This window comes from Azospirillum lipoferum 4B (assembly GCF_000283655.1).
Classification (GTDB): Bacteria; Pseudomonadota; Alphaproteobacteria; order Azospirillales; family Azospirillaceae; genus Azospirillum; species Azospirillum lipoferum_C.
The window spans coordinates 880349-937622 of record NC_016622.1; the positions used below are offsets into that span (position 1 = coordinate 880349).

Annotated in this window: 46 protein-coding genes and 1 pseudogene (1 of these 47 only partly in view); 29 read left to right on the forward strand and 18 right to left on the reverse strand. The window is 69.0% G+C overall.

Going from position 1 to position 57274, the window contains the following annotated elements; genetic code table 11:
- From AZOLI_RS04100 to AZOLI_RS04110, 3 genes are all read left to right on the forward strand, one after another.
- Window positions 1-1671 carry the 3' portion of an amylo-alpha-1,6-glucosidase gene (locus AZOLI_RS04100; protein WP_014247317.1) on the forward strand. 366 nt of this gene lie to the left of the window's left edge, so the window shows 1671 of its 2037 coding nt (coding positions 367-2037); the start codon falls outside the window, past its left edge; the stop codon is at window positions 1669-1671.
- 649 nt (window positions 1672-2320) lie between these two features.
- The gene (locus tag AZOLI_RS32295; protein ID WP_162487972.1) at window positions 2321-2695 is read left to right on the forward strand and encodes a hypothetical protein; all 375 of its coding nucleotides are present in this window, start codon (window positions 2321-2323) and stop codon (window positions 2693-2695) included.
- Between the two features lie 113 nt (window positions 2696-2808).
- Window positions 2809-3225, forward strand: a complete 417-nt coding sequence (locus tag AZOLI_RS04110) for a hypothetical protein (RefSeq protein WP_014247320.1) — start codon at window positions 2809-2811, stop codon at window positions 3223-3225.
- 41 nt (window positions 3226-3266) lie between these two features.
- On the opposite strand, the gene AZOLI_RS04115 is transcribed toward AZOLI_RS04110, so the two are convergent.
- The gene (locus tag AZOLI_RS04115) at window positions 3267-4931 is read right to left on the reverse strand and encodes a polysaccharide deacetylase family protein (protein ID WP_014247321.1); all 1665 of its coding nucleotides are present in this window, start codon (window positions 4929-4931) and stop codon (window positions 3267-3269) included.
- A gap of 280 nt (window positions 4932-5211) precedes the next feature.
- On the opposite strand from AZOLI_RS04115, the gene AZOLI_RS04120 reads away from it, so the two are divergent.
- Window positions 5212-5580, forward strand: coding sequence for a DUF2934 domain-containing protein (locus AZOLI_RS04120; RefSeq protein WP_014247322.1), 369 nt, complete (start codon window positions 5212-5214; stop codon window positions 5578-5580).
- A gap of 30 nt (window positions 5581-5610) precedes the next feature.
- Here AZOLI_RS04120 and AZOLI_RS04125 read toward each other — a convergent pair whose 3' ends face one another.
- Entirely contained in the window at window positions 5611-6936 is a 1326-nt protein-coding gene (locus tag AZOLI_RS04125; protein WP_014247323.1) for a L,D-transpeptidase family protein, read from the reverse strand.
- A 484-nt stretch (window positions 6937-7420) separates the two neighbouring features.
- Between AZOLI_RS04125 and AZOLI_RS04130 the strand changes: the two genes are divergently transcribed.
- On the forward strand, window positions 7421-7975 hold the full coding sequence (locus AZOLI_RS04130; protein WP_244442518.1) for a DUF882 domain-containing protein: 555 nt from the start codon (window positions 7421-7423) through the stop codon (window positions 7973-7975).
- 651 nt (window positions 7976-8626) lie between these two features.
- Here the strand turns inward: AZOLI_RS04130 and AZOLI_RS04135 are convergent.
- A pseudogene (locus AZOLI_RS04135) lies at window positions 8627-8879 on the reverse strand (helix-turn-helix domain-containing protein); the annotation flags it as partial.
- Between the two features lie 543 nt (window positions 8880-9422).
- Complete coding sequence (locus AZOLI_RS04140; protein WP_014247326.1) at window positions 9423-10148, reverse strand: hypothetical protein; 726 nt, start codon at window positions 10146-10148, stop codon at window positions 9423-9425.
- 156 nt (window positions 10149-10304) lie between these two features.
- Here AZOLI_RS04140 and AZOLI_RS04145 point away from each other — a divergent pair, with 156 nt between their 5' ends.
- The 13 genes from AZOLI_RS04145 to AZOLI_RS04205 all read left to right on the forward strand — a co-directional run bounded on the left by AZOLI_RS04145 (window position 10305) and on the right by AZOLI_RS04205 (window position 26714).
- Window positions 10305-11777 carry a dynamin family protein gene (locus AZOLI_RS04145; RefSeq protein ID WP_014247327.1) on the forward strand — a complete coding sequence of 491 codons (1473 nt, stop codon included), beginning with the start codon at window positions 10305-10307 and terminating at the stop codon, window positions 11775-11777.
- Between the two features lie 156 nt (window positions 11778-11933).
- The gene (locus tag AZOLI_RS04150; protein ID WP_044549655.1) at window positions 11934-12782 is read left to right on the forward strand and encodes a substrate-binding periplasmic protein; all 849 of its coding nucleotides are present in this window, start codon (window positions 11934-11936) and stop codon (window positions 12780-12782) included.
- A gap of 154 nt (window positions 12783-12936) precedes the next feature.
- Window positions 12937-13386, forward strand: a complete 450-nt coding sequence (gene aroQ / locus AZOLI_RS04155; RefSeq protein WP_014247329.1) for a type II 3-dehydroquinate dehydratase — start codon at window positions 12937-12939, stop codon at window positions 13384-13386.
- A gap of 22 nt (window positions 13387-13408) precedes the next feature.
- On the forward strand, window positions 13409-13861 hold the full coding sequence (gene accB, locus AZOLI_RS04160) for an acetyl-CoA carboxylase biotin carboxyl carrier protein (RefSeq protein ID WP_014247330.1): 453 nt from the start codon (window positions 13409-13411) through the stop codon (window positions 13859-13861).
- A gap of 19 nt (window positions 13862-13880) precedes the next feature.
- Complete coding sequence (gene accC / locus AZOLI_RS04165; protein ID WP_014247331.1) at window positions 13881-15221, forward strand: acetyl-CoA carboxylase biotin carboxylase subunit; 1341 nt, start codon at window positions 13881-13883, stop codon at window positions 15219-15221.
- A gap of 477 nt (window positions 15222-15698) precedes the next feature.
- Window positions 15699-18182 (forward strand): methyl-accepting chemotaxis protein, encoded by a 2484-nt coding sequence (locus AZOLI_RS33585; protein ID WP_014247333.1) that lies wholly within the window; start codon window positions 15699-15701, stop codon window positions 18180-18182.
- A 272-nt stretch (window positions 18183-18454) separates the two neighbouring features.
- Window positions 18455-20836, forward strand: a complete 2382-nt coding sequence (locus tag AZOLI_RS30670) for a PAS domain-containing sensor histidine kinase (protein ID WP_052315455.1) — start codon at window positions 18455-18457, stop codon at window positions 20834-20836.
- Window positions 20833-22479: a sensor histidine kinase gene (locus tag AZOLI_RS04180; RefSeq protein ID WP_014247335.1), complete on the forward strand. Its 1647-nt coding sequence runs from the start codon at window positions 20833-20835 to the stop codon at window positions 22477-22479. The genes AZOLI_RS30670 and AZOLI_RS04180 overlap by 4 nt, the downstream gene beginning before the upstream one ends.
- Window positions 22479-22916: a response regulator gene (locus AZOLI_RS04185; protein WP_014247336.1), complete on the forward strand. Its 438-nt coding sequence runs from the start codon at window positions 22479-22481 to the stop codon at window positions 22914-22916. Before AZOLI_RS04180 ends, AZOLI_RS04185 begins: the two co-directional genes overlap by 1 nt.
- 12 nt (window positions 22917-22928) lie before the next feature.
- Window positions 22929-24335, forward strand: a complete 1407-nt coding sequence (locus AZOLI_RS30270) for a GGDEF domain-containing response regulator (protein ID WP_014247337.1) — start codon at window positions 22929-22931, stop codon at window positions 24333-24335.
- Between the two features lie 30 nt (window positions 24336-24365).
- Window positions 24366-25832, forward strand: coding sequence for a response regulator (locus AZOLI_RS33035; RefSeq protein WP_044549664.1), 1467 nt, complete (start codon window positions 24366-24368; stop codon window positions 25830-25832).
- A 136-nt stretch (window positions 25833-25968) separates the two neighbouring features.
- On the forward strand, window positions 25969-26373 hold the full coding sequence (locus tag AZOLI_RS04200) for a response regulator (RefSeq protein WP_014247339.1): 405 nt from the start codon (window positions 25969-25971) through the stop codon (window positions 26371-26373).
- Window positions 26370-26714, forward strand: a complete 345-nt coding sequence (locus AZOLI_RS04205; RefSeq protein WP_014247340.1) for a hypothetical protein — start codon at window positions 26370-26372, stop codon at window positions 26712-26714. The genes AZOLI_RS04200 and AZOLI_RS04205 overlap by 4 nt, the downstream gene beginning before the upstream one ends.
- Window positions 26715-26720: 6 nt before the next feature.
- Here the strand turns inward: AZOLI_RS04205 and AZOLI_RS04210 are convergent, their stop codons facing one another.
- Complete coding sequence (locus AZOLI_RS04210) at window positions 26721-27332, reverse strand: nitrogen fixation protein NifQ (RefSeq protein WP_014247341.1); 612 nt, start codon at window positions 27330-27332, stop codon at window positions 26721-26723.
- A 142-nt stretch (window positions 27333-27474) separates the two neighbouring features.
- Window positions 27475-27924 carry a CoxG family protein gene (locus AZOLI_RS04215; RefSeq protein ID WP_014247342.1) on the reverse strand — a complete coding sequence of 150 codons (450 nt, stop codon included), beginning with the start codon at window positions 27922-27924 and terminating at the stop codon, window positions 27475-27477.
- Between the two features lie 123 nt (window positions 27925-28047).
- Between AZOLI_RS04215 and AZOLI_RS04220 the strand changes: the two genes are divergently transcribed.
- The 5 genes from AZOLI_RS04220 to AZOLI_RS04240 all read left to right on the forward strand — a co-directional run bounded on the left by AZOLI_RS04220 (window position 28048) and on the right by AZOLI_RS04240 (window position 34091).
- Window positions 28048-28467 (forward strand): secondary thiamine-phosphate synthase enzyme YjbQ, encoded by a 420-nt coding sequence (locus AZOLI_RS04220; RefSeq protein ID WP_014247343.1) that lies wholly within the window; start codon window positions 28048-28050, stop codon window positions 28465-28467.
- Window positions 28468-28600: 133 nt separating this feature from the next.
- The gene (locus tag AZOLI_RS04225) at window positions 28601-30172 is read left to right on the forward strand and encodes a DegQ family serine endoprotease (RefSeq protein WP_014247344.1); all 1572 of its coding nucleotides are present in this window, start codon (window positions 28601-28603) and stop codon (window positions 30170-30172) included.
- Window positions 30173-30425: 253 nt separating this feature from the next.
- Window positions 30426-31106, forward strand: a complete 681-nt coding sequence (locus AZOLI_RS04230) for a winged helix-turn-helix domain-containing protein (protein WP_044549667.1) — start codon at window positions 30426-30428, stop codon at window positions 31104-31106.
- A gap of 208 nt (window positions 31107-31314) precedes the next feature.
- A complete protein-coding gene (locus AZOLI_RS04235) occupies window positions 31315-32745 on the forward strand; it encodes a sensor histidine kinase (protein WP_048816502.1) in 1431 nt (476 codons plus the stop codon).
- Between the two features lie 230 nt (window positions 32746-32975).
- Complete coding sequence (locus tag AZOLI_RS04240) at window positions 32976-34091, forward strand: AI-2E family transporter (RefSeq protein WP_014247348.1); 1116 nt, start codon at window positions 32976-32978, stop codon at window positions 34089-34091.
- A 4-nt stretch (window positions 34092-34095) separates the two neighbouring features.
- On the opposite strand, the gene AZOLI_RS04245 is transcribed toward AZOLI_RS04240, so the two are convergent.
- Window positions 34096-35667 carry an MDR family MFS transporter gene (locus tag AZOLI_RS04245; RefSeq protein ID WP_014247349.1) on the reverse strand — a complete coding sequence of 524 codons (1572 nt, stop codon included), beginning with the start codon at window positions 35665-35667 and terminating at the stop codon, window positions 34096-34098.
- A 274-nt stretch (window positions 35668-35941) separates the two neighbouring features.
- Between AZOLI_RS04245 and ndk the strand changes: the two genes are divergently transcribed.
- On the forward strand, window positions 35942-36364 hold the full coding sequence (ndk, locus tag AZOLI_RS04250; RefSeq protein WP_014197473.1) for a nucleoside-diphosphate kinase: 423 nt from the start codon (window positions 35942-35944) through the stop codon (window positions 36362-36364).
- A 158-nt stretch (window positions 36365-36522) separates the two neighbouring features.
- Complete coding sequence (locus AZOLI_RS04255) at window positions 36523-37029, forward strand: hypothetical protein (RefSeq protein ID WP_014247351.1); 507 nt, start codon at window positions 36523-36525, stop codon at window positions 37027-37029.
- Between the two features lie 10 nt (window positions 37030-37039).
- On the opposite strand, the gene AZOLI_RS32305 is transcribed toward AZOLI_RS04255, so the two are convergent.
- A complete protein-coding gene (locus AZOLI_RS32305) occupies window positions 37040-37204 on the reverse strand; it encodes a hypothetical protein (RefSeq protein WP_162487975.1) in 165 nt (54 codons plus the stop codon).
- A gap of 204 nt (window positions 37205-37408) precedes the next feature.
- On the opposite strand from AZOLI_RS32305, the gene AZOLI_RS04260 reads away from it, so the two are divergent.
- The 3 genes from AZOLI_RS04260 to AZOLI_RS04270 all read left to right on the forward strand — a co-directional run bounded on the left by AZOLI_RS04260 (window position 37409) and on the right by AZOLI_RS04270 (window position 42167).
- Complete coding sequence (locus AZOLI_RS04260; RefSeq protein WP_014247352.1) at window positions 37409-40000, forward strand: hybrid sensor histidine kinase/response regulator; 2592 nt, start codon at window positions 37409-37411, stop codon at window positions 39998-40000.
- 8 nt (window positions 40001-40008) lie between these two features.
- On the forward strand, window positions 40009-41922 hold the full coding sequence (locus tag AZOLI_RS30990) for a response regulator (protein ID WP_014247353.1): 1914 nt from the start codon (window positions 40009-40011) through the stop codon (window positions 41920-41922).
- 62 nt (window positions 41923-41984) lie between these two features.
- Complete coding sequence (locus tag AZOLI_RS04270) at window positions 41985-42167, forward strand: hypothetical protein (protein WP_014247354.1); 183 nt, start codon at window positions 41985-41987, stop codon at window positions 42165-42167.
- Window positions 42168-42191: 24 nt separating this feature from the next.
- On the opposite strand, the gene AZOLI_RS32310 is transcribed toward AZOLI_RS04270, so the two are convergent.
- From AZOLI_RS32310 to tssJ, 6 genes are all read right to left on the reverse strand, one after another.
- The gene (locus tag AZOLI_RS32310; protein ID WP_162487976.1) at window positions 42192-42377 is read right to left on the reverse strand and encodes a helix-turn-helix transcriptional regulator; all 186 of its coding nucleotides are present in this window, start codon (window positions 42375-42377) and stop codon (window positions 42192-42194) included.
- A 355-nt stretch (window positions 42378-42732) separates the two neighbouring features.
- A complete protein-coding gene (locus AZOLI_RS04275; protein WP_044549675.1) occupies window positions 42733-43176 on the reverse strand; it encodes an ATP-binding protein in 444 nt (147 codons plus the stop codon).
- 59 nt (window positions 43177-43235) lie between these two features.
- Window positions 43236-45245, reverse strand: a complete 2010-nt coding sequence (locus tag AZOLI_RS04280; RefSeq protein WP_014247355.1) for a serine/threonine-protein kinase — start codon at window positions 45243-45245, stop codon at window positions 43236-43238.
- Window positions 45227-48868 (reverse strand): type VI secretion system membrane subunit TssM, encoded by a 3642-nt coding sequence (gene tssM, locus AZOLI_RS04285; RefSeq protein WP_014247356.1) that lies wholly within the window; start codon window positions 48866-48868, stop codon window positions 45227-45229. The genes AZOLI_RS04280 and tssM overlap by 19 nt, the downstream gene beginning before the upstream one ends.
- A 3-nt stretch (window positions 48869-48871) precedes the next feature.
- Window positions 48872-50398 carry a type IVB secretion system protein IcmH/DotU gene (gene icmH, locus AZOLI_RS04290; protein ID WP_014247357.1) on the reverse strand — a complete coding sequence of 509 codons (1527 nt, stop codon included), beginning with the start codon at window positions 50396-50398 and terminating at the stop codon, window positions 48872-48874.
- Window positions 50395-51078: a type VI secretion system lipoprotein TssJ gene (gene tssJ / locus AZOLI_RS04295; RefSeq protein WP_014247358.1), complete on the reverse strand. Its 684-nt coding sequence runs from the start codon at window positions 51076-51078 to the stop codon at window positions 50395-50397. Before tssJ ends, icmH begins: the two co-directional genes overlap by 4 nt.
- 243 nt (window positions 51079-51321) lie before the next feature.
- Between tssJ and AZOLI_RS04300 the strand changes: the two genes are divergently transcribed.
- Window positions 51322-52059 carry a tetratricopeptide repeat protein gene (locus tag AZOLI_RS04300; protein WP_014247359.1) on the forward strand — a complete coding sequence of 246 codons (738 nt, stop codon included), beginning with the start codon at window positions 51322-51324 and terminating at the stop codon, window positions 52057-52059.
- Window positions 52060-52081: 22 nt separating this feature from the next.
- Here the strand turns inward: AZOLI_RS04300 and AZOLI_RS04305 are convergent, their stop codons facing one another.
- The 4 genes from AZOLI_RS04305 to tssE all read right to left on the reverse strand — a co-directional run bounded on the left by AZOLI_RS04305 (window position 52082) and on the right by tssE (window position 57135).
- Window positions 52082-53623 (reverse strand): class I SAM-dependent methyltransferase, encoded by a 1542-nt coding sequence (locus AZOLI_RS04305; RefSeq protein WP_014247360.1) that lies wholly within the window; start codon window positions 53621-53623, stop codon window positions 52082-52084.
- A gap of 161 nt (window positions 53624-53784) precedes the next feature.
- Window positions 53785-54870, reverse strand: a complete 1086-nt coding sequence (gene tssG, locus AZOLI_RS04310) for a type VI secretion system baseplate subunit TssG (protein WP_014247361.1) — start codon at window positions 54868-54870, stop codon at window positions 53785-53787.
- On the reverse strand, window positions 54834-56666 hold the full coding sequence (gene tssF, locus AZOLI_RS04315; protein WP_014247362.1) for a type VI secretion system baseplate subunit TssF: 1833 nt from the start codon (window positions 56664-56666) through the stop codon (window positions 54834-54836). Before tssF ends, tssG begins: the two co-directional genes overlap by 37 nt.
- Complete coding sequence (gene tssE, locus AZOLI_RS04320) at window positions 56659-57135, reverse strand: type VI secretion system baseplate subunit TssE (protein ID WP_014247363.1); 477 nt, start codon at window positions 57133-57135, stop codon at window positions 56659-56661. The genes tssF and tssE overlap by 8 nt, the downstream gene beginning before the upstream one ends.
- Window positions 57136-57274 lie beyond the last annotated feature (139 nt).

Below are 57274 nucleotides of genomic sequence, written 5' to 3' on the forward strand. Positions count from 1 at the left end.
AAGCAGGTCGTCCTGCCGCATGGCCAGAACATCGTCCATGTCACCTACCGCGTGCTGGAAGCCAAGGAACCGGTGCAACTGCGGCTGCGGCCGGTGTTGGCCTTCCGCACGCAGGAATCGGCGGTGGACCAGCCCTTGGCCGGCGCCTATCGCATCACCGCGGCGGGCCAGCGCTACGAGGTATCGGCCGGTCCCGACCTGCCGGTTCTGCGCATGGCGATCGAGGGCGGCGACTTCCCGATGACGCTCGACGGCGGTGTTCGCAGCGAGGTCTACTACCGGGTGGAGGACGAGCGCGGCTATCAGGCCCGCGGCTCGCTGTGGACGCCCGGCTATTTCAGTGGCGAGGTCGGGGCCGGACAGAGCATCACCTTCGCCGCAGCGACCGAGGAGTGGTGGCGGCTGGAGGCGCTGCCGCCGGCCGACGTGCTGGGGTTCGAGACCGAACGCCGCCGCCGCATCATCCAGAACGCCCATCCCAGCCTGCGCTACGGCGCGATGGCGGAGTTGGTGCTGTCCGCCGACAGCTTCTTGTTCGTGCCGGCCGGCCGTGTCGCCGACCAGATGCGGGCACGGGCGGAGGGGGACGAGGTGCGGACGGTGATCGCCGGCTACCACTGGTTCACCGACTGGGGCCGCGACACCATGATCGCGCTGGAAGGGCTGACGCTGGCCACCGGACGCCACATGGAGGCGGGGTGGATCCTGCACACCTTCGGCCATTACATCCGCGACGGCCTGATCCCCAACATGTTCCCCGACGGCAAGGACCGCGGGCTGTACCACACCGCCGACGCGACGCTCTGGTTCTTCCACGCGCTGCACCGCTATCTGGGCGTCACCGGCGACCGCGACACGCTGCGCCTGCTGCTGCCCAAGCTGCGCGAGGTGATCGACTTCCACCGCCGCGGCACCCGTTTCGGCATCGGCGTCGATCCCAAGGACGGGCTGCTGCGCCAGGGGCAGGAAGGTTACCAGCTGACCTGGATGGACGCCAAGGTGGACGACTGGGTGGTCACGCCGCGCCGGGGCAAGGCGGTGGAGATCAACGCGCTCTGGCACAATGCGCTTCGCCTGACGGCGGGCTGGCTGCGCGAAGAGGACGGCGAGGCCGCCGCCCGCCCGCTGGAAGAGCTGGCCGACCAGACGCGCGCCTCCTTCAACGCGCGGTTCTGGTGTCCGTCGGCCGGGCATCTGTTCGACGTGGTGGATGGCGAGCACGGCGACGACGTCGCCTGCCGTCCCAACCAGATCTTCGCCGTCTCGCTCGACCATCCCGTTCTGGAGCGCGAACGGTGGGAGCCGGTGGTGGAGACGGTGCGCAAGCACCTGCTGACCCCGGTCGGGCTGCGGTCGCTGGCTCCCGGCAGCCGCGACTACAAGGCGAAGTATTTCGGCGACCTGCGGGCGCGCGACGCCGCCTATCACCAGGGCACCGTCTGGGGCTGGCTGATCGGCCCCTACGTCGATGCGTGGCTGAAGCTGCACCCGCAGGACAAGGCGGGCGCACGCCGGCTGCTGGAGGGCTTCCTGCCCCATCTGGACGAGGGCGGCATCGGAACCATCAGCGAGATCTTCGACGCGGAGCCGCCCTTCACCCCGCGCGGATGCATATCCCAGGCCTGGAGCGTGGCGGAGGTGCTGCGCTGTTGGGTGAAGACCGACGGCTAGGCGGGGGAGCGGTTGTGGGGCTCCGCCTCGACCAAGGTCATAGGGCGACGGACGAAGGTCGCTGCACCCGTAACAATGGTGCAATGCCCTTGGAGGCAGTTGTCAACAGGGCACAACCGGGTGTGAAATCGACGGGTACAGCAGATTGTGACAGATTTCGGTTGACACGCCGGCCAAGCCCCTGGGGCTCTGAATAGAAGTTTATCGTTACAGATCAATCGCTTAACGAGAATGCCTGATTTATGGGCAAACACCATGGGGGCCTTGAATCGCCTAGTGCGAATCGGGGCTGCCCACGGCTTGCCCACACAGTTATCCACAGCCTCTGTGGAGACCGCGGGCTTTGTCGGCGGCCATGGCTTATGGTGTGCCCAATTGCCGGACCTGTACCTTCGACGCCTGTACTTTTGGCAGACCAACAGAGTGGGGCATGCGCAAGGAGGTAATCGGTTTGGATTTTGGCCAAGCCGGAGAAAGCATCCTATAGTTCCCAAATCGATTCATTCGGTAACCCGACCAATCCAGTCGGATTTGGCCGGCTGAGTGTGGCCGGCCATGCGTCGCGGCCATGCGTCGTCGAGAACGGGCGTGCGGAAGAACAGCCAGAGCGGAGGTGCCCATGCGGAGCGTTGTGCGAGGCGTCGCCGGCATGCCGTACCCGGCAGTCCGGTCTGCGGCGGTCCAGTCTGCGGCGGTCCGATCTGCGGCGGTCCGATCTCCGGCAGTCCGGTCCGACTGGCCGAAGAGCGGCGGGGAGGCTTCCGGGCGGCCCCGGCGGGCGGGGGCCGTCACCCTGCTGGCCGCTCTCGCCAGCCCGCTTGTGGCGGCATCGGTTCTGGGGGCGCTGATCCTGCATCTGCTGGCCGGCCTGGCGGCGCGGCTTCCCGCCTCCGATGCGTTGGGGGCGTTGTCGATCATGGCCGGAATGGCGCTGGTCCTCGTCACCCTGCTGCCCTTCGCCCTGCTGTCGGTCAGGCGGGCGCATCGCGCCTGGGCGGACATGCAAGGTGCGCTGCGCCGCTGAACCTCCACCCACTCAGGGTTTTTCCTGAACGGACCACCGCGAAGGCAGGAATCGATTGCCCCCGGAACCGTGCCCGCGTTTAATCGCGGACATGGACGGCAGGTGTATGGCAAATGGGCGGACTCGCCCGTTCCCTGGCTGTGCTGGGCGGTTTCTGGGGGCGCGGGATGGGGCTTTTCGACTTCCTGAAGGTCACGGTCAAGGATCAGAAGCCGGCGAAGCCGGCCGGCCGCATGGCGGTCAGCGTCGTGGAGTGCGACGGCAAGAGCTTCCCCATCGTGTCGCTGACGCCCAAGGGGTTCGTCGCCCGTGGTTTCGACGGATCGCTGATCGTCGGACAGAATGCCCGGGTGTCGGTGCGTGTCGACGATCCGGCCGGCAAATTCACCTTTGCCGCGACCGTCGCGGTGGTGGAGGTGAAAGGGCCCACCTTCGGCGCCACCTGGACGATTCTGCCGCCGGAGGTGGAGGGGGTTATCCGGCAATATGCCCAGAATCGCAAGCAGCAGGATGCCAAGGGCGCGCGATAGGGGCGCCCGATAGAAGCGCCCGGTAGGGCGCTCCCGTTCCCTTACTGGCGGTCGGCCGGGGTTCCGCTGGCGGGCGCCGGCATGCCGGCGTTGACGATCTTCGGCAGGGCCAGATTGCGGGCCCGATCCAGCCATTCCGACAGGGTGACGAACTCGCAGCCCTTGGCCCGCAGCTCCGCGATCACGCGCGGCAGAGCCTGCGCGGTGCTGGGATAGGTCGAGTGCATCAGGAAGACGTTGCCCGGCATGCCGCCCAGCTTGATCTGGCTGACGATCTTGTCGGCGTTGCGCACCTGCCAGTCGCGCGTATCGACCGACCACAGCACCGACCCCATGCGCTCCTCGCGCGCGACGGTCAGAAGCTCCTCCGAATAGCGGCCGTAGGGCGGGCGGAACAGCACCGGATTGGCGCCGAATTCCCGCAGGATGCGGTTGGTCTCGGCGATCTCGTACCGTGCGGCCGCCGGGTCCATCTTGCGCAGGTCGGAGTGGGTCAGGCTGTGGTTGCCGATCTCGTGCCCACCGGCGACGAAATCCCGGATCAGCTCGCCCTGGCGTTCGGCGATGCGGCCGACCGGGAAATAGGTGGCGCGCACGCCCTCCCGATTCAGGATGTCCAGAACCTGCCGCGTCACGGTGCGGTGCGGCCCATCGTCGAAGGTCAGGGCGCAGAGGTTCCAGTTCTCCTTCTTCAGCGTCGCCGGCATCACGTCATAGCGCGAATCCGGCATCACCGAGCGCAGCCGGCCCTTGCGGCGGCTGTGCTGCTCGATGTCCGCCATCGTGCGGGCGTCTTCCTCGTTGTAGATGATCAGCCCTTCGGCCGGCGGGATGGCGGCGGCGACGGCCGGCGGCGGGGGCGCCATCGGCGCGGCGGCAGCGGAACCGATGGGCGCCAGGACGGAGGTCGTGGTCCCGGATGGCGCTTCCGCCTTGACCGCAGGCTGCGGCTTAGCCTCGGCGGCTGCCGCGGCGGGCGGGGCCACGGGCACGGTCTCCGCCACGGCCACCGCCACGGCCGGCGGCTTGGGCGCTTCGGTCGCCGCAGGGGCCGGTGGGGTGACCATGGCGGCTGCCGGTGCCTTGGCATCCGGAGCGGGGGTGGCGGGAACGGCCTTGGCGGGAGCAGCCTTTGCGGTGGCGGCCGGGAGTGGCTCTGCCTGGGCGGGCGTTGCCGAGGCCGGCGGACGGTCGACGACGAGGCAGCCGAAGCCGGCACCGACGATGCGGCGGCACAGCACCTTCGGATCGGTTCCGTTGCCCACCTGGGCATAGAGCGCAACGCCCCCGGCCTCGCTCTTGCCGTCCAGCAGCATGACGGTCGCGGTCAGCCCCGCGGCAAGGGCGGGCTGGCGCTGCTGCAGGCTCTTCCAACTCCACCATGCGTCGCCGTCGCGGGAATAGAGTCCGAGTTGCAGGACCGGCCCGGTTGCCGGCTTGTCTTCCACGGTCGTGGGAGTGGCGCTGGATTTCTCCGGCTCCGCCTTGGCGGCGGGCGGGCGCTGGGGGCGGGTGTCGGGCGCGGCCGCGGCGGGCAGGGCCGGCAGACCGATTGTGCAGGCCAGCAACGCGGCGCTCAGCAGGCCGCCATAGGCGCGGCCGGTCCGGAGCCCGGTGGCCGAAGCGGCGCCACGGCCGCGGACGGCGCCGGCTACCCGGATGGGGGAGGCGGTGGAGACGGCGTTCGGCCAGATGATGCGCAACATATCGGTCCCGTCGCTTGGCCCAGCCACAATTTGCGGGACCGCCGGTTGGTCGCGGTGCAATATCATCCCAAAGGTATTAATTCAAACGACAAGCGGCGGATTTGCGGCAATTCCGGCGGATTTCGGGCGGGCGTTGCCGTTTGGAAACGGTGGTATGCTGCCCGGCCGGCCAATGGGCGCAACCGGCGCTCAAACCGGCGCACAGGGACGGCGTCGGAACCGGCGGGGCGGTGGCGGGGTTCATTAAGGGAAACCCCCAGCCGTGAAGGAGAGGACCCGTATGGCCGAGGATTTGGAAAGCCGCATCCGTCGGCGCGCGCATGAGATCTGGGAACGCGAAGGCCGGCCGGAGGGGCGCGCCGAAGCCAATTGGGAACTGGCCAGCGAAGAGATCGCGATCCAGGACAATTACCGGGATACGCTGAAGCCCAACCCGGCCGGCGGTCCGGAAGCGACGGCGATGCGGACCGAGCCGATGGAACCGGTGCTGGCCATCGCCAACCAGGGCGAACAGCCGGGGCTGGCCGACCAGGGCGACGAGTTCGGCCTGCCCATGCGCGGCGACCGCGAAGTTTGGCCCACGCCGGAGGAAGCCGCCTCTACCGCGGTGCCACCCAACCGCAGCAAGAAGTCCCGTCGCCGACCCTGACCGTCATCGTCGGAAACGATGCCCCGGCCGTCAGGCCGGGGATCTCTCCGCAGCAGCCGGCCCGCCCTCGGCGGTGCCGGACTTGTCCACCGGAACGGCGGCGCGGCCGGTGTCGGCCGGCTGGGGTGCCGGTGCGGGTGCGGGTGCCGCCGCCGGTGCGATGGCCGGCACCGCCGGATCGGGTGCGGAGGAGGGGACGGACGCGGTGGCTGGCGCGTCGTCCAGCCGGTCGTAGATGTCCGGATGCAGGCGGACGGCTCCGTCCGCCTCGACGGTGGCGATCCAGTAGACGAACTGGACCGGCATGGGCGTTGCCAGCTTCACCCATTGCGGCTGCAGTCTTTCCAGCATGCGGTCGATTCGCGCGGGCGTCACCGTGGTGCCTTGCAGCAGCAGTTCGGCCATGCGGCGCGGGTCTTCCAGCCGGACGCAGCCGGAACTGATCGAGCGAAGCTCCCGCGAGAACAGCCGCGGCTCGTTGGTTCCGTGCAGATAGATGTCGTAAGGGTTGGTCAGGTTGAAGCGGAAGCGGCCCAGCGCATTGTGGTCGCCCGGCTGCTGCACGATGCGGACCCGTCCGGGGCTGACGCTGTACCAGTCGACCGTCTCCGGAGCCACCTCCTGCCCGTCGAGATAGACGATGGCGTTCTGGATGCCGGGTACCCCCTTGGCCCGCAGCATCGGCAGCTTGTCCTCCTTGAGGATGGTGGGCGGCACGGTCCAGGTCGGGTTGACGATGATGTGGGTGATGCGATCGGTCAGCAGCGGCGTCTCGCGCGACGGCCGGCCGACGATCGCGCGCATCGTCAGCTCCTCCTCCCCGCCGCGGACCAGCGTGGTGGTCTGGTCGGTCAGGTTCACCACCAGCACATCGTCTGGAGCGGTGTCGCGGAAGCTGCGCATGGCCGCCGCGCTCTGCCGCATCAGGCTTGCCGCCTCGGCCGGCGTGCGGTCCAGAGCGGCGCGGGTGCCGGCGCCGACCAGCCCGTCCGGCTTCATCCGCTGCGAAAGCTGGAAGGCCTTCACCGCGTGGTCGACGTCCGTCGTGAAGATGTCGGACAGCTTGTCGGCCGGCAGCAGGCCGAGCTCCAGCAGCCGCTGGGACAGGCGGGCGACCCGCTCCCCGCGGCTGCCCAGCTTGATCGTCCCGCCTTCGCCGATGCGTGTGGAGGCCTGGGGGGGAGCGCGGTCCAGTTCCGCCGCGGCGCCGTCCAGCCGGTCGGCCCATTGGGTCAGCGTGTCGCGGTAGGGCAGGGCATCCGCCGGCGCGGGGCCGAGCAGCGCCAGCACCGATGCGGCAGCCATGGCCAGGACGGCCAGCTTGCGGGGCTTGCGGAGGTCGGCGGATACGGTCATGTCGGAACCCTCTGTCGCGGCGGGCCTGCCGCGCATCCGAAGAGGTGCGGCGCGGCCCTTGGGATCAATCTATGCAACGCAATAATGGAAGGCGAGGCGCGTGGCGCGAATTCTTCGCGAACACTCGTCCAGTGTGACTTTCCCGTCGCCGTCCTATGACCTGCCTATGCAATAAGGTCACAGTGCAAAATTTTTTGATTGCCTAGGCCGATGACCTTCCCTATACGAATAACCGTTCGGTGACGTTTCCCGCCAGACGGAGCGCTCCGAAACAGCGTTGGTTACAAGGTTTACACCTAACGTGGGCGCCAAGCGACCCGCCAGACGCCAAACGGCCACATCGTAGAACGGCCAAAACGCAAAACGACGAGGTTCGGGGATGCTTTTGGGGGATGACGAGCGTGCCGCTCCGGCCATTGGGCGGCGCGGGTTCCTGGGTTTTGCCGCCGCGGCGGTGTCTGCGGCCGTTCCGGTCGCATCAGGGATGGCGACGAGTGTCGCGGCCAGGGTCGTGACGGGTGGCGTGGTGACCGGCGTAACGGCGGCTCCGGTCCTTCTGGGGTCGGAGTCGGCCGAAGCAGCGCCTCTGGCCGGCGGTGTCCGGCGCCTCAGCCTTCACAACATCAACACCAACGAGCGCTTCGACGGCGTCTATTGGGCCGACGGCCATTACAAGCCCGAGGCGTTGCGCAAACTGGACGTGCTCCTGCGCGACCACCGCGCCAAGCAGGTCTGTCGTTACGACCCGCGCCTGTTCGATCTGCTCGCCCGCGTGCACCAGAGCGTCGGGTCCGACGATCCCTTCGAAGTGATCTGCGGCTACCGCTCCCGCCGCACCAACGCGATGGCGCGCCGCCGGTCGCGTGGGGTGGCGAAGGAAAGCTACCATACCCGCGGCATGGCCATCGACATCCGCCTGCCCGACACGCAGCTGCGCGCCATCTCCGAGACGGCGAAGACCATGCAGGGCGGCGGCGTCGGATTCTACCCGCGCAGCGGCTTCGTTCACCTCGACGTCGGCCCCGTGCGCAGCTGGTAAGGCCGCGCACCGGCGCTTGCGCCCTGCGGATCACGGGAATTCGAACTGAAAAGCCCCGCATCAGGCGATGCGGGGCTTTTCGTTTCGGGGCTTTGGGTTGTATTGGGGGATGTATCGGCGTTCCAATCGGCGTTCTGCCGGATTCGCTCTGCAGGAAACCGGCCGCCGCCTGTCGTCAACTGCGGGGCGAGGGTTTTGACGCGCGCAGGATGTCGGTCGGGTCCCACACCGCACCATGGCGGCGGCGCTTTCCCTTGCCTTTGCCCGATGCATCGGCCGATCCGCCAGTTTTGACCCGCGGCGCGTCGCTACGCACCGCCCGGCTGGAGGCGCGGGTGCCATCCGCTTCGATGACGGTGCCCGCCGCAGCGCTGCTCCAGCCGTCGCTCTGGCCGGTGTCGTCGGAGGGCGGAGCGCCGTCGAAGGACGGCGGCTCTCCATCGTCCTCGCCATCCTCGCCCGAACCTTCCGGTGGTTCCCTGATTTCAGGGGAAAGGGCGGAAAGCAGTGACAGCAACTCGTCCGACACATGGGAGGGGGCGGCGCGCCACAGCCGAAGAAGCCGCGCCTCACGCCGGCTGATCTGCGTGTCGTTGTCGTCGGATTCCTCGAAGCCGCGGCGACGGCGCGATCCATCCGGATCATTGTAGGTGTCGAAGAAGAAGCTGACCGGAACGTCCAGGACTTGGCCCAGGCGATAAAGAGTTCCGGCGGATATGCGGTTGGAACCGCGTTCGTATTTCTGAACCTGCTGAAAGGTCAGGCCGATTGCCTCACCCAGCTTCTCCTGGCTCATTCCCAGCAAGGTCCGGCGCATCCGCACGCGCTGCCCAACATGGGCATCCACAGACCAGGACTCCGGCGATCCGCGTCGTCCTCTTTTGCGCGCCGTCGGTTCACTCATGTCCATTGGTCTCCGATAGCCAGTCTTCCATCGCCTCTCTTTGCGAGAATGAAAGGATTGTTTGCATGTTCTTTTCCGATTTTCAAGAGAAAACTTTTGAATATTGGTATATGGACGCCATATTCCGATAGGCATCGGTGGTGGAGAAACATTCGTAGGAGTTGCTTTGTTACAGGTTTGAATTATTTCAGACGTGACCAGAGTCAATTCCGTGGGCGTTTTGTCCACACCCTACACCCATCCCTTTGTGGAAATCTCCGCGTCTTTCGGCTCATCCAATGGTTGGACCGATAGCTTATGAAATTCAGCCGTCGGCCATTCGAATGCAGACTGGACTGGAACTGCTACAAATGGTGATGGCGAACCTTCTGGTTGCGGCAAATAATCATGCGCAGGCAAAGCAATCTTTCACATGAATCAGGCCGATACAAGGCGTCACGCGCCGCTGTCTGCCCGGCAAAGGGCGGAATCGGTGGTCGGAAGAGTGTTAATAGATAATTAACCATATTTACCGACCTCGCGGGGACGGTCCCCGGCCCGGATTCATCGGCGTTCTCGCCGTGATGCGTGACCATGCGTATCGGCCTTGGCGGTGCTCTTAGTTCGGACAGGTAACGGAGCATCGGCGGTGCCGGCTGCCCACGGCCCGCCGGGGGCGGCGAACGCCTCCACATGGTCGCGCAGCTTCTGCACCTGGGAGGGCGTTACGCTGCGGCCGAAGCGGGACTTCAGCAGGGCCGCGAGTGCGCCGCGTGTCGGCCGGTCGCCGCCGGCCGAGAGGGTGCGGTAGACGACGAAGGCCTCGGCATAGAGCCTGACGCGTTCCGGTCGGCGGCGCAACTGCATGGCCTGCGCGTCCGTGCTCCTCTCAAGATGAAGCGTCAGGCGCCGGACGGCCTCGGCCTCGGTCAGGTCCGGCAGGGGAACCGCCGGGGAGTCCGGTGGCTCCGGCCGGCCGATGGACTCGCGAAGGCGACGCCGGCGCTGGCGCTCGCGGTCGCCGGCGCGCAGCCGCTCGGCATACGCGGGATCGGCCGCGCGGCGTTCGGTGCGGTTGCGGTTGGCGCGTGCGGCGCGTTCGGACTCGCGCGCCCTCGCCGCCGGATCGCGCAGCAGGAAGGCCAACTCCTCCGCCGTCAGCCGGTGCTCCTCCTCCGGTGCGGGAAGGGGAGGGGCGGAAAGGGGATCGTCGGTGCCGCCGTCGCTGTCCATTCGGAGGCAACGTTCCGCTTCCGCCTCCTGTTCCACCGGCACCGGCTTTCCGATCACGCCCGGCGGATGGCTCCCCGCATGGAGTATGAGGGAGATTTCATGTCCGGACGCCGCCCCGCCCGTGCTAGACAGGGCCGGACTCGACCGGGCCGGCGCCCTGCCGGATTCGGCCCAAGTCCCGTGCCCCCGTGCCATTGTGGAATCAGACCGACCATGACCCCCCGGCAAGCCCTTCAGCAGCGCCTTGCGGCCTTGGATGCCCATCTGCGCGCGGAAAACCCCAACCTGCTGCCGGTCCTCCCGACCTTCCGTGCCTTCGACCGGATCCTGGCCGGGCTGGGTCTGATCGACCGTCATGAGTCGCTGACCACCCGTATTCCCTGGTGGCCGATGGTCGCGGTGCTCGGCACCTTTTCGGCCGGCAAGTCGACCTTCCTCAACGGCTATCTGGGCGAGGTCCTGCAGAACACCGGCAATCAGGCGGTCGACGACAAGTTCACCGTCATCTGCCACGGGCCTGAGACGCGGAAGGAGGCGCTGCCGGGCACCGCGCTGAACGCCGACCCGCGCTTTCCCTTCTACCGCATCGCCGACGAGATCGAGAAGGTTGCGGCCGGCGAAGGCAAGCGGATCGACAATTACCTGCAGCTGAAGACGCTGGCCGGGCCGCGGACCAAGGGCAAGATCTTCATCGATTCGCCGGGCTTCGACGCCGACGACCAGCGCCGCTCCGTCCTGCGGCTGGTCGACCATATCGTCGAGCTGTCGGACCTCGTGCTGGTCTTCTTCGACGCCCGCCATCCTGAGCCGGGCGCCATGCAGGACACGCTGCGACATCTGGTCGCCAAGACGGTGAACCGCGCCGATGCCCGCAAGGTCTGCTACATCCTGAATCAGGTCGACACCACGGCCAAGGAAGACAATCTGGAGGCGGTGTTCGGTGCCTGGCAGCGGGCGATCGCCCAGGCCGGGCTGGTGTCGGGCCGCTTCTACGCCATCTACGACCAGCGCTCCGCCGTCGCCATCGAGGATGACGGCCGCCGGGCCCGCTACGAGGCGCGGCGCGACCACGACCTTGCCGAACTCCACACCCGCATCAACGAGGTGGAGGTCGCGCGGGCCTACCGCATCATCGGCTCCATCGACAGCCTGACCAAGGAGCTGGAGGGCGAGGTGGTACCTACGCTACGCGAGGCGATGGCGGCGTGGCGCCGGCGGGTGCTGATCGGCGACGCGGTGTGGGGCGTGCTTCTTCTGGTGCTGCTGGGAACCGTCGTGCAGACGATGGGCGGCGGATTCGGCGCCTTGCTCGGCTGGCTGTTCGACAATCCCGACGGTGGCGTGCCCCTGCGCGCGGTCGGCGCCGCGGTGATTCTGGGTGGGCTGTTCCTGGCCGGCCACTTCAAAATCCGGCAGTTCTTCGCCGGCCGCGTCGCCGCGGGCTTGGGCGAACGGTTCGGCGACGTCGACCTGAACCTGCGGCAGGCCTTCCTCGCCAACACCCGCTTCTTCCGCTCGATCTTCGCCAAGCAACCGGCGGGCTGGGGCGGCAGGGCGCGCAAGGCGATCTTCGCCATCCGCGAAGCGACGGCGGTGCATGTCCAGCGCATCAACGACCTCTACACCGACCCGGCCGGACGCCGCGCGCGGGAGGCCGCCTCCACCCCCGCCACCGCGGCGGAGTGACCGGGGATCGCCGGCCGCTCTTTACAGGATCGCGGAATGGCCGTTAGATCCCTGGACCTTGCGGGCGACGGCCAACGGTCCGCGATGGGGCGGGAGAGGTCAGCCATGGGCGTTCGATTGGCGGGCGGAAACGTCGCGGAGAGGGCGGGCGCTGCCATGCCGGTCCTCATGCGTGGCCTCCTGCTGGCCGTGGTGCCTGCTGTCGTGCTGCTGCTCGCCGTGCCGACCGTCGGACAGGCGCTCGAATCCGCAGCCGAGCCGGCCCCGGCTCCCTACACCGGGCTCGACCTGGTGACCGGCGGCGATTACGCGCCCTACACGGGGGAGGATCTGCCGGGCGGCGGGCTGGTGACCGATCTGGCCCGCCGGGCCTTCGCGGTGTCCGGCCGCCATTACGACGTCCGCTTCATGCCGTGGAAACGCGGTTACGACGGGGTGGTCGCCGGCCGTTTCCTGGCGACCTTTCCCTATGTCCGCACGCCGGAACGCGAGCAGGAGGTGCTGTTCTCCGACCCGGTGATCGAGGTGCGGCAGTTCGTCTACATGTCGAACCGCACGGCAATGACCTTTGACGGGCGCTTGGCTGACGGGCGATCCGTGCGCGGCTCCCGCGGGCTGGAGGGGTTCCGCGGCCGGACCGTCTGCCAGCCGGTGGGCTATGCGCTGCCGCCGGAGCTGGAGACGCTGGTCGGGCAGGGGCAGCTGGCGCGGCAGACTCCGTCCGACCTGGGGGCCTGCGTGCGCATGGTGGCGACCGGTCGGGCCGATGCCTTCGTCATCGACGAGTACAGCGCGGCCTCCGCCATCGCCCGGTCCGGACTGGCGGACGACATCCGGGTATCGGACCATCCCTATGCCGTCGTCACCTTCCATCTGGTGATCGGGCGCGCGACGCCGGGAGCCGAGGCGACGCTCGCCGCCTTCAACGACGGGCTCAAGGCGTTGAAGGCGCAGGGCGTCTACCGCGAACTGCTGTCCGGCCACACCGTTCCGTCACCCCCCTGAGCCCCGGCGGCTCGACGGCGCGGACGGGGCGGCTGCGAAGCGGGGCGGGACCCATACCGCGCTTTTCCGCGCCAAAGGCCCGCGTCGCCATGGACAGGACGGTGCTTCGTGCTATAAACGCGCGGTTTCGATCATGGGAAAAGGGGCGCGGGCCGTGGCCATCGACGCGTCGATTCTGGTCCTCAACGGGCCGAACCTCAACATGCTGGGCGTGCGGGAGCCGCAAATCTACGGGTCGATGACCCTGGACGATCTGGAGGCCGCCTGCCACGAGCGTGCCGACCAGCTGGGTCTGACCGTGGATTTCCGGCAATCCAACCACGAAGGCGAACTGGTCTCGTGGATTCAGCAGGCCCGCACGGAGAATGACGGCATCGTCATCAACGCCGGCGCTTACACCCACACCTCGGTCGCGATCATGGACAGTCTGATCTTGTCGGAACTGCCGGTGATCGAGGTCCATTTGTCGAACATCTTCAAGCGCGAGCCGGTCCGCCATCACTCCTACATCTCGCCGGTGGCGAGGGGGATGATCTGCGGGTTCGGGCCGCACGGGTATCTTCTGGCGCTGGACGCCATCGCGAACATCATCGACCGCGATTAAGGAAACGGGAACGACTGACATCATGGCGAGCTTCGACATCGACGGCGATCTGGTCCGCAAGCTGGCGGACCTCCTGCGTGAGACGGGCTTGAGCGAGATCGAGTTCGCCGAGGGCGAAAAGCGCATCCGCGTCACCCGGCCGACCGCCGCCCAGACGGTCGCCGTCCAGGCCGCCCCGGTCCTGGCGGCCGCTCCGGTCGCCGCCGCGGCAACTCCGGCCTCGACCAAGCCGGCAAGCCATCCGGGCGCGGTGACCTCGCCGATGGTCGGCACCGCCTATCTGGCGGCCGAACCGGGCGGCACGCCCTTCGTCCGTCCGGGCGACGTGGTCAAGGCCGGCCAGACCGTGCTGATCATCGAGGCGATGAAGGTCATGAACCCGATCAAGGCCCCGCGCGGCGGCACGGTCGTCGAGGTTCTGGTGTCCGACGCCCAGCCGGTCGAATTCGGCGAAGTTCTCCTCATCATCGAGTAAGCGGGGCATTCCCTTGGCGATGTTCGAAAAGGTCCTGATCGCGAACCGTGGTGAGATCGCTCTGCGCATCCACCGCGCCTGCCGCGAGATGGGGATCCAGACCGTGGCGGTGCATTCCACCGCCGACGCCGACGCCATGCACGTCCGCCTCGCCGACGAGAGCGTGTGCATCGGTCCGGCGTCTGCGCGCGAAAGCTACCTCAACATTCCGGCCATCCTGTCGGCGGCGTCGATCACCAATGTCGACGCCATCCATCCCGGCATCGGCTTCCTGTCCGAAAACGCCCAGTTCGCGGAGATGGTGGAGGAGCACGGCTTCACCTTCATCGGCCCGACGCCGGAGCATATCCGGATCATGGGCGACAAGGTCACCGCCAAGAAGACGGTGATGGAACAGGGGCTGCCGGTGGTTCCCGGCTCCGACGGTCCGGTGTCGACGCTGGAAGAGGCCGAGAAGGTCGCCCACGAGACCGGCTATCCGGTGCTGATCAAGGCGGCGGCCGGCGGCGGCGGCAAGGGCATGAAGGTCGCCCGCAACCCCGACCAGCTGAAGGAAGCCTATCAGCTGGCCCGTGGCGAGGCGCGCGCCGCCTTCGGCAACGACGAGGTCTATCTGGAGAAGTATCTCGGCCGGCCCCGGCACATCGAGATCCAGCTCCTGGGCGACACCCACGGCGCCTGCGTGCATTTCGGCGAGCGCGACTGTTCGGTCCAGCGCCGGCACCAGAAGGTGATCGAGGAGGCGCCGAGCCCGGCCCTGAACGCCGAGCAGCGCGAGTATATCGGCGCCCTGGCGGCCAAGACCGCGGCGGCCATCGGCTATCGCGGCGTCGGCACGATGGAGTTCCTGTTCGAGGACGGGCAGTTCTATTTCATCGAGATGAACACCCGCCTGCAGGTGGAACACACCATCACCGAGATGATCACCGGCATCGATCTGGTCCGCGAGCAGATCCGCGTCGCCGCCGGTGCGCCGCTGGGCTACGGCCAGTCGGACATCCGCTTCGAAGGCCATGCCATCGAATGCCGCGTGAACGCCGAGAATCCGGAAACCTTCATCCCGTCGCCGGGCAAGATCGACGGCTATCACGCGCCGGGCGGCCTGGGCGTGCGCGTCGATTCGGCGCTGTACGACGGTTACCGCGTGCCGTCGCACTATGACAGCCTGATCGCCAAGCTGGTCGTCCACGGCACCACCCGCAACGAGTGCCTGATGCGCCTGCGCCGCTCCATCGAGGAGTATGTGATCGGCGGAATCCAGACGACGCTGCCGCTGCATGACCGCATCATCGCCCAGCAGGCCTTCATCGACGGCAATTACGACATCCATTGGCTGGAACAGCTGATGGCGAAATCCTGACCGGCTGTCGTTTTTCACTGTATAGCTATTGAAGCTGCGACAATTCGCCGCAGTCCTGAAGCCCCTCCCTCAAGTCGAGAGAGGGGCTATTCTTTTATAAGGATTTCCTTTTAAAAGAAAATCTGCGCCCTTGAAGGTGGGCGAGCTTTTGCATTTTGGAAATCTGCCCGATTTCTTGCGTTTCAGCTCGCAAACTGCGAATTCGGCTGCGTTTCAAGGCAGTCGCAGGCCTGCGGGGCCTTGCCGCACGGCCCTTGGAGTCCATAGGGGTATTCCCCGAAGCCGGTTTTCCGGCCCGGTTGTTGTGCATGGCACACCTCTTGCTTTTTTGATCTGGGTCAGTGCGGTCCGTCATCCACTCACGGTAGATGAACAGGCTGCCCGCTCTCCGTACCCAGCAATCGCCCGGTCCGGCGGCGTCGCGCCGTGCTGTTCGTGCCCCCTGTCTCAAGCCCTTTGTCTGACGAGGCCCCATCCATGCGCGTGAACGAACCGATCACCGACCGCGAAATCGTGATGGAAGACGGCGTCCTGCTGGTGTCGCGTACCGACACGGGCGGGCGAATCACCTTCGTCAACAAGGCCTTCGTCGACATCAGCGGTTATGCGGAGGCCGAACTGATCGGCGCGCCGCACAATCTGATCCGCCACCCCCACATGCCGGAGGAGGCCTTCGCCGACCTGTGGGCGACGATCAACGGCGGGCGGCCATGGGAAGGGCTGGTGAAGAACCGCACCAAGACCGGCGACTTCTATTGGGTGCGGGCCAACGTCACGCCGGTGATCGAAGACGGCCAGGTGACCGGCTTCATCTCCATCCGCACCAAGCCCTCGCGCGAGCAGGTGGTTGCGGCGGAGCGGCTCTATGCGGACATCCGCGAGGGGCGGGCTCGCCATCTGACGGTGCGCGACGGCCAGGCAGTGGGCCGTGGTGCCGGCGCGGCGTTGCGGCGCTGGACGGCGAGCGTGACCGGCCGGCTGGCCCTGATCTTCACCTTCATGATCCTGGCGATGCTCTTGGTCGGCGGCGTAACCCTGCGCGGCATGTCCGACAGCAACGCCTCGCTGAAGACGGTGTACGAGGACCGGACGGTGCCGGCGGTGCAGATCGGCGAGATTCTGGACCATATGCGCGACAATGTGCAGACGCTCCAGCGCCTGATCATCGACACCCGCGACGGCACCGACGCCAAGGCGATGGCCGGGCGCGAGGCGCGGATCGCCGGCAACAACGCCACCATCGACCGGCTGTGGGCGGGCTATCTCACCACCTATCTGACGCCGGAGGAGGCTGTGCTGGCGGAACGTTTCGCCAAGCAGCGCGCCGCCTTCCTGAACGAAGGATTGAGTCCGGCGGTGGAGCTGGCGCGCCAGGGCGATTCGCTGCGGCTGGAGGTTCTGGTGCGCGACCGCGTCGAACCGCTGTTCCAGGCCGCCTTCCAGACCAACAAGGACCTGCTGCAGCTGCAGCTGACCGTCGCCAAGGCCGAATATGAGGGGGCGCTGGAGGACTTCCAGTGGCATCTCGTGTTCGCCGTCGCCGCCGGGCTGGGTGTGCTGGTGGCGGCGGTCCTGTGCGGTCTTCTGCTTCTGCGCACGGTGCGCCGGCCGCTGGCCGACTTCTCCGTCGATTTCGACGCCATCGCCCGCAACGACCAGGCCCACATCATCGACCTTCCGGCGGCGGTCGAGTTCCACCACGTCGCCGGCCAATTGCGCGGGCTGAAGGCCCGGCTCTGCTATGCCGTTCAGGAGCGCGTCGAGCGCACCCGGCAGGCGGATGAGGAACGGCGCCGCGCGCTGGAGGCCATGGCCTCGACCGTGGAGCGCGAGGCCGGCCGCGCGGTGGAGGAAGTGGCCCAGCGCACCGGCTCGATGGCCGACGACGCCGAAGGCATGTCCGGCTCGGCCGAGCGGGTCAGCATCAACGCCCAGACGGTGGCGTCTGCGGCGGGCCAAGCGCTGGCCAATGCCCAGACCGTGGCCGCCGCCAGCGAGCAGCTGGCCGCCTCGATCCGCGAGATCTCGTCCCAGGTCGCCCATTCCAGCGCGGTGACCCGCCGGGCGGTGGAGAACGGACGCAACACCCAGGCCACCATCCGCTCCCTGTCGGAGACGGTGGCGAAGGTGGGCGAGGTGGTGAACCTGATCCAGTCCATCGCCGGCCAGACCAACCTGCTGGCGTTGAACGCCACCATCGAGGCGGCCCGCGCCGGCGAGGCGGGCAAGGGCTTCGCCGTCGTGGCGCAGGAGGTGAAGAACCTCGCCAACCAGACCGCCTCCTCGACCGAGGAGATCACCCGCCAGATCACCGCCATCCAGGCCGTGACCGACCAGGCCGTGCAGGCGGTGGAGGAGATCGGCCACACCATCGCCGAGATCGACCACATCGCCGGGTCCATCGCCGCGGCGATGGAGGAACAGACGGCCGCCACCCAGGAGATCAGCCGCAACGTGGTGGAGACCTCCACCGCCGCGCAGGAGGTGTCGTTCCGCATCGCCGCCGTATCCGAGGAAGCCGACCGCACCGGCGAACAGGCGACCCAGGTCAAGAACGGCTCCGGTGACGTCGCCCGGTCCATCGAGTCCCTGCGGCAGGTTCTGGTGCGCATCGTCCGCACCTCCACCGGCGATGCCGACCGCCGGCGCAAGCCGCGCTATCAGGTGGAGGAGACGGGGACGTTGCTGATCGGCGGCGACCGTCTGGCGGTGACCGTCCGCAACCTGTCCATCGGCGGCGCCATGATCGATCCGGTCACCGCGACCGATGGTCGCTCGCTCGCCGGCACCACCGGCCAACTGCGCCTCGACCGCTACGGGGCGGAGGCGACGGTCGTGGTCAAGGCGGTGGAACACAACCGCATCCATCTGGCCTTCGAGACGGACGGCATGCCGAGCGATTTCTGTCGGGCGGTGGAAATCGCCACCAAGGATCGTGCGCCCGTCGATGTGGCCGCCTGAGCTATTCAGCGCTATCCCATCCTTCAGCATAGGTAATGGTTAAGCATCTTCTTCATCCCGCCGGTTGAAGACTACAGCCCTGTGACAATTTCGCAAGGGATTGCTTCGCGGTTGAAGGAGTATGCTTGCCCTACTTCCGGGAGATGTGCGCTTGTCCGCAGCTCCTGCCGCATGAATGGAAAAGAGGTCCGGCCGCAACCATGGTCGATGCAACCACACTATGCCCTCTGTCGGACGGGGACGGGCCATCCGGCGCGCCATCCGACGCCGTTGTGCCGAAGCTCCGCGCCCGCCTGAAATGGCGTCGTGCCCGGCTGGCCGCGGCGGTTCCGCGCCTGCATCTGGCGATCGATGCCGCCGGCGACGGGATCTGGGACTGGGATGTCGCGACGGGCGCGGTCTGGTACAGCCCGGGCTGGCAGACGATGCTGGGCTTTTCGCCGGGCGAAGTGCCGCCTCAACTGGATTTCTGGAGCTCCCGCGTCCATCCCGAAGACCTGCCGCTGACCCAGGCGGCGCTGCAGGCGCATTTTTCCGGCGAGCGCCCCTTCTACGAGTGTGAGCACCGTGTCCGCGCCAAATCGGGGGAGTGGCTGTGGATTCTCGACCGCGGCCGGGTGGTGTCCTGGAATGCCGACGGCCGTCCCCGCCGCATGATCGGAACCCATGTGGACGTCACCGCCCGCAAGCGGATCGAAGAGGAACTGGCCGAAAGCCGGCTGCAACTGGACGCCATCCTCGACAATGCCCCGGTCGGCGTGCTGCTGGTCGACGGCGACCGGGTGATCCGCCGGGTGAACAAGGCGGTGGCCGCCACCTTCCAGTACCGGATGGAGGACATCGTCGGTTGCAGCGCCCGCGTCATCTACGGCGACGACCAGGTGTTCGAGGATATCGGACGGCGCGCCTATCCGCGGATGCAGTCGGGCGGCCAGTTCGACGAGGAGGTGTCGATGCGCCGGGCCGACGGCACCGACATCCGCTGCCGCCTGATCGGCCGGCCGGTGAAGGCTGGCAACCCGGCACGCGGCTTCGTCTGGGTGGTGGAGGACATCACGGTGCGCTGGCGCGCCGAACAGGCGCTGAACGACCGCGCCGGATTCCAGCGCGTGCTGCTGGACACGGTGCCGGTGCCGATCTTCGTCCAGGACGTCATGGGCCATTACGTGGATGCCAACACCGCCTTCGAACGCTGGATGGGCATCGACCGGCAGGCCCTGTTCGGCCGTACCGTCTTCGACCTCGCCCCGCCGCACATCGCCGAGGCCGATGAGGCGGTCGATAAGGCGCTGCTGGCCGACCAGAAGCCTCAGAGCTACGAAACCCAGCTGCGCTGCGCCGACGGAACGCTGCGCGACGTGCTGTTCTCCAAGGCCGTCTATTGCCGCACCGGAGGCAAGCCGGCCGGCATCGTCGGCGCGGTGATGGACATCAGCGAGCGCAAGCATGCCGAGCAGGCCCTTCTGGAGCGCCAGCAGCTGTTCGAGCAGATCTTCGTCGCCAGCTGCGCGGTGAAGCTGCTGATCGACCCGCTCGACGGGCGGATCGTCGATGCCAACCCGGCGGCGGCGGAGTTCTACGGCCATCCGCTCGACCGGTTGCGCAGCATGCACATCCAGGACATCAACGCGGCGACGGGCGCGGAGGTGGCGCGGGAGCTGCGTCAGGCCCACAACGGCGAACGCAAGCAATTCCAGTTCCGCCATCGGCTGGCCTCCGGCGATGTCCGCGACGTCGAAGTCTATATCAGCAACATCGTCGTCCATGGCCGCACGCTGCTGATGTCGCTGATCCACGACATCACCGAACGCTGCATCGCGGAGGAGGCTCTGCGCGGCAAGACCCGCGAGCTGGAGCGTTCCAACGCCGAGCTGGAGGCCTTCGCCTATGTCGCCTCCCACGACCTGCGCCAGCCGCTGCGCGTCATCACCAGCTACCTGACCCTGCTGGAGCGGGGCTTGGGCAAGTCGCTGGACGAGGAGGGGCGGGAGTGCATCGACTTCGCCCGTGACGGCGCCCAGCGCATGGATCGGCTGATCGTCGACCTTCTGGAATATTCGCGGGTCGGGCGCAAGGCCAAGCCCTTCCGGCCGGTGCCGCTGGACGAGCCGCTGCGGCTGGCGCTGCTGAACCTGGAAGTGGCGGTCCAGGATGCCGGGGCCACGGTCACGGTGGATGGGCCGGACGGCACCGCGCTGCCGGTGGTGGCCGGTGACGACAACGAGCTGATGCGGCTGTTCCAGAACCTGATCGGCAACGCGGTGAAGTACCGCGCGCCCGGCCGCCCGCCGGTGGTGCGCGTCACCGTGGCTCTGGGCCGGGCTTCGAACCGGCAGGACGGTGCGCCGGTGGTGTGCATCGACATCCGCGACAACGGCATCGGCATCGCCGCCGAGGATCGCGACCGCGTCTTCGGCATCTTCCAGCGGCTGCACCGCCGCGACGAGTATGAGGGCACCGGCGTCGGGCTGGCCGTCTGCAAGAAGGTGATCGAGCATCACGGCGGCCGGCTGTGGGTGGAAGGCCCGCCGGACGACGACCTGCGCGACACGGACGGGCGCCCCTGCGGCAGCCTTTTCCGCCTGGTCCTGCCGGCCCTGGCATCCCCGGCGGCCGGAGCGGGCAGGGATGGGGAGGCACGGGACCGGCGATGACGGCGGAACCCCTGAGCGCGCCGCGCCTGCCCGTGCCGGCCGTCCTGCGCCGCCTGATCGCGGGCGGACTGCGGATATGGAAGCCCGCCGCCATCCAGGCCGCGGTGACGCTGGTCCTGGTGCTGGCCTATCTGTGGATGGGCGACGTCTATGTCCGCGTCCTGGTGGCCGAGCACCGTGCGACCGCGGCGCTCACCGCCTCGTCGATGGCCAGCACCCTGTCCAGCGCGCTGAACGAGCGCCTCGCCCTGGTCCGCGGCCTGACCGCCTTCGTCGAGGTGGCCGCCGCTGCCGGCAGCCTGACCGAGCAGTTCCCGCGCTATGCGGAGGGGCTGCGGCGGTCGGTGGTGGGGGTGCGCAACATCTCCGCCGCCCCCGAATTCGTCGTCCGCATCGTTTATCCGGTCGAGGGCAACGAGAAGGTGCTGGGCAACGATCTGCTGAAGGACGCGCGCCCCGGCTTCGCCGAAACGGTGCAGCGCGCCATCATCAGCCGCGACGTAACCGTCCATGGTCCCGTGACCCTGCTCCAGGGCGGGCAGGGGCTGATCGCCCGGCAGATCGTCTATGGGCCGGGCAAGCCCTGGGGAGCGGTCGGTCTGGTGTTCGATGTCGGAGCCATCCTCGGCGAGGTGCGCTTCGACCGGGTGCCGCCGCATCTGGTCTTCGCCATCGTGACGGACAGCGGCCAGCAGGTGGCGGGCGATGTGATGGCGCTGAAGGGCGACCCGCTGGTGGAGCGGATCAACCTTCCGGACGGACATTGGGAACTGGCGCTGGCCCCGCGCACCAGCTGGGAGGGGCTGGCCTATGCCGACCCGACCTTCCGCGGCTTCCAGGCGGCCTTCCTGCTGCTCGCCCTGCTGATCGAGGCGCTGACCTTCATGGCGGTCAGCCGCCGCTACACGCTGGAACGGCAGGTCGACCTGCGCACCGCCGAGCTGGGACGAGCCAAGAACGAGCTGGAGCAGTTCGCCTACGCCACCGCCCACGACCTGCAGGAGCCGCTGCGCGCCATCGCCAGCTATGCCCAGCTTCTGGAGAAGCAGCAGAAGGGCAAGCTGGACGAGGAAAGCGAGGGCTTCATCCGCGAGATCGTCGACGGGGCCGGGCGTCTGAAGATGCTGCTGCGCGACGTCCAGCTGTTCCTGGCGGAGGACCGGGTGCCGCTCGGCTGCGGCACGGTCGCGGCGGGGGACGCGCTTCAGGCGGCGCTGACCGGGCTGAAGCGGCGCATCGCCGATGCCGGCGCCACCGTCACCGTGGGCGAACTGCCGGCGGTGCAGGCGGACGAGCGCCGCCTTCGCGAAATCTTCATCGTGCTGATCGCCAATGCGGTCGAATACCGCCATCCATACCGCGCGGCGGAGGTCCATGTCTCCGGCCGGCGAGCCGACGGCTATGACGTGATCGACGTGCGCGACAACGGCATCGGCATCGAGCCGCGTTACCGCGACCAGATTTTCGAGGTGTTCCGCCGGCTGCATTCGCGCGACGAGCATCCCGGCACCGGCATGGGCCTCGCCATCGCCCGAAAGATGGTGGAGCGGCTGGGCGGCCGGATCACCGTCGTCTCCAGCCCCGGCGTCGGCAGCACCTTTTCCATCCATCTGCCCCATCCCGCCTTTCGAGGATTCCCCTGATGCAGGACCTGACCACTCCCTTCGAGATCCTGCTGGTCGAGGACGATCCGGCCGATGCCGGCCTCGCCAAGCGTGCGCTGCGCGACGGCCGCATCCTGTGCAACGTGGGCCATGTCCGCGACGGGGTGGAGGCGATGGAGTATCTGCGCCGCCAGGGCCCCTTCGCCGGCGCCACCCGGCCCGACCTGATCCTGCTGGACCTGAACATGCCGCGCATGGACGGCCGCGAGGTTCTGCAGGAGTTGAAGGCGGACGAAGAGTTGAAGACCATTCCGGTGGTGATCCTCACCACCTCCGACGTCGACCGCGACGTGAACGCCAGCTATCTGCTTGGAGCCAACAGCTTCATCACCAAGCCGATGGACATGGACGCCTTCTTCGACGCTGTGAAGAGCATCGAGGAATACTGGTTCCGTGTCGTCAGGCTGCCACGGTGAAGGAGGCCAGACATGTCCATTGCCTTACCGGTCAAACCCGTCCAGTCCCGCGAGCCCGAGCCGGAGGAGGGGCACACCGCCATCCTGCTGGTCGAGGATGACGACGCCGACGCGCGTCTGGTCACCCGGTCCCTGACGCCCTATGCCCGCCGCGCCACAGTGGCGCGCGCCACCTCGCTGAAGGAAGCGCGGGCCTGGCTGCACCGCAACGCCTGCGACGTCGTGCTGCTCGACCTCTCGCTGCCCGACAGCTTCGGGCTGGAGACGGTGACCCGCCTGCATGCCGACGCGCCGTCGCTGCCGCTGGTGGTGCTGACCGGTTATGACGACGAGGATTTCGCGCTGGAGATCCTGGCCCACGGCGCCCAGGACTATCTGGTGAAGGGCCAGACCGACGGGCCGCTGATGTGGCGCGCCGTCCAGCACGCCATGGCCCGCAAGCGGCTGGAGGAGGAGCTGCGCCTGTCGGAGGAGCGGCTGCAGGGCATCATCGGGCTGGCGCAGGACGCCATCCTGACCACCGACGAGAACCTGAACATCACCCTGTTCAACCGTGCGGCGGAAAGCCTGTTCGGCTACGACGCCGACGACATCCTGGGCCGGCCGCTGTCGCTGCTGATCCCCGAGCGTTTCCGCCCCGACCACGAGGCGCATATCGCCGGCTTTGCCACGTCGATGGTCCAGGCGCAGGTTATGACCAACCGTCGCGAAGTCCAGGGGCTGACCGCCGACGGCCGGGAATTCCCGGCCGAGGTGTCGATCGCCAAACTGCACCATGCCCGCGGCCTGCTGTTCACCGCCGTCATCCGCGACGTGTCGGAGCGCAAGCGGGTGGAGAGCGAGCTTCGCCGCATGGCGACCACCGATCCGCTGACCGGGCTGAACAACCGCCGCCGCATCATGGAACTGGCGGAGGTCGAGATGGCGCGGCTGCGCCGCTATGGCCGGCCGGTGTCGGTGCTGATGCTGGACATCGACCGCTTCAAGGCGATCAACGACACCCACGGCCATGCCGTGGGAGACCGGGCGCTGGTCCGGCTGGCGGAGGTCTGCCGTGCCGAATTGCGCGACACCGACCATATCGGCCGGCTGGGCGGGGAGGAGTTCGCGATCATCCTGCCCGAAACCCCGCTGGCGTCGGCGACCGAGGTGGCGGAACGGCTGCGCCATCGTCTGGCCATGGCGGACGTCGCGTTGCAGCCCGGCGGCCAATCGGGCGGCGGGACCCTGCGCATGACGGTCAGCATCGGCGTCGCCATGTGTGGCGACGAGGACGCCAGCATCGAGCGCGCGCTGGGCCGCGCCGACCGTGCGTTGTACGAAGCGAAATCGCTGGGCCGCAACCGCGTCGTCGTCAGCGACGGCTATCCCGGTCCGGCCTTCGCCACCGCATCCATTCCAACGTCCATCGCGAGCTGACGGAGTGTCCGAGGGAAAATGGCCGAAGGAATGATGACGGAAACCTCCGGCCGGGAAGCGGTGCTGCTGGTCTCGGGCGACGCGGTCCGCGCAAGGCAGCTTGCCATCGCGCTGGGCGGCATTCCCCTGCGGGTGGATGCGGTCGATGCGGCGCTGGACCACCTGCGCGGCCATGGTGCAGCGGCGGGAGAGTGCGTCGTGGTGATCGATGTCGCCGGCAGCGCCGCCGATGTCGCCTCCGGTCATGACGCGGTCGAGGCGCTGGTCCGGCTGGACCCGGTTCCCGCCGTGCTGGTCCTGGTGCCGGATGGGCAGGAGGATGCCGCGCCATCCTTCATCGCGGCCGGCGCGCAGGATGCGCTGCCCGCCTGCGATGCCATCGCCCTGCGCCGCGCCGTCCTCGCCGCCCGTCGGCGTCAGGAGCGGGAAAACCGCCTGCGTGCGGCTCTGGCCGATGCGGGGCGGGCAGGGGGCGAGGACGGGAGCGAGGCAGGGGGCCAGGCAGGAGGCGAGGCCAGGGGCGATGCCGGTGGGCTGTTCGATGCCGCCGCCGCTGCGGTGGAGGCTGCGCTCGACCCCATGCTGGCGCTGACCGCCGCCACGCTGGAATCGCCGCTGTTGCCGAGCCAGCAGGACCGGCTGGCCGCCATCCGGGCGGCGGCCAGCACCCTGCGCGCGACGATCTCGGCCCTGCGTTCGACGAAGCCGGAGACCCAGGGGGTGGAGACGCTGACCCTTGGCGATCTGGTGGCCGGCGCGAGGGCGGTCGCGGTGGAAGGGGGCGCCGGCCAACATTTCATCGCCGATGCGGGCGGGTTGCGCTCCCTGCTGGTCCTCCTGACGGCGGAGACGGGGGCGGAGCTGTCGCTGTCGCTGCAGCCGACGGGGGAGGCGGCCGAGTTGATCCTTCGCCGCCGGGGCGCGCCTCGGCTGCGCCCGCTGGCGCTGGCGGTGGCCGGACCGCAGGTCCGGCGGCTGGGGGGGCGCCTGTTCGCAGACGGCGCCTCTGACGCGGGTGCGGACGGCGCGGGTGCGGGCGGCGGCGCCGGGGAATGGCTGACCGCCCGAATCCCCGTGCAGCTGCCGGCCCGTTCCGCTGCGCCGCCTGCCTCCCTTTCGGTCCTGCTGGTGGAGGACAACCCGATCGGCCGGCTGGTCGCCGCCGGTTTCTTCAAGGCGCTGGGCCATGCGGTCACGACGGCGGAGGATGGGGCCCAGGGAGTGGCCGCGGCGACCGAAGGGCGGTTCGACCTGATCGTGATGGACGTGCAGATGCCGGTGATGGACGGGCATGAGGCATCGCGCGCCATCCGTGCGCTGCCGGGCGAGGCGGGCCGCGTGCCGATCGTGGCGCTCACCGCCGGTACGGATGCCGAGGACGACGCCCAGTGCCGCGCCGCCGGAATGGATGACTGCCTGCACAAGCCGCTGACCATGGACCGGTTGTGTGCCGTGCTGGAACGCCTGTTCCCCGGCCGCGCGCCGCAGGGAGGGTGATGCGGGGCCGATGCAAATTGTCGAAAAATTTACAGACCTAACATCATATTCCACTCGCCGGTAACCGGCCTTCGGTTGCCCGCCGTCGGCCCGGACGGTATCAGTGGATGGCGGCGAATTGGCTGGAGGTTCGGGAATGGATAAGCAGACGATCGACTACTCCCGGTACCGCATCCTGGTCGTGGAGGATCAGCCCTTCGTCCGCCGCACCATCGTCCAGATTCTGGGCCAGATCGGTTTTCGCGACATCGCGGAGGCCGACAACGGCGAGTCGGCGATGTTTGAGTGCATCCGCGTCAATCCCGACCTGATCGTCTGCGATATCGACATGAAGCCGGTCACCGGCCTGCAGTTCCTTGCCCATCTGCGTGCCAGCACCGAGGCCGCCAATCCCCGCGCCCCGGTGGTTTTCCTGACCAACCATACCGAATCCGAGATCGTGAAACAGGCGATGGCGCTGGGCGTCAACGGCTTCGTGGTCAAACCCCCGTCCTTCGCCGCGCTGAAGGAGCGGATGGACCGGCTGCTGGGGGGACGGTGAGGCTTCGTGCGGGCATTCTAACGCTTGCGCTCGTCCTGGCGGCCTGCTCGGGCGAGCCGTCGGAGGGCGACATGCGCAAGCTGGTGGAGACGCACACCCGCCGCACGCTGGAGCGGCAGGGGAATGCCGCCTTCCGTGCCTTCGACGATTTCCGCAAGCAGGGCTGCGTCGAGGCGAAGCTGAAGAATGGGCAGGACGGCAGCGGGCAGTATGACTGCTACTATGCCGCCACCTTCGTGCCGCAGCCGGGGCAGCCACCGCTGACCGTCAACGGCAAGGGGCGCTTCCGCCGCACCGACAAGGGAATGGCCTTCGAGGATCTGGGCGCCCAGCCGCGCTGAAAGACTTCAGCCGCCGCGGGCGAGACGCGACAGGGTCGCCAGCGGATCGCCGGCCTCCTCGCCGAAACAGACCTCCACGTCGTCGCACACCTCGCAGTTGGGTGACTTGCACAGCATCAGCCCCTCGCGCTCGCAAAGCTGCCGGTAGAAGAACTTCTTCCACTTCATGTCGCCGGCATTCAGCGCCACCAGCGCCGGGAAATGGCGGCGGAACATCGTGTTCAGTTCGTCCCGGTCGTGGAACCCCATGTCCTGCCACAGATGGTTCGGCTCCAGCGAACGGCGGGCCAGGATGGCGGCCAGCCAGCGCTCCTCATCCGCCCCCCGCGCGCCATGTTCGACCAGAAGGGCGCGCAGGTCGGCCTCCTCGATGGAATCCTCGCCGGCTTCCGCCCCAGCGGGCAGCGATGCGACGGCGGCGGCGAAATGCGGGGCATGGCGGGCGGCCATCTCCGCAAGGTCGGCCTTGGTCAGGGCGAGCGCCCGGGTCATCGGCCGAGCCCCATCCGCGGCGGCAATCGCCAGGATGCGGCCGAAGATCATGCGGTCGGCGGCGGGATCGTCCGGGTCCGTGCAATCCGGAGCGCAGGCAGGCGAATGGGCTGAGAGCTTGGACATGTCCATCTCCACCGGCTGGAAGCACCCGCGACGCCTGCTATCCTGACCCAGGATGCTGCATGTGCGAAAGACGCTCCCCGGACCGGTGGCCTGCGGCATTGCGCCGCATCCTTCCGGGCATCGCCTCAGTCGGGCCATCGCCTCAGTCGAGACGGGCGTGAATCTCCTCGGCGAAGCGTTCGAAGAAGGCGGCCAGCACCCGGTCGGTCTTGGCCTGCACCAGCTTTGCCGCCAGCCGGCCGACGGCCCCGCCCAGCGCAACGGTCAGGCTGTAGGTCAGCAGGGTGCGCCCGCCATCCTCCTCCAGGATCACCAGCGCCTCGCCCTTCACGGCGCCGGCCAGCCCGCCGTTGCCCTGGGCGAGCAGCCGGTAGCGGTGGAGGCCATCCTCCGGTTCCAGTTTCAGCCGGCCGGAGAAGCGCGCCTTCATCGGCCCCAGCGTGGTCCGCACCCGCGCGGCATAGTCGGTGGGGGACAGCCGCTCCATCTCTTCCAGCACGGGGATGCAGCGCATCAGCACCGCCGGGTCGCAGAGCGCCGCGAACACGCGGTCGCGCGGCCCGGGGACGCTGTGTGTGCCGGTGATGTCCATGCGCCGTCTTCCTCTTTCGCATTCCCGCAGGTTCGCAATCCCGGCGCAACGGCCGGGCAGACACATCTGGTATTGATTGCGGCCGGAGCCAAGCCGCTGAACGCCACCAGGAGGACGGATCCCATGCGACAAGCCGCCACGACGCTGACGATCGCCACCCGCGGCACCGGATTGGTCGAGGTGACGGCCCCGGTGCGGCACTGGGTGACGGAGCAGGGCATGACGACCGGGCTGCTGACGGTCTTCTGCCGCCACACCTCGGCCTCCCTGACCATCCAGGAGAACGCCGACCCCGACGTGCAGGCCGACCTGCTGCGCTTCTTCCGCCGGCTGGTGGCGGAGGACCCGTCGCTCTACGACCACACCACCGAGGGGCCGGACGACATGCCCGCGCATATCCGCTCCGCGCTGACCGGCGTCAGCCTGTCGATCCCGGTGATGGAGGGGGAACCGGTGCTGGGCATCTGGCAGGGCATCTACCTGTTCGAACACCGTTCCCGGCCGCACCGGCGGGAGATCGCGCTGCATCTGCTGGGGGACTGAGGCCGTGGAGGACCGGGGAGGGCGGCCCGCCTGAAATATCTTTCATCCGGTCGCAAGGCCCCGGTCAACGGGGGCACCCTAGATTGCGGACAACACCGGACAGCCGGAACCGCATCACTGGAGCGTTGTCGCCATGACCACCATTCCCGCCACCACGCCGAACCGTCCGAACCGCCTGCGCCGTACCGTCGCCGCCCTGCTGCTGGGCTCCACGGTGCTGACGGGGCCGGCGCTGGCCGGATGGGCGGCATCGCATGCGCAGCAGACGGCCACGCCGCCCGCCGTGACGATGGTGCAGGACACGCCCTCCACCTTCGCCGATCTCGCCGCCAAGGTCAGCCCCGCCGTCGTCAACATCGCCGCGACGCAGGAGGCCAAGGCCGAACCGCGGGCGCAGCGCGGCCCCGGCATCCCCGGCTTCCCGCCGGGCTCGCCCTTCGAGGAGTTCTTCCGCCAGTTCCAGGACCAGATGGGCCGGAATGGCGGCCCGGACGGCGGTCAGGATGACCAGAGCCCTGGACCGCGGGGCAGGAGCGGGGCGCTCGGCTCCGGCTTCATCATCGATCCGGCCGGCTTCGTCGTGACCAACAACCATGTCATCGACGGCGCCAGCGAGATCACCGTCACCCTGCAGGACGGCACCGCCATGCCGGCCAAGGTGATCGGCCGCGACGCCAAGACCGACATCGCCCTGCTGAAGGTGGAGCCGAAGAAACCGCTGCCGTCGGTCGACTGGGCCGACAGCGACAAGACCCGCGTCGGCGACTGGGTGATGGCCGTCGGCAACCCGTTCGGTCTCGGCGGCACCGTCACCAAGGGCATCGTGTCGGCCCGCGGGCGCGACATCCACAGCGGGCCGTATGACGACTATTTCCAGCTCGACGCCGCCATCAACCGCGGCAATTCGGGCGGGCCGACCTTCGACCTCGCCGGCCGGGTGATCGGCATCAACACAGCCATCTACTCCCCCAACGGCGGTTCGGTCGGCATCGGCTTCGCCATCCCGTCCAACCTCGCCAAGGACGTGGTGGCCCAGTTGAAGGAGTCCGGCAAGGTCGAGCGCGGCTGGCTCGGCGTGAAGATCCAGGAGGTGACGCCGGACATCGCCGACAGCGTCGGCCTGCCCGCCGCCAAGGGTGCCCTGGTGGCCGACGTCACCGCCGACAGCCCGGCCCAGCGCGCCGGCCTGCGTCAGGGTGACGTGGTGCTGAGCTATGCCGGCAAGCCGGTCAACAGCCTGCGCGACCTGACCCGCAGCGTGGCCGACACCAAGCCCGGCGACTCGGTCGAGCTGAAGGTCCTGCGCGGCGGCCGTGAGACGGCGGTGCAGGTCCGCATCGACCGCCTGAGCGAGCAGCCGCAGGTCGCGTCGGCCGACACCGACGGCGGCACCGGCACCGCCCCGCAGGCCGAGGTCGCGGCGGTGAAGGGGCTGAAGCTCGCCCCGCTGGATCAGGCGGCGCGCAAGCGCCTGGGCATCGCCGAGGATGTCAGGGGCGTGGTCGTGGTCGGATTGTCGGGCAGCGTCGACGTGCCGATCCGTCCCGGCGACGTGATCGAGCGGATCGGCGATGCCGAGGTGAAGAGCCCGGCCGATGTCCGCCGCCATGTGACCGAAGCCGAGAAGGCCGGCCAGAAGGCGCTGCTGATGCTGATTAACCGTCAGGGCAACGAGTCCTTCGTCGCGCTGAAGCTGAAGGCCTGAGGCGGTCCGCCGCCTGAGTGACGGAAGTCCGGCCGGGCGTCACAAGAAGCCCCTCTCCCCTTGCGGGAGAGGGGTTTGGGGTGAGGGGTGCAGCCCGATCCGCAGGGACGGGAGCAAAATTGCCGGCCGGCTGTCGCCGGCGCCACCCTCACCCCACCCCCTCTCCCATCGAGGGAGAGGGGCGTCGAACGCTCGGCCGGGCGCGGCATGCTCGCGCTTGGCCGGGCTGTTTTGGGAGGCTACACTCGTGCTCATGAAGATTCTCGTCATTGAAGATGATCGCCAGGCCGCCAGCTACCTCGCCAAGGGGCTGAAGGAGGCGGGCCATGTGGTGGACGTCGCCAACGACGGGAAGGAGGGCCTGTTCCTTGCCGGCGCCGAGCATTACGACGTGATGATCGTCGACCGCATGCTGCCGGGCCGCGACGGGCTGTCGCTGGTCCAGGTTCTGCGGGCGGCCGGCAACGACACGCCGGTCCTGTTCCTGTCGGCGCTGGGCAGCGTCGACGACCGGGTGAAGGGCCTGAAGGCCGGCGGCGACGATTACCTGACCAAGCCCTTCGCCTTCTCCGAGCTTCTCGCCCGCATCGAGGTGCTGGTGCGCCGCCGGGGCGCGGCCCAGCCGCAGACCCGGCTGGTGGTGGGCGACCTGGAGCTGGACCTGCTGTCGCGCAGCGTCAAGCGCGCCGGCAAGACCATCGACCTGCTGCCGCGCGAGTTCTCGCTGCTGGAATATCTGATGCGCAACGCCGGCAGCGTGGTGACCCGCACCATGATGCTGGAGAATGTCTGGGACTATCACTTCGATCCCCAGACCAACGTCATCGACGTGCACATCGCCCGTCTGCGCCAGAAGATCGACAAGGATTTCCCCACCCCCCTGATCCATACCGTGCGCGGCGCCGGCTACAGCCTGCGCGTGGCGGAGGGGTGACGGGGCTTCATGGAGTTTGGCTTTTGACGGCGGCGATTCCCCTCTCCCCCCCGGGGAGAGGGCAGGGTGAGGGGGTTCCGTTTGCCGGACGCTTCTCGCAACGCATCCACCTCACCCAACCCTCTCCCCACTATCGGCGGACCAATGGTCCGCCTGTCGCGCCAGCGCAAACTTTGTTTGCGCGACAGCGGGGGGGAGAGGGCCTTTGTTGAAAGGCGAGACCCACTCCGGCGGCCTGCACGGCTTCCTTGCCGCGGGCCTGCGGCTGGTGCGGACCACGGCGTTCCGGCTGGCGCTGCTCTATCTGGCGATGTTCGTTCTGTCGGTCGGGCTGATCCTGGGCGTGGTCTACCGCACCACGGCCGGCTTCCTGGAGCAGGAGATCGGCGAGACCATCGCGCTGGAGGTCGCCGGGCTTCAGGACCATTACCGCATCCACGGGCTGCCCGGTCTGGTCGACGTGGTGCGGGCGCGCAGCGCAGTTCCCAACAACAATTCCATCTATCTGCTGACCACCTCCGCCGGGGTGATCCTGGCCGGCAACCTGTCGGGCTGGCCGGCGGCGGTGCCCAATGCCAGCGGCTGGACCCATTTCAAGGTCGCCGATTATGGCGGGGTCACCAACAGGCCATCGACCGCACAGGCCGTGACCTTCACCCTGCCGGGGCAGTTCCGCCTGCTGGTCGGCCGCGACATGAGCGAGATCGACCAGCTGCGTGCCCGCATGTTCCGCTCGCTCGGCTGGATCCTGGGCTCCACCGCGCTGCTCGGGCTGGGGGGCGGGCTGCTGATGAGCCGCGGCGCCATGCGGCGGATCGAGGCGATCAACCGCACCACCCGCCAGATCATGAGCGGCGACCTGAGCGACCGGGTGCCGCGTTTCGGCGGCGGCGACGAGATGGACCGGCTGGCCGGCAACCTCAATGCCATGCTCGACCGGATCGAGCGGCTGATGACCGGGATGCGGCAGGTGACCGACAGCGTCGCCCACGACCTGCGCACGCCGCTGACCCGCCTGCGCTCCCGCATCGAGCTGGCCCTGCTGCATGAGACCGAGGACCCGGAGGTCTACCGCACCGTCCTGCAGGACACGATTGCCGAGGCCGACCGGCTGCTCGCCACCTTCAGCGCCCTGCTGTCGATCGCGGAGGCCGAATCGGGCGCCAAGCGCCAGGATTTCGTGGCGGTCGATCTGGCAGAGGTGGTGGAACTCGCTGCCGACCTCTACGAACCGGTGGCGGACGAGCGCGGCCAGCGGCTGAGCGTGGATGTCCGGGGCAAGCCGACCGTGCGCGGTAATGGCCAGCTTCTGGCCCAGGCGGTGTCGAACCTGCTGGACAACGCCATCAAATACACGCCGGAGGGCGGCACCATCTCGCTGGTGCTGGAAGGCCCGGCGCCCGGCCGCGCCGCCTGCATCTCGGTGGCCGACAGCGGTCCCGGCATCCCGGCGGAGATGCGCGACAAGGTCCTGCAGCGCTTCGTCCGGCTGGACACCGCCCGCGCGTCGCCCGGCAACGGGCTGGGGCTGAGCCTCGTCGACGCGGTGGCGACGCTGCATGGCGCTGGCCTGGAGCTGGACGACAATGCGCCGGGCCTGCGGGTCAGCCTTGTCTTCCCGCCGGAAGCGCGGCGGTAGGCTTGTCGCCAAAAAAAAGCCCGCCAGGCGGCGGGCTTGAAAAGGTGACATCAGCGAGAATGACTCCTTGGCGTCCCTTCTGATATGGGGCAGGGAGGATCGGCTTCCAGATCGAACTTCGGATTACCGCCGACGGCCTAGCCTGCTGACGTTCCGCAACGTCCGGCGGGCTTGGGCGTTCTCCCCTAGGGCCGTCCGTCCGGCGGCCGCAAGCGCGGGAGTTCCGAGAGATGGCGATACCCAGCCGCCCCACGGCCAGCAAGGCCGCCGCTCACCAGGGTGCCGTCCCGCCCGGCCGGACCGGCGGCGGGGCGATGCAGGAGGAGCCGCCGGCGCGGGCCGGGCGCGGCGAACTGGCCGTCTTCACCTGGAAGGTGCTGATCGTCGCCGGGATTGGCGCTCTGGCGCTGTTCCTGTGGAATGTGTCGGGCACGCTGCTGCTGATCTTCACCGGCGTGCTGTTCGCCATCCTGCTGCAGCGGCTGACCGGCTATGTGCGGCAGGCGACCGGGCTGGCCCATGGCTGGGCGCTGGCCATCGTGCTGGTGGCCTTGGTGCTGCTGGTCGGCGGCGGCGGCTGGCTGATGGGCACCTCGATGACGGCGCAGCTCGGCCAGTTGCAGGAGCAGGTGACCAGGGCCATGGGCATGCTGCCGGAGGAGTGGCGCCAGCGCATCATGGACCAGAGCAAGAACTGGCCCTGGATGAGCCAGCTGAGCGGCTTCGCCTCCGGCCTCGTCTATGTCATCGCCGACGCGGTGGTGGTGATGTTCGCCGCCCTCTATCTGGCGGCCTCGCCCGGCGTCTACCGGCGCGGCGTGGTGCTGCTGGTGCCGCCGCAGGGGCAGGAGCGGGCGTGGGAGGTGATGGACGTCGCCGGTGACAGCCTGTGGAAATGGTTGATCGGCCAGCTGGTGGCGATGGCCGCGGTGGGCACGCTGACCGCCATCGGGCTCTGGCTTCTGGGCATTCCGTCGGCGCTCGCCTTGGGGCTGGTGGCCGGGTTGCTGGAGTTCATTCCGCTGATCGGCCCCTTCCTGGCGGCGATCCCGGCGCTGCTGATCGCGTTTTCCCAGTCGCCGCAGGATGTGCTGTGGGTCGCCGGGCTCTATCTGGTCATCCAGCAGGTGGAGGGGAATCTCGTCACCCCGCTGCTGCAGAAGCGGGTGGTCGATCTGCCGCCGGTGATCACCATCGGCGCCATCGCCGCCGGCGGCGTGCTGTTCGGCATCCTCGGCATGTTCCTGGCAACGCCGATGGCCGTTGTCGTGCTGGTGCTGATCAACCTGCTCTACATCGAGGACAAGCTGGGCCAGCCCCGGCATTTCCCCAGCAGCGACTCCTGACGCGTCACCCCTCGGCCGCCGGGGCGGCCTCGCCCCGGCCGTCGCGGGAGGAGCGCAGCGGCAGCTCCTTCAGGAACAGGGTCATGGCGAAGGAGACGACCGCCAGCGCGGCGGCCAGCAGGAACAGGGTGGCGAAGCCGTGCTCCAGCGTCGCCACCACCCCGCCGCGGACCGCCGGGGGCAGGTCGGCCAGCGCCGCGGCGCCATGGTCCAGCACCGCGCGACCGGACAGGCCGGCCCCCTCCAGCCGTTCCGACACCACGGCGTTGAACACGGCGCCGAACACCGCCACGCCGACCGAACCGCCGAGCGAGCGGAAGAAGCCGACCGAGGCGGTGGCCGCCCCCAGGTCGCGCTGCTCCACCGCATTCTGCACGGCGACCGTCATCACCGGCATCACCAGCCCCAGCCCCATACCCAGCGGCACCAGGATCAGCGTCGACCACAGCCCGCTGCCGGCCAGTTCCGGCAAGGTGCCGAGCAGGGCGTACATCACCCCCGACAGCGCCAGCCCGACCAGCGGAAAGGCCTTGTAGCGCCCGGTCCGCGCGATCAGCCGGCCGCCGCCGACCGATCCCAGGGTCATGCCCAGCACCAGCGGCAGAAGCAGCAGGCCGGACAGGGTGGCGCTGGCGCCCTGCACCAGCTGGAGGTGCAGCGGCAGATAGACGATGCCGGCGAACAGCACCATCGCGGACACCGCGACCACCGGCGTCGCCACCGCGACCACCGGGCGGCGGAACAGGTGCAGCGGCAGGATCGGCTCTTCGATCCGCTGCTCGTGCCACAGGAAGACGGCCAGCATGGCGAGGCCCGCCGCCAGCAGGAGGAAGGCCGCCGGGCTGCTCCAGCCCATCGCCTCGCCGCGGGTGGCGTAGACCAGCAGGCAGGTCACCGCACCGGTCAGCAGCGCCGCGCCCGCCACGTCGATGCGCGGCTTGGCCCGGCCGGCGGGCAGGCGCGACAGGGTGCTGCGGGTCATGGCGAAGGCCGCCACCCCCAGCGGCAGGTTGATCAGGAAAATCCAATGCCAGCCGATGGTTTCGGTGAAGATGCCGCCCAAGAGCGGCCCGGCGACGCTGGCCAGCGCGAAGACGCCGCCGATCATGCCCTGGTAGCGTCCGCGCTCGCGCGGGGCCACCACGTCGCCGATGATAGTGAAGGCCAGCGACATCAGCCCGCCGCCGCCCAGCCCCTGCAGGCCGCGGAACAGGATCAGCTGGGTCATGCTCTGCGCCGCCGCGCACAGGACGGAGCCGACCAGGAACAGCAGGATCGCCGTCTGCAGCACCCGCTTGCGGCCATAGAGGTCCGACAGCTTGCCGTAGATCGGCGTCGTGGTGGTGGAGGTCAGCAGATAGGCGGTGACCACCCAGGGCAGCATCTCCAGCCCGCCGAACTGGCTCGCCATCGTCGGCAGCGCCGTGGCGACGATGGTCTGGTCCATCGCCGCCATCAGCATCGCCAGCGCCACCCCGCTGAACACCCGCAGGATCTCCTGGTGGGTGAAGACCGGCGGGACATCGTCGGGAGAGGCGGCTGCGGGCGTTGCGGGACGGGCGGCGGTCTCGGTCATGGTCGGGCGTCTCGGCCGTTGAGGTCGTTGCACGGGGCACCGGAGGCGGACCCACCATAGACTTGGAAGCGTTCCATGCAAGTCCGTTGGCGCAAGCCCGTTGGCGCAAGTCCGTTGGCGCAAGTCCGTTTGCGGTTCCGCCGCATTCTCCAACGAACGCCTTGCCGCGCCGCCAAAGCGCCTCTATAAAGCCGCCCATCGGCGCCCCGGTACAACCGGTGGCGCCTGCATGCTTTTTAATCGGCGAAAAGCCTTACCTGCAGGAGTCACCACCATGGCCGTCGAACGGACCCTCTCGATCATCAAGCCCGATGCCACCCGCCGCAACCTGACCGGCAAGATCAACGCCAAGTTCGAGGACGGTGGCCTGCGCATCGTCGCCCAGAAGCGCGTCCAGCTGTCGAAGGCCCAGGCCGAGCAGTTCTACGGCGTGCATCGCGAGCGTCCGTTCTTCAACGATCTGGTGTCCTTCATGATCTCCGGCCCGGTGGTCCTGCAGGTCCTGGAAGGCGAGAACGCCATCGCCCGCAACCGCGAGATCATGGGCGCCACCAACCCGGCCAACGCCGCCGAGGGCACCATCCGCAAGGAGTTCGCCGAATCGATCGAGGCCAACTCGGTCCACGGTTCGGACGCTCCGGAGACGGCCGCCCAGGAGATCGCCTTCTTCTTCGCCGGCATCGAGCTGGTGGGCTGATTTCGCGCGGCCGGGCATCGCGCCCGGCCGGCCGAGGAAAGGGCCGCTTCCGCAGGGAGGCGGCCTTTTTTGCGTTTTGCATCGGGCTCTGGCAGTATCGGGGCCACAGACCTTATGCCCCGCGAGTGCCGGGGCCGAATCCGACAGGAGTGCTCGCGATGGAATCCCAATCCGCAAAGCCGATCATCGCGGCGCTGCTGCAACCGCTGCCGATACTGAGCCAGCCGCAGGCCCGCAACGATCTGGGGGACGAGACGGTGGTGCGGCTGCTGGTCCGCCAGTTCATCGACCTCAGCCTCGACGCCTTCAATCAGGTCCTGCAGGGCAAGCTCGACCAGGACGAGGCGGTGGACGGCATCAACCGGCAGGCGACCGCGCTGAATGCCGTCTTCCTCGGCACCAGCGGGTTCGAGACCGTCATCACCCATCCCTGGAACACGCCCGAACAGCTGGGCGCCTTCCTGAAGGACATGGTGGCGCTCGAATATCCCGAGGACGATTGCGTCCGCGCCATGCTGATCCATCTGGCGACCCAGGTGATGCATGCGCTGCGCCTGCCGGACGAGGACCGCCAGGAGGAGGTGGAGGCGCTGACCCTGGACGCCGCCGACCTGCTGCTCGGTCGCGCGCCGGAAGACGAGATCGACATCGACATCGACGTCTGATTCGGCCGGATCATAGGGCCGGCAGAGTCGCGGCATCGGTCCCGGCCTCGCAGATCAGCGGGACGCGCCCCTCCACGACCATGACGAACTGCTCATGGGCGTGGCTGTGGCGCGGGGTGGCGGTTCGCCATTGGGAATGTCGGATCGGGACATGATAGACCGCAAGAACATCCACGGGAAAAGCAGGACCCGGTGAACGAAAATGCGTCGGGTCTCCTGATGCGGTGCGGTAGTCCACAGATGGGCTGAAATGATTCGAGATGTCGCATTCTGAAGGAAAGCTTAGCCTCGAAACCAGCTGTTAACGCCTGCCCTTCTAAGACGGTACGGTTGGACGCAACGGCGTCGGACAATCAACCTTCGGACCGGCGGAGGCACCGTGGACGTTGCAGACACCGACCACCCGCTTCGCACTGCGGGTGCCGTCGAACCGGTCGCCGGGCGTTTCCATCTTTCCGCTTCAATTCCCGGGCTTCTCGCCGGTCTGGCCGGCTTCGGCACCCTGGCGGGTCTGGTCGCTACCGGTCAGGCCGCGTGGCCGGTGGCCGGGGGCCTGACCCTTGCCGGGGGGATGGCTCTGTGGAGCGCCTGGCGGGCCGGCTGCACCGCTGCCTCGCTGGTGCGATCGGAAGCGGATCTGGACCGGGCGCGTGGCGATCTGGCGACGCTGCATGCCCGTGCCCGCGATTTCACCGCCGCTTCTCCCGGCTGGTTCTGGGAGACGGCGGCCGACCATCGCTATGTCACCCTGTCCGACCGGCTGGGGACTCTGCTGCGCTGCGACCCCGGCAGCGTGTTCGGCGACTCGCTGCTCGACCTGGGCGCTCTGGTCGATGACGAGGCGACCTGGGCGGAATACCGCGCCGACATCGAGGCCGGGCGGCCCTTCCGCGACCTGGAGGTGAGCTTCGAAGGGGTGGATGGCCGCGACCTCGTGCTGCGGCTCAGCGCCGTGCCGGTGCGCGACGCCGACGGGCGCTTCCGCGGCTATCGCGGCAGCGGCATCGACGCGACTGCCGAAACCCTGGCGCTGGTGGAGGCGCGCTTCATGCAGGCGGTGGTGCATGACGCCATCGACAGCGTGTCGGAGGGATTCGTGCTGTTCAGCGCCGATGGGCGGCTGCTGATCTGCAACGAGCAGTACCGCCGCGCCTATCCCACCATCGCCGACCTGCTCACCCCCGGCCGCAGTTTTGCCGAGATCCTGCGGGCGGCGGCGGAACGCGGCGGCTATGAGGGCGAGGGCGACATCGGCGCCTGGGTGGAACAGCGGCTGACCCGCCATCTCCAGCATTCCGCCCCGGTGGACGGCCGGCTGTCCGATGGGCGCTGGTATCGCATCAGCGAGCATGCGACCGGCACCGGCGGCGTGGTGAAGATCCTGATGGACATCACCGAGCTGAAGACGCGGGAGGAGGAGCTGGCCGGCCAGACCGCCCGGCTGAAGCAGACCGTGACCGCGCTCAGGGAAAGCGAACTGCGCTACCGCCAGCTGGTGGAACTGGCGCCCTACGGCATCGTCATCTGGGACCGCAGCGCCATCCGCTTCGCCAACGGCGCCGCCGCCGCGATCCTGGGCATTGCCGCCGATGCACTGGAAGGCCTGTCCCTGGCAGGATTCCTGGAGGGCGGCGACGCGCTGGAAGCGAGCTTTGCCGTCGCGGCGGACGGGGAGGAGCGGCGGCTTGAATGCGACGCCCTGCGCCCGGACGGCGAACGCCGCCGGCTGGAGGTCGCGGCCAGCCCGGCGGTCTATGGCGGTGGGCCGGCGGTCCTGCTGGTGCTGAACGACATCACCGACCGCCGCCGGGTGGAAGGCGAACTGCTGCGCGCCCAGAAGATGGAGGCGGTCGGCCGCATGGCCGGCGGCATCGCCCACGAGTTCAACAACATGCTGACCGCCATCGGCGGCTTCGCCCGACTGGCGGAGCGCAATCCCGCCGATCCCGACCGCGTCCTGACCTGCGTGCAGGAGATCGCCAAGGCGTCCGAGCGGGCGGCGGCGTTGACCGGCCAGCTTCTCGACTTTTCCCACCGCCGGGTGACGGACGAGCGGGAGGTGGTGGCCATCGCGCCGCTGGTGCGCGACATGAAGGTCTTCCTGAAGCCGCTGCTGAGCGCCGGCATCGACGTGGCGATCCGGGCCGGGGACGAAAGCGCCCCTCTGGAGGCCTATGCGCTGGTCAATCCGGTCACGCTGAACCAGGCCCTGCTGAATCTTGCGCTGAACGGGCGGGACGCCATGCCGGACGGCGGCACCCTGACCATCGCCCTGACCGTGGAGACGCCCGATGACGCCTTCTTCACCCGCCACCGCGGGCTGAAGACCGGCCGCTATGTGGCGATCCGCGTGACCGATCAGGGCGGCGGCGTTCCGGCGGCGATCCGCGACCGCATCTGGGAGCCCTTCTTCACCACCAAGGAACCGGGGAAGGGAACCGGGCTCGGCCTGTGGATGGTCTACGGCACGGCCCAGCAGGCCGGCGGCGCCGTGGAACTCGAAGGGGAGGAGGGGCGCGGCGCCACCTTCGCCCTGTACCTGCCTGCGATCGATCCGCCCGCCGCCCCCGCCGGGCTCGACCCGCTGCATGTCGCGGAGGGGGAGGGGGCCGTCATCCTGCTGGTGGACGACGAGGACTCGGTGCGCCGCTACCTCCGCCTCGTGCTGGAGGAGGCCGGCTGCACGGTGGTCGAGGCGTCGGACGGACAGCAGGCGCTGGAGCGCTATGACGAGGCCGGCGGCCTGTTCGACGCGGTGGTCAGCGACGTGTCGATGCCGCGGATGAACGGGCTGGAGCTTGCCCGCGCCCTGGAGACACGCAACCGGCTTCTGCCCATCCTGTTCCTGACTGGCTATGCCTCGCGCGAGACGGCGGCAGGACTGATGGCCCAGGAAGGACGGCAGATCGTGATGAAGCCGGTGGCGCCGGAGCGGCTGCTCAATGCCCTGCGCGATCTTCTGGCAGTGTGAGGGCGCCGATGGAGCTCTCCCATCACGACGACGGCACCGACCCGGCCCTTTCCGCCGCGACGGAGGAGGCCGACGGCTCCGCTCCCGCCGTCTGCCGGGAGCCGGCGGATTTCTACGCGCCGGCCGGCCGGGATGGGGTCGGCCGCTTCTGCCGCCGCTTCCTCGACGAGAACGCGCTGACGGCGACGGAACTGCTGCACCACCCGCGCCACCAGATCTCCCTGTCCAACACGGCCACCTTCGTCGCCATCCTGACCCAGGCGGAGCGGGCGATGGAGAGGCCCGGCGGCCAGAAGGGCGCGCTGACCCCGCTGGTCAACGAGATCGCCCGGTTGACGCGGGAAAGGCTGAAGGAGAATCCGCCACCCGATTTCCTGCCCGGCGCCTATCCCGGTACAGCGGCGGAGCTTCTGTCCAACGGCGGCTTCCTCGGCCGCTTCCTGCTCGACGCCGCCATCACGCATCACATCGCCACCGGCCGCAGCTTTGCCGAGAAGGCCCTGTCCCTGTTGGCGTTGGCCGCGACCACCGAGCATCCCGACGCGCTGGTTCCGCTGGAACGGCTGTTGGGCGAGATCATGCTGAGCGATGCTGGCACCGCGTCCTGCGCGCGCGATGCACCCTTCGTCACGCTGATCGACCTGATCGTGACGCTGATCGCCGCCGACCGGCCGATGCCCGACGACGCGCCGCCGGTGTTCCGCCGGCTGGACGCGCTGATGAGGCGGGTGCCGATGCCGGCCCTGCGCGAGGCGCTGACCGCCGCCTTCCGCCGCGAGATGGCCAAGCCCGCCTGTTTCACCATCGCCAGCGCCGGCGACATGTTCGGGATCGAGGCGGTGCAGCGCGAGATCCTGGCGCTGAGCGACCTGTCCGCCCGCCTGCGCGACCGCGAGGGCAATTACGCCGGCGGCGCCCGGACCGAAGCGGCGCTGCAGCGGCGCACCGCGCTGCTGGTCAACGAGGACACGGTTCCCGAGATCACGCGCGGCCGCAATTTCATGCAGAAGCTGCGCATCCTGTTCGTTCTGCAGAAGATGCCGCTGTCGCCCACCGCGGCAAAGGCGGTCACCGATTACCTGAAGAGCTTCTTCGACAGCCGCGACTTCGCCGGCCGGCTGCTGGACTGCTGGAAGGACCGCAACGAGAAGCTGAAGGGGCTGGCGGAGGTCCAGCGCATGGTGCAGTCCAGCGCCTTCCCGGAGGAGGAGCGCGAGTATCTGGCCGGCCAGATCGACGACATCCAGAACGCCTTCCTGCGCACCCAGCGCGTGCTGGCGCCGCTGATCCAGGCGAAGGACGACCCGCCGGCGGATTCGGTGCTGGACATCGTCCGTCTGGCGGGGGAGGGGGCCTTCTGCAGCGGCAAGAGCCGGCTGGCGGCAGCCCGCGTCCTCTATCGCCACTGCCACCGGCCGCGCTTCGTCCGCCATGTGCTGCTGAACGCACCCGGTCCGAAGGAGCGGGCGGCCCGGGCCGGCTGGCTGCGCCAGTCGCTGGCGATGGTCGGCGTGCCCTTCATCGACCTCGCCGCCCAGCGGGTGCTGGTGGTCGATGACGAAGACGGGCCGCGTGCCTTCGTCACCTCCGTCCTTCGGGAACTGGGCATCGGGCAGGTCGACACCGCCGTCGACGGCCAGGACGCGCTGCAGCGCTTCCAGGCGGACGCGGCCGCCTACGACCTGATCGTCTGCGACTGGATGATGCCGCGGCTGAGCGGGCTGGATCTGCTGAAGCATGTGCGCGAGACGCGCAGCGACCTGCCCTTCCTGATGGTGACCGCGCTGGCGACGCTGGAGGCGGTGAAGAAGGCGCTGGCCCACCACGTCAGCGGCTATATCGCCAAGCCCTTCACGCCGGACCAGCTGGAGGAGAAGATCTTCCTGGTGCTGGCGCAGAAGGGGATCGGCGACGGGGCATGAGCGGGGGAGGAAAGGGGGGCCGGGCTGTTGTGGTGCGGAGACCCTATTGAAGGAGCCGTCCCATGGCAGACAAGACAGCGAACGAGGGCCACGCCCTGTCCAACGAGCCCGACCGCGACATCGCCGACCCGCTCGAAGCGGCGGAGGCCGTATCGGACACCGGAAAGCCGATCACCCCCGACACCGAATCGGCCAAGCACATCGACCGCCCGGCGGAGAAGGGCAAGGCTGGGAAGAAGACGTGAAGGGCATGGACGCTTGCGAAAGGCTCAATGCAGGTCCACGCCGGCCTGTTTGAAGGCACGGGCGAGGGCATCGACGATGGCCGGATCGACCTCGCCCGTTCCGTAATCGAGATTCATCACGGCGTACCACGGCACACCGGCCTTGTTCGCCAGCATCCGTGTCGACCAGCCAAGGCGCAGGCGTGCCTCTTGGCACTGCGTCCCGGTCATGATGCGTCGACTCCACACGTTAGCGTTCGCCTTCCATGTCCCGGTCCCAGTCGGACAGTGGCAGCCCGCTTTGGACCGATCGTCGGCGATAATAATGCTGTAAAAGTCCGAGCTTGTCATGTGTCGGTTTGTTGCAAAGCGGAACGCTCTGCTTTGCCGGATTGTCATGGAAGACAAGCGGCAGATGACCGGCAAGAGGCACATGAAGTTCGCGGGGTCATCGATTTGACCACGTGACTGTTGGGGGCTTTGCCGGAATTGCGGAGCGGAGACGCTGCGCTCCCGATAGTCCACAGGTCATATCCCCAATTGGTCGGGGGATTGGCAACGCGCGTTCCGCCGCCGAAGGTTGCGGTCAACCGAAGCTCTTGGCGAGCAGAACCAGATTGCGGTCGCCTTCGCGCCGGTAGCTGGCATGGTCCATCGTCTTCTTGACCAGGAACACGCCAAGGCCGCCGACGCGCCGGTCATCGACATCGCTGGTCAGATCGGGGGGCGGCGCGTCGGCGAAGGGATCGAAGGCGGCGGCGTCGTCCTCCACCTCCGCCCGCAGTTCCGCGCCGTTCGCCTCCATCCGCACCCGGATCTCGTGCGGGGCGGCATCGCGATAGCCGTAGGATACGGTGTTGGTGATCAGCTCGTCGAAGCAGAGATTGAACTTGAAGGCGAGGTCGGGCGGCAGTTGGTTGCGCTCGATGAACTCGTCCACAGCCTCGGCCAGCCGTCCCAGTTCGGACAGGTCGTTGCGCAGGACCATGTCCAGGCGGTTCGCCACGGCACCGTCAATCCGCTCATCCATGTGCCGATCCCCCTTATCCGTTGGCCCGGTTGCCTTTTCCCCGCATCAGGGGGAGCGTGTCATGCTGCCGCGCCGGCGACAGCCCAGCGGCGCAGCGCGGTCAGGGCGATCCGCTCGACCTCGCTCCAGCCAAGCCCGCTTGCCATTTCGGCCAGCGCCACCAGCCGGGTGCGGGCGCCGGTGTCGCCGACCGGCGCATTGCCGAGGTCGGCGGTCAGCCCGGCGACGAGCCCGTAGAGCAAGGTCGACAAGCTGTGCATCAGCGGCGCGCAATCCGGTGCGGTCAGGCGGGTGGCGAACAGGTAGAGCTGGCCGACGCCGCGCAGGCGGGCGCTGAAGCTATCGGGCGTGCCGGCGCCAGTCGCGACCTCGCCGCGCAGCTCCTCCACCGACAGGGTGGCGAAGCGGCCGGCGGCGGCGATGAACTCCGCCACTGCATCCTGCGGAAGTCCGCCGGTGGCCTGTCCGCCGGTTTCGAACAGGCGCTGGGCCATGACGATCAGCTCCTCGATGTTGGCGAGGATGATGGCGACGCCGAAGCGGGCCAGCCCGTCATTGCCGTCGGTGCAGGCGCGCAGGATCTGCGTCACCTTGCGGATGACCTGGACGGCGAACATCAGCATGGCGCTGCGGCTCTGCGCCAGTTCGGCCTCCGCCCCCAATTCCTCCAGCGCATGCTGCAGGATCTCCAGCCGCAGGAAGTCGAGCGACAGCATCTGGATGTCCGGGTTGTCGCCGTCCATCAGCACCCGGTTCAGCTCGCCGGAATAGAGGAAGAAGCGGCCGGACAGGTCGAAGGCGATGCGCGCCGCCGACATCTTTGCCCGGTCGGCGGCCGGCGTCCCGGCCAGCGCACGGTTCATCGCGGCGAACAGCCGGACCAGCGGCATCCAGTCGCGCCGCTGGCTCGCCGGGGCGGCGCGCGGTGCGGGGGTGGCAGCGACGATCAGCTCGGTCAGCGGCTCGATTCCGGCGTCGAGCAGAACCGATTGCCAGCGTTGCGCGTCGCCGCCGGTCCCCGCCTGCCACTCCGCCAGGATGTCGATCAGCCCGGTCAGCTTGCGGGCGTCGATCGGCTGGCCGGGGATGGCGCGCAGGGCGGTTTCCAGCGCCGCAGCCAGGGCGCCACGGTCGCGCGCCGGTGCCGCGGCGGCCGGAAGCTCCGCATTGAACATGGTCAGTTCGGCGGAGGGCATGGCAGTCCGCATCGTGCCGGCAACGGCCAGCGCGTGGCGCAGCGCCTGGGCGAACTCTGCGGCGCTGGCATAGCGGTCGGCCGGCGCCTTCGCCAGCGCCTTCAGGATCATGGTGTCGAAAGGCGGCGGCAGCTCCGGGTTGCCGTGGGAGGGCGGTGGCGGCTCGACGAACAGGATCTGCTGCATCACCGTGGCGACGGAGCCGGAGAAGGGCCGCCGCTGCGCCAGCAGGTAGTAGAGCACCACCCCGGCGGAGAACAGGTCGCTGCGCGCGTCGGCCTTCTCGCCGCGCAGCACCTCCGGCGCCATGTAGGCGGGGGTGCCCAGCAGGTCGCCGGCCTGGGTCAGGTCGGACGAGGAAATCTGTGCGATGCCGAAGTCGGCCAGCTTGGGCGTCAGGTCGGCTTCCACCACGATGTTGGCCGGCTTGATGTCGCGGTGGATGATGTTGCGGGCGTGCGCGAAGGCCAGCGCGTCCAGCACCGCCGCCATCAACTCGCCGCCCTGCTGCACCGACAGCGGCGTGTCGGCCTCCAGGTACTGTTTCAACTCCCTGCCCTGGATCAGCTCCATGGCGAGGTAGGGCGCGCCGCCATGGGCGGCGTCCAGCATGCCGTAGTCGTGCACCCGCACGATGTTGCGGTGGTCCAGCTTCAGCCCGATCTCCGCCTCCCGCCGGAAGCGGGCGAGCACGGCATTGCGTTCCGCCGCGGCCAGCAATTCGCCGCGCAGCAGCTTCAGCGCCACCGGCTGCCCGGTCCGCCCATCGGTCGCGCGGTAGACCACGCTCATGGCGCCCTGGCCCAGCACCCCTTCGACCCGGTAGGGGCCGATGGGACCGGGAAGCGCGCCGCCTACAGAGCCGTCGGGCATCGGAAACTCTCCAGCAGGTTCTTGCCGAAGGGGTTGTTCACGCTGTCGGCCCGCAGGGCGAAGACCGCCTTGCGGGTGCCCACCGTCACCGCGAAGGTGAAGCGGTCGGGCTGCGGCGTGGACTCCAGCTTGCCGTCGGCGAGGAAATGGAACAAGGCCCAGGGACCCTGGCGCGAGATGCCGGCCGGCTCACCCGGCAGCGGCGGGCCGAAGCCGAGGCGCACGCTGCTGGTGCCCTCCGCCCCCGGCCATTTCATCACCTGCGGGCGGGGCGGGCCGTGCTGGTAGATCAGCGTCTGGCCGTCGACGTCGAGCGCCACCTGGGTCGCCTTGGCGTCCAGCTCCACCGGCGTGATCTCGAACACCACTTTCGCGGTGGCGGCCCCGGCGGGGAACAGGCTGTCGCGGATGCGCGCGGCGCGCTCGAACTGGTCAAGCACCGCGGGCGGAATGCCGAGATCGACCTGATCGACCTTCTGCCAGGCCCAGGGGCTGACCGTCATGTCGACGAAGGGGCGCAGGTTGGTGTTGAAGAACTGGTCGATCATGCCGCCCGGCGCGAACAGCTTGGCGAAATCCGCCGCCGTCACATCGACCTGACTGTTCGGCACCATCGGGAACCGGTTGTCCAGCGCCGCCCGGCAGAAGGGCAGGACGGTGGATTGCCACGCCTTGTTGATCTGCGACCGCGCACCGCCGGCGCTGACGGTCGCCGCACTCTGCGCCACAGTGGCGACCATGCCGCCGACCGGGTCGGGCAGGTCGCGGGCGAGGTTGCGCAGCTGTGCGGCCACCGCCCCCTTGTCGGCACCGCCGGCCAGCCCGGCCAGCAACGCGCCGTTCTGGTCGGGCGCGTTGGCCGCGCGGGCGATCTGCTGGTAGAGCTCGCCCAGAAGCTTCAGCGATTCATCCAGCTTGGGCGGCGCCCCGCCCTCGCCCTGCACGAGATCGCGCAGAGCCTTGAAATGGTCGTTGATCGGTTGGCCCGGCGGCGGTCCTTCCGGCTGCAGCGAGACGCCGGCCAGCCGCGCCAGATAGGCGGCGTTGGTGCCGGTCGACTCCACCGCCTTCTCGCCGGCCTGCGCCTGCTGGGCAATCCCGGCCAGCGGACCGCCGGCAACCGGCCCCTTGCCGTCGGCTGGTTTGTCATTCGGGCCGGGCGCCAGCGTGGTCTCGCGCACCATGGCGGTCAGCCACAGCTTCAGCGGCGATTGCGGGCCGGACAGCGTGTTCAGCACGTCGGCGGCCTGATTCAGGCTGCGCAGCGGCACGATTACCACGTCGCCCAGCAGCTCGTCCCACTGGCGGGCATAGCGGTCGAGATAGACGGCGAGGATGCCCTTCTCCAGCCGTTGCGCGCTGGCGACCGCCTGCGGGCCGCTGCTCGGCTGGCCCAGCACCCAGTTTTCGTCCACCAGCGCCTTGGCGACCTTGGGCAGCGCCGGCAGCACCGCCTTGTGGAAGCCGTCATAGCTGTAGAGGCCGGGCACCCCCTCCGACAACGGCTTGCCCGATGGGCGGATCAGCACCCGGCCGGCCAGCGGCCCGGCATGGTCGACCAGCCGCCAGTCGGCCAACGCCTGGATCTCCGGCCGGTCGCGCAGGATGGCGAAGCCGCGTTCGGCCAGCGGATAGCGCGTCAGGCTTTGCCGCGCCTCCTCCACCAATGCCTCATCCGGTTCGATGGACGAGAGCGGGGCCGCCAGCATGGCGTCGAGATGGACGCGCAGGTCGCTCCGCACGCCGTCATAGGCCGGGCCGGGCAGCGAGGCCATCCAGTCGAGCGCCATCCAGTCCGACACCAGCCCCTTGTCCAGCGGCCCCTTGCCGGCCAGCATCAGGTAGACCTTCAGCGCCTGGAACAGGTACTCCGGCCGGCCGCGCTCTCGGCGCAGCTGCTCCTCCACCCGCAGGAAGACGCGCGGCAGCAGGATCGTGCGCAGCGCGCGGTCATAGACGGTCTCGCTCTGCCGTCCCAGCCGGTCGCCCTGATAGAGGCCGCCGGTCATCTCCAGCGGCACCGGATCGGTCCAGCCGGCGGGGATGGCGCGCAGCGTGTTCAGCGGCGGCACGATGGTGATGAAATCGGTGTCGTCGACCTTGGCCAGCGACCGCGGCGCGGTGGCGAGCGGCGCCAGCTCGGCCTGCGCCTTGGCGGCGGCCGCATCGACCCCGGCGACCAGCGCGGCGTTGCCGGTGAAGCTGTTGGCCCAGAAGGCGGCGATCCCCAGCCCGGCCAGCAGCATCGCCACCATCGCCCCGCCGCGCAGCAGGCGCCACCGCCGCTCCAGCCCGGAATTGGTGCCGACCAGCCCGGCCTCGGCAAAGACCACCTCGCGCAGGGTGCGGGTCAGGAAGAAGCTGCGCCCGCCGCTGGCCGCCGGAAGGACCGGACGGTCGAGCCCGAAGGACCCCGCCACCATCTCCGACAAACGGTCGACCGGCGCGCCGTCCTGGGTGCCGCTGGTCAGGTAGACGCCGCGCAGCAGTGCCCGTTCCTCGTAGCGGTTGGGCTCGAAGATGACCATCAGCAGGTCGGCGATGGCCGGCTTCAGTGCCGCGATCTGCGCCGGGAACAGGGTGTCGAGCGAGCGGCGCTGGATGTCGGATTCGCCATGCACGCGGTCGAGCACCCGGCGGGCGATGCGCCCGGTCAGCGCGTCGAATTCCGTGCCGAAGCGGTAGACCGGCGCGTCGTCGCCGCTCTTGCCGTCATCCAGCGGGAAGGTGACGCCCCAGACCTGTTCGCGCTCCTCCCGGCTGAGGTCGTCGAAGAACTCGGCGAAACCGGCGATCAGGTCGGCCTTGGTCAGCAGCACATAGACCGGGACGCGCGACCCGACCTGTCCGCGCAGCTCCTTCAGCCGCAGCTTCAGCTGTTCGGCATGTCCCTTGCGCTCCGGCTCGCTCCACAGCGCGAGGTCGGCGAGGCTGACGGCCAGCAGGATGCCGTTGACCGGCTGGCGCGGGCGGTGGCGCTTCAGCAGGGTAATAAAGTTCTTCCACACCTTGCCGTCGATGGCCGGCTGGCTGTCCTGGGTGATGTAGCGGCCGGCGGTGTCGATCAGCACCGCCTCGTCGGTGAACCACCAGTCGCAGTTGCGGGTGCCGCCAACGTCGCGCAGTGCCGCCCGCCCCATTTCTGCCGCCAGCGGGAAGCGCAGGCCGGAATTGGCCAGCGCCGTGGTCTTGCCCGCCCCCGGCGCACCGATCAGCAGATACCAGGGAAGCTGGTAGAGATAGCGCTGCCCCCATTTGCCGCCGAAACGCGCCTTGCGCAGCTGGTCCAGCGCCTCGCGCAGGCGGCCGCGCAGCAGGTCGGTCTCCTGGCCGACGGCCTCCGAATCCGGATCGCCCTTGGCGGCCGGCGTCGCCTTGGCGAGCGCCTGCACCATGCGGTCGTTGGCGCTGCGGTGGCGGTAGAGCGACCATTGCATCGCCAGCGCCCAGACCAGCAGGATGCCGAAGACCACCGCCAGCCGGACGGTCGCGTCCTCCAGCGGGAAGGCGCCCGACACGGCGACGAGTGGCCCCAGGAACCAGACGATGGCGCCCAGGCACAGCGCCGCGACCAGCGTCAGGAACCAGCGGGAGGTCAGGGCGGACAGGATCGATTTCAGCATCGGTCAGGGTGCCAGCACGATGTCGACGCGCCGGTTGGCCTGCCGGCCCTCCGCCGTCGTGTTGGGGGCGATGGGATCGGTGTCGCCGCGCCCTTCGGCGCTCAAACGGTTGGCGGCATCGCCTGCCAGGATCTCCGTCATCAGCTGTTGCACCCTGAAGGCCCGCGCCTCCGACAATTCCTGGTTGGAGGGATAGCGCAGCGAGCGGATGGCGACATTGTCGGTGTTGCCGATCACGGAGATGCGGCCCGGCTCCTTGCGCAGCGCCTCGGCGACATGCCTGAACACCTCGACATAGCGCGGATCGATCCGGTCGCTGCCCGAGGCGAAGACGTTCAGGCGGGTGCGGACCAGCACGCGCCCGTCGGTGCCGCCGCTGACCTCGACCAGACCTGCCTTGATGTCGGCGGCAAGCGCCAGGGCGACGCGGTCGGCGACGGACTGGCGGGGCGGCGGGGTGGGAAGGGTGACCGGCGGCGCAATGCGGGCGATCTGCACCGGCTGATCCGGGATCACCGCGGCCAGCCGGCGATAGGCAGCGTCGGACTGGTCGGCCAGGGCGAAGATGAACCAGGCGTAGAGGGCGGCCAGGAGCGCCGCGATCATCACGGCGGGCAGCCACAGCGGCACCGTTGCCGCCAGCGGCCGGAAGCCGTCGGCCTGTCCGCGCCAGTGGGGCGACAGGTCGCGCTCCGCCTCGCCGCGCTGCTTGCGGATGACGCGGTAGAGCCGGTCGCGCAGCTTCGCCAACTCGCTGTAGCCGCGCTGCGAGACCCGGAACTTGCCCTCGAAGCCCAACGACAGGCAGAGGTAGAACAGCTCCAGCTCCATCAGGTGGCGGTCCGGCACCTCCGCCATCTGGTCGAGCAGGTCGAAGAAGCGCTCGCCGCCCCAGGTCTCCTTCTGGATGGTGGAGACGAGGCTTTTGTGCGCCCACAGGCTCTGGTTTCCCCAGGAGGTCGCCAGCACCACGTCGTCCACCGTCGCGCACAGCGCGTAGCCGGCGTTGCGGATCTGGGTGGCGGACAGGCCGGCGCGGACGGTGGCCGCCTCGAACCGCTGCATCTCGGCGATGACGCGTTCGCGTAAGGATTCCACGTCGCGGTGCTGCGTCAGCTCGCGCACCCGCACCACCATCGCCAGGATGGGCGCCGCGGCGGTCACCAGAGGGTTGTCGCTGACCGCGGTCAGGGCCGTCAGCGCCGCATCGTCCAGCGGGCGGAAGCCGGGCGAGAGCGGGGCCGACATCGCGGGCGCGGGTGCCGGGGCTTGCGGGGCTGCCGGCTTCGGCGTGTTGAAGGCGGCGGGCGAGAAGGCGGAGGGGGCGGAGAAGGGTTGCGCGCTCTGGCCGAAGGCCGGCGGCACCAGCCCGGCCGACCCGCCGGAGAAGGGCGGCGGAGAGGCGGGCGCCGCAGTGGGAGCGGCAGGGGGTGCGGCCGGGCGCTGGAACGCCATCGGCTGCATCACCGTGGCATCGATGTCGTCCGGCTCCTCGAACGGGTTCTTGTCGGGCGGCGGCCGGACGGTCATGACGCCCCCTTCAGGATCAGGTTGTGCGTTGCAGCGGGCGGCTGGTCGGCGGCGGGCTTCGGCGCGGCGTCCGGTTTCTCCGTGGCCGGCTTTTCGGCATCCTGCTTGGAGGCCCCGGTCTTCGCACCCTCCGTCTTGGCGTCCGCAGGCTTGTCCGCCGGGGCGTCGGTGCTGGCGTTACTGCCGTCGCCGGGGACGAGCGTGACGGTGCTGGCCGTGGCGGTCAGGACGAAGCTGTTGGCCTTGTTCGGCTGGATCGGCTGCATGGCGCGCCAGCCCGCTTCCTCATAGGCGCGGAAGGCGGCGGCGACGGCCAGCGTCTTGACGTCCGGCTTGGGCTGGACGGTCAGGGTCTGGCGGCTGTCGGGCGGCACAGCCAGTTCCTGGCGGTCGAGCAGGGTGGGGCCGAGCGTCGCCTTGTCCTGGTCGATGACCTGGAAGAAATCGGCGTTGGCGAAGGCGTCGCTGGGGCCGAGCTGATAGAGCCGCAGCATCACCGGCGACGGCCGGCCGTTGGGGTCGGGGTTCAACGCCTTGGCCCCGATTACCGTCAGCTGAATCGTGGTCGGCGGCGGGGGCGGCGGCGGGGAGGAGCAGGCGGCAAGCGCCGGCATTGCGGCCAGGACGGCAGCGGACCAAATCGTCTTCCGGATCCGCATCCAGCCGGCAATCCTCAGCATCACCACACCTTTCCCCTTATACGGACGGGTATAGCAGGGCGCGATTGGATGGTCATCCTTATCCAAAGGCGCCCTCGTGACAATTCCTCGACCGCCGGCTGGGGAGGTTGAACGCCGCGCGCCGGGGGGACAGACTCGGGCGCAGGGGCTGCTCCGCAACCGTGCGGCGAATGGAATAAAATCCGTTCGCGCGCTGTTCGTGGGGCGAGAGCTCGGGGGACAATTGTCGAAGGTGCCAGCGCCATGTCCAAGCTTGCCATGCCCACGCTCTGGACCCGGATGAAAGCCGAACTGGGCGACAGCGACGCGCAATACCAACTCGCCGAAGCGTTGCGGGCGACCGACGTCGCCGCCTCGGTGCCGTGGTATCGGCGCGCGGCGCGCCAGGGCCATGCCGCCGCCCAGACCATGCTGGCCTTCCTGCTCGCCAACGGCATCGGCGTGCCGCCCGACCCGCGCCGGGCGGTCTCCTGGTATCGCCGCGCAGCCGCCAAGGGCGATGTCGGGGCGCAGAACAACCTCGGCTACATGCACGAGCACGGCGCCGGCGTGCCGTGCAACCCGGCCAAGGCGGCGCTGTGGTACCGGCTGGCCGCCTTGCAGCAGTCGGCCGCCGCCCAGGTCAACCTCGCCCTGCTTCTGCTCGACGGCCGCGGGGTGGACCGGGACGAGGCGGAGGCGGTGCACTGGCTGCGCGCCGCCGCCGGGCAGGGGCACCCCGCCGCCCAGTACCGCCTTGCCCTGTGCCTGCGCGAGGGCGTCGGCATCGGGCGCGATCCGGCCGAAGCCGCCCTGTGGATGCAGGCCGCCGCCGCGGCCGGCGACCGCGATGCGCTGGCGGCGCTCGCCGACCTGCGCGCGGACGCCGTTCCCGCCGCCGATGACGGTGAGGGCTGGGAGGAGGAGGCGATCGGCTGGCAGCATCAGGCGGAACGGCGTCCCATGCAGGGTGCCCATGCCGGAGCGATGCCGCCGGGCTGACGCCCGGCGTAGGCGAGACGCCTCATCCGATCATGCCCAGCTTGCGCCACACCGGCAGGCTGTTCGCCATGCACCAGCCCATGCTGTCGGCGATGGCCTTGCGGCTGGCATCGTCGGCGTTTTCCGGCGCGTCCAGCCGGCGCATGGCGTGGGCGACCAGCGCGTCCAGCGTCTCCGGCACGCCTTCGCTGAGCCCGTCATAGAGCAGAGCCTCCATCGTGCTGACATGCAGGCCGGCGCCGCCGACCGACGCGGCCAGCGCGGTGCTCTTGCGCCCCTCGCTGGTGGCGAGTTCGTTGGCGGCGGCGCGGTTGTGGGCCAGCACGCCGGGCAGCGGCGTCACCGTCTCCGGCGGATTCAGCACCGGGATGGCCTGGCTGGAGCCGGTCAGCATGCCGGCGATCTCCACTGCCGACAGGTTGCCGCCGGCCCGCCGGACCTCAGGCAGTTCCAGGAGGTCGCCGATGCGACGCGGCCCCTCGGCCAGCGCATCGAAGATCGGCTCGTAATGCTTGGCCTCCAGCGTCGCCTCGCCCAGCGGCACCTGGATTGTGGTGCGGGCGTCGGCGCGCGGGATGATCATCGCCATCGCCATGTCCTTCAGCATCGCGTCGCGCTTTGCCACGCTGATGCGCCGGGCGCCGCGGACGAAGACGTCGCGGCGGAAGGGACGGCCGACGCAGTAATCCTTGAAGGTCTCGCGCAGGCTGGGCACGCCGATGCTGTCCAGAGCGGCGCGCTGGTCGGGCGTCAGCGACAGGTCCGGGTAATTCTCGAACAGGGTGGCGGAGCCGGCATAGGTCAGCTTCGCTTCGCCCAGTTCGCGCGCGACATCGACATGGTAGAGCGGCTGCCAGCTGCCGTTCAGATATTCGTGGGCCAGATAGACCGACTGCTCGGCGTTGTTCTTGGCCTTGGTCTCGCCGCGCAGCTTGCCGAACATCGCCTCGTCGCCCAGGATCTTGGCGCCGGCCTTGTAGAGCTGTTCGGCGAAGTCGAGACCGGCCTTCACCTGCACGTCGCTGCGCTGGTGGACCAGCCCGGAATATTCGTACAGCAGCCGCTGCAGCGGCATCATCGGCGCCCAGCCGGGCATGGCGTTGTAGCTGACATAGACCAGCCCGCCCGGCTTCAGCTTCTTCGCCAGGAAGCGCGCGATGGCGCCGCGGTTCATCGGGCTGACCCAGCTGTAGACGCCGTGCAGCGTGACGAAGTCGAACTCCGGCAGGTCCGGCCCCACGCCATCGGCCATTTCGGCGAAGCTTGCCTCATGGAAGGCGATGTTGGTCAGGCCGGCCGCCTCGGCGGCGTCGCGGGCGCGGGCGATGTGGGCGGGGTGGAAGTCCACCGCATGGAAACGCCCCTGCGGGTTGGCCGCCGCGAACAGCGCCACCGTCGTGCCATGGCCGCAGCCGAGTTCGCAATAGTCGAACCCGTTGGCCGTGGAGGGCGGGGCGATGCCGTTGATCAGGCAGCTCAGCGTCAGATGCGCCGGCCCCTGTTCACGGTAGAAGCCCGGCAGATATTCGATGTCCGACACATAGCCGGCGCTCCAGTCGCTCATTGGGTCCTCGTCGTTCTACGGAGTGCGGTAGGTGCGTTGCCCCCTCCCCACCCCTCCCCCGCTTCGCGGGAGAGGGGGCAAGTTGTCCCTCTCCCGCGAAGCGGGGGAGGGAGGGACCCACGCGCAAGCGTGGGAGGGAGGGGGCCTCTCGCCCGCACGCCTCACAAATCCTGCATCGGAAAAACCGCGTCCTTGCGTTCGACCGGGCTCGGCGCGTGCAGCACCCAGCCGTTCCAGCCCAGCCGCGAGCCGTCGGCATCGTCCCCGCCGGTGCCCAGCCGGGCGGCCGGTACTTCGGCGGCCAGCAGGCTCACCTGAAGCTCGAAATCCAACTCCGGCCCGACATACATGCGGACCAGATCCTGCAGTTTCCGGAACTCGCGGCCTTCCGGCATGAAGTCGCGGAACTGGTCGTGGTTCAGCGGGCCGATGCGCAGGCGGAACTTGCCCTGGACATCCCAGGCGCGGTCGCCGGCCAGCGCGTCGATCCCCAGCCGGCAATGCTGGCCCTCGGGGTCCGACAGGCTGGGCAGGCGCGTCTGCCCGTCCGGCGCGATGGGCAGCCAGCCGCCGACGAAGCTCTCCACCGTCACCGGCCGGCCGAGGAAATCCGACAGCATCTCCTGCAGGTCGTTGGCCGAGCGCGTGCCGCGCGACATCAGGCCGGAATAATGCAGAAGGGTCTCGTCCTCCACCACCAGACGCTTGGTCAGCGACGGCTGGCCGATGCCGACGAAGCTGGACAGGGTGGTGCTGACCGGATCGGGCTCCCGCGATCCCTGGCCGCGCTCGAAGGACACCGGCAGCCGGTATTTCGCCCAGGCGCGGTAGAACAGCGAGAAGCTGCGGTGGTGGAAGACGTCGAAGAAATCGCGCAGCGCCCGGTTCCGCTCGCGCAAAGACCGGATCATCAACTCGGTATAGTGCTGCGGCAGGACGCCCAGCGGCCCGACCAGTCCCAGGAAGGCGCCGACCAGCGTCGGCGGGCGGCCGTCCACCCCCGGCTCCGCCCCGGCCACCTGGTTGCCGGGGAAGGTCAGCGAGGTCTCGGCACGCAGGCGCACCACCTCCTCGCGCGGGTCATGGTCATGGCCCACGGCATGGCGGCGGGTGTTGCGCGGGTCGCGCGCGTCACGCCGGGCCTGCCATTCCAGCACCCGCACCGCCTGGAAGAAGTCGAAGCGGTGGGGGGCGCGGAACAGCCGGTCGATTACAGAAGCGGGCGGTTGCCGGCGCGGGCGGGCCATGTGCGGAGCACTCCGGTGCGGCCCTTGACCGTAGCGGTCAGCCGCGTGAAGGAATTGATCGAGCAGTACAGCCCCAGGAAATGGTCGAGGATCATCGCCAGCAGGAACATGCCGCTGCCGCTGAAGCGCTGCGGGTCGAACTCGATGCCGACATCGATGCCGCGGCACATGGCGTCGCCCCAGGCGACATCGCCCGGCCGGGACGGCGCCCGCGCGGTGCCGCGCTTGGTCGTCACCTTGACGATGCCGTCGGCAATGCCGCGGGTCTCGGCCGAATCGCGGAAGTCGTAGAGGCGCAGGATCTCGCGCAGCGCCTCCGTCCCCTCCGCCCCGCCGGAGATCGACAAATGGTTCAGCAGCAGGTGGGAGACGAGGCGCCAGCGATGGCCCTTGCGTTCGGCGATGCGCAGGGTCGGCGTCGGCGGCGTCAGGCAGGACAGGCCGGCGACCGCCGCCATCCCCTCCGTCAGCTTCAGTTGCGGGTGGCCGCCGCCATAGGGCAGTTGCCCCGGCAGGTCGCGGTTGAGGCAGGTCGTCTCCACCGACAGGACGGACTCCGCCGGGCTCGACGGGTCGAAGTCGATGTCGACCAGCGCCAGATGCACCTCGGTGCCGGGATCGCGCCCGCCGGCCGGGCGGCGGCTGGCGGTGTAGTAGGTGCGGCTGACCGCTTCGACGCCGCCGTGGCGCAGGCCGTAGAAGGGCAGGAAGCGCCGCTGCTTGCCGTCGGGATCGGTGGCCAGCACGCTGTCGACCGAATAGACCTCCAGCGCGCCGGGGCGGCGGGCATCGGGAACCACGCGGTGTTCGTGCTGGGTCTGGGTCAGCGCGACCGGCTCCGCCCGCTGGCGGAACAGGTTGACCACCGGGGTGCAGCCCAGCGCGAAATTGTCCTTCGACACCGCGCGCTCCAGGTCGCCGTCGGTGCTGTTCAGATAGATGAAGATCTCCAGCGTGTTGCCGGCGCGGCGCAGCACCTTCGGCGAGACGTGAAGGTCGAAGAACAGGAACTTCTCCGGAAAGGCGAAATACTCGGTCAGCAGCCGATAGCCGCGGTGGGAGCGGGCGGGGTAGGGAAGCATGCCCTCCTCGTCGCCGAAGCCGACCGGGCGGATGGCGTCGGGGCCGAGGATCACCGCGTTCGGATCCTGCGGGCCGTCGGCCAGCGCCACCGAGACGGCGTTGTTGAAGAGCAGCTCGTGCAGGGCATAGACCTGCTGCGGTTGGCCGCGCAGGAAGAAGCGCAGGGTGTCCGGCGCCAGCTCCGTGAAGGTCATCTCCGGTACGCGGCAGCGCAGGGTCAGGCGCAGCGAGGCCACCGCGTCGCCCGCGCGCGGGTTGGGCGGCGCCACCAGCGGTCGGCCGGCGAGAACCGCCTGGTCCAGCTCGATCGGCCACAGGGTCGCGGGATAGACGGTGCGGAAGCGGCAGGTCTCCCCGCGCAGCGCCTCCGTCTCCAGCTCCGTCCCCTTCGGCACGGTGTGCGAGCCGGTGAGGTCCGCGCTGCTCTTCATCTGCACCACCGCCATCGACGGGATCGGCGCCAGATAATGCGGGTAGAGCACGTCGAGCAGCGTGTCGACCAGCTCCGGATACTCGTCGTCCAGCTTGCGGCTGATGCGGGCATTCAGGAAGGCGACGCCCTCCAGCAGCCGGGCGACATGCGGATCCTCCACCGCGTCGGCGCTGAGCCGCAGTCGGCCGGCGATCTTCGGATGCGCCTCCGAGAACTCCGCCGCCATGCGGCGCAGATAGGTCAGCTCGCGGTTGTAATATGGGAGGAGTTCGTCAGCCACGGGCCTTGCTCGTCACGGTGACCATGTTGGAGGTGGGATCGACCACCGAATCGAAGACCATCGGTTCGGGCGCCGGGTCGGCATGGATCAGCGCCTCGATCCGGAAGCGCAGGGTGCGGTCGGCCGGGTCGCTGTTGTCGACCATGGTCACCGCCAGCTGGGCGAAGCGCGGCTCCCACCGCCGGATCGCCGCCTCGATCTGCGCCACCACCTCGCGCCGGCGGGATTCGGTGGCGACATTCTCCACCAGCAGGTCGTGGCAGCCATAGCCGAGGATCGAATCCGCCAGCTCCGTCAGGTCGTCCGGCCAGCCCAGCACCCGCCGCCGGGTGTTCAGCAGGTTCTCCAGGTCGCGCCGGATCGCCGCCCGCAGGTCCGCCACGGTGTGCGGCCGCGGCGCCACATGCTCCGGCGTATCGTCGAGCAGACGGTCCAGGACGGACAGGGTGATGGACTGGTTGCGATCCATGATGGCCTTCGCGTCGTCTCCCTCTCCCGCCCCGGGAGAGGGAAGGGGCCCATGCGGAGCATGGGAAGGGTGAGGGGTGATCCAAGGATCAGGAATCCATGTCTGGATTGCCCCTCACCCTCCCCACGCCTACGGCGCG

Excerpts from the sequence above, each read along its gene's own strand:
- AZOLI_RS04185 (WP_014247336.1), top strand. The coding sequence starts at position 22,479 with ATGCAGGACCTGACCACTCCCTTCGAGATCCTGCTGGTCGAGGACGAT.
- AZOLI_RS04145 (WP_014247327.1), top strand. The coding sequence starts at position 10,305 with ATGACCCCCCGGCAAGCCCTTCAGCAGCGCCTTGCGGCCTTGGATGCC.
- AZOLI_RS04125 (WP_014247323.1), bottom strand. The coding sequence starts at position 6,936 with ATGACCGTATCCGCCGACCTCCGCAAGCCCCGCAAGCTGGCCGTCCTG.
- AZOLI_RS33585 (WP_014247333.1), top strand. The coding sequence starts at position 15,699 with ATGCGCGTGAACGAACCGATCACCGACCGCGAAATCGTGATGGAAGAC.
- icmH (WP_014247357.1), bottom strand. The coding sequence starts at position 50,398 with ATGACCGTCCGGCCGCCGCCCGACAAGAACCCGTTCGAGGAGCCGGAC.
- tssG (WP_014247361.1), bottom strand. The coding sequence starts at position 54,870 with ATGGCCCGCCCGCGCCGGCAACCGCCCGCTTCTGTAATCGACCGGCTG.
- ndk (WP_014197473.1), top strand. The coding sequence starts at position 35,942 with ATGGCCGTCGAACGGACCCTCTCGATCATCAAGCCCGATGCCACCCGC.
- AZOLI_RS30270 (WP_014247337.1), top strand. The coding sequence starts at position 22,929 with ATGTCCATTGCCTTACCGGTCAAACCCGTCCAGTCCCGCGAGCCCGAG.
- AZOLI_RS04245 (WP_014247349.1), bottom strand. The coding sequence starts at position 35,667 with ATGACCGAGACCGCCGCCCGTCCCGCAACGCCCGCAGCCGCCTCTCCC.
- AZOLI_RS32295 (WP_162487972.1), top strand. The coding sequence starts at position 2,321 with ATGCCGTACCCGGCAGTCCGGTCTGCGGCGGTCCAGTCTGCGGCGGTC.
- tssE (WP_014247363.1), bottom strand. The coding sequence starts at position 57,135 with ATGGATCGCAACCAGTCCATCACCCTGTCCGTCCTGGACCGTCTGCTC.
- AZOLI_RS04225 (WP_014247344.1), top strand. The coding sequence starts at position 28,601 with ATGACCACCATTCCCGCCACCACGCCGAACCGTCCGAACCGCCTGCGC.
- AZOLI_RS04180 (WP_014247335.1), top strand. The coding sequence starts at position 20,833 with ATGACGGCGGAACCCCTGAGCGCGCCGCGCCTGCCCGTGCCGGCCGTC.
- AZOLI_RS04230 (WP_044549667.1), top strand. The coding sequence starts at position 30,426 with ATGAAGATTCTCGTCATTGAAGATGATCGCCAGGCCGCCAGCTACCTC.
- AZOLI_RS30990 (WP_014247353.1), top strand. The coding sequence starts at position 40,009 with ATGGAGCTCTCCCATCACGACGACGGCACCGACCCGGCCCTTTCCGCC.
- accB (WP_014247330.1), top strand. The coding sequence starts at position 13,409 with ATGGCGAGCTTCGACATCGACGGCGATCTGGTCCGCAAGCTGGCGGAC.
- AZOLI_RS04120 (WP_014247322.1), top strand. The coding sequence starts at position 5,212 with ATGGCCGAGGATTTGGAAAGCCGCATCCGTCGGCGCGCGCATGAGATC.
- AZOLI_RS04300 (WP_014247359.1), top strand. The coding sequence starts at position 51,322 with ATGTCCAAGCTTGCCATGCCCACGCTCTGGACCCGGATGAAAGCCGAA.
- AZOLI_RS04270 (WP_014247354.1), top strand. The coding sequence starts at position 41,985 with ATGGCAGACAAGACAGCGAACGAGGGCCACGCCCTGTCCAACGAGCCC.
- AZOLI_RS33035 (WP_044549664.1), top strand. The coding sequence starts at position 24,366 with ATGATGACGGAAACCTCCGGCCGGGAAGCGGTGCTGCTGGTCTCGGGC.
- AZOLI_RS04110 (WP_014247320.1), top strand. The coding sequence starts at position 2,809 with ATGGGCGGACTCGCCCGTTCCCTGGCTGTGCTGGGCGGTTTCTGGGGG.
- AZOLI_RS04275 (WP_044549675.1), bottom strand. The coding sequence starts at position 43,176 with ATGGATGAGCGGATTGACGGTGCCGTGGCGAACCGCCTGGACATGGTC.
- AZOLI_RS04240 (WP_014247348.1), top strand. The coding sequence starts at position 32,976 with ATGGCGATACCCAGCCGCCCCACGGCCAGCAAGGCCGCCGCTCACCAG.
- AZOLI_RS04150 (WP_044549655.1), top strand. The coding sequence starts at position 11,934 with ATGCCGGTCCTCATGCGTGGCCTCCTGCTGGCCGTGGTGCCTGCTGTC.
- tssJ (WP_014247358.1), bottom strand. The coding sequence starts at position 51,078 with ATGCTGAGGATTGCCGGCTGGATGCGGATCCGGAAGACGATTTGGTCC.
- AZOLI_RS04130 (WP_244442518.1), top strand. The coding sequence starts at position 7,421 with ATGGCGACGAGTGTCGCGGCCAGGGTCGTGACGGGTGGCGTGGTGACC.
- AZOLI_RS04305 (WP_014247360.1), bottom strand. The coding sequence starts at position 53,623 with ATGAGCGACTGGAGCGCCGGCTATGTGTCGGACATCGAATATCTGCCG.
- AZOLI_RS04280 (WP_014247355.1), bottom strand. The coding sequence starts at position 45,245 with ATGCCCGACGGCTCTGTAGGCGGCGCGCTTCCCGGTCCCATCGGCCCC.
- AZOLI_RS04220 (WP_014247343.1), top strand. The coding sequence starts at position 28,048 with ATGCGACAAGCCGCCACGACGCTGACGATCGCCACCCGCGGCACCGGA.
- AZOLI_RS04210 (WP_014247341.1), bottom strand. The coding sequence starts at position 27,332 with ATGTCCAAGCTCTCAGCCCATTCGCCTGCCTGCGCTCCGGATTGCACG.
- AZOLI_RS04115 (WP_014247321.1), bottom strand. The coding sequence starts at position 4,931 with ATGTTGCGCATCATCTGGCCGAACGCCGTCTCCACCGCCTCCCCCATC.
- AZOLI_RS04215 (WP_014247342.1), bottom strand. The coding sequence starts at position 27,924 with ATGGACATCACCGGCACACACAGCGTCCCCGGGCCGCGCGACCGCGTG.
- AZOLI_RS04255 (WP_014247351.1), top strand. The coding sequence starts at position 36,523 with ATGGAATCCCAATCCGCAAAGCCGATCATCGCGGCGCTGCTGCAACCG.
- AZOLI_RS32310 (WP_162487976.1), bottom strand. The coding sequence starts at position 42,377 with ATGACCGGGACGCAGTGCCAAGAGGCACGCCTGCGCCTTGGCTGGTCG.
- tssM (WP_014247356.1), bottom strand. The coding sequence starts at position 48,868 with ATGCTGAAATCGATCCTGTCCGCCCTGACCTCCCGCTGGTTCCTGACG.
- AZOLI_RS04200 (WP_014247339.1), top strand. The coding sequence starts at position 25,969 with ATGGATAAGCAGACGATCGACTACTCCCGGTACCGCATCCTGGTCGTG.
- accC (WP_014247331.1), top strand. The coding sequence starts at position 13,881 with ATGTTCGAAAAGGTCCTGATCGCGAACCGTGGTGAGATCGCTCTGCGC.